A 53,112-nucleotide genomic window follows, 5' to 3' on the forward strand; every position below is an offset into this window, starting at 1 on the left:
TAATTCTCATTTATTACTCACTCGTTGTTCAGTTTTCAAAGATCAAACCTTTTCTTTTGCCGTCGCTTCGTTTCAGCAGCGACCTTTATAATATATCACACTCTCTATTCTTTAGTCAAGACCTTTTTTTAAATCCATCATGTGGAAGGTCTTGGCCAGCTTGTCCTCTCGGAGAAGCGATTTATAATGTACCACAGATATTGAAGCCGCGTCAACTCCTAGATCATAGTTAATTTTAGGCCAACCAACAGCGCAACGCCGGGAAGGCCAAGAACCAATACCGTGCTTAAAGTAACCGGATTTAAAGGGATATACACTTCGGTCAATAATCCGGAGAAATTGATCACGTAAAGTCCAAGCGCCGCAAGCACGACATGTAACCCTAAGCGTGAAAGCCACACCAAACCGATTTTACGCGAAAATAAAATGTACAGTAACAGCGCCAATGACACAACCAAAATACCGATCAATACCAGCTTCATTTTTTCCCGCCTCCATATCAAACGGTCTTGAACTTAGCCAAAATAAGAACCATTCCGAAAGGCATCCCAATCGACCTTCGCCTGCTTCGCCGCCTTCAGTTGAATTTGATACCTGCGTTCAGCCGCCTCCAGGGTGTAGATCGCCACGTCCACTTCATCATGCCCTACCGCCTCCTGAAAAGCGATGCTGGCCCGCTCCCACTCTTTTAACGCGTTGATCACTTCTTCGTACAGTTCGCGCTTATATGCCATCGCATCTTTCCTGTGAGCCAGGTTCGAGCGCCCTACTCCCCAGCGCTTCAAGATCTTCAAGCCAATCGCCTCCCCATCCGTTTTTTACTTCATGTGTATCGGGGAAAGGACAAACTTAGAACCTTCGCATCGTCGAAAAAAGCAAAAAGAACCTTAAGCCCCAACGGAATTCAGGGCCTAAAGTTCTTTCGTTTCAAGCGATAGAAAAAAGACTAATTAATTTCTCGGCGTCCTTCTAACGCCTTGGATAATGTCACTTCATCCGCATACTCCAAGTCGCCGCCGACCGGCAACCCGTGGGCAATCCGGGTGACGCGGATATCAAAGGGCTTCACAAGACGGGAGATATACATCGCCGTCGCTTCCCCTTCAATGTTCGGGTTAGTTGCCAAGATAAGCTCCTTCACTCGTTCATCACTTAAGCGATTCAGCAGCTCCTTCAGCCGGATATCATCCGGACCTAGGCCTTCCATCGGCGAGATTGCCCCTTGCAGCACATGATAGTAACCATCAAACTCCTTCGTCCGCTCCATGGCGACCAGGTCCTTAGATTCCTGCACAACGCAAATCACGGAAGCGTCCCGCGTCTTATCCTGACAAATCCGGCACGGATCCGTATCCGTGATGTTACAGCAGATAGAGCAGTAATGAAGATTCCGCTTCACGCTGACCAGCGCTTTAGCGAAATCAATGACATCATCTTCCTTCATGTTCAGCACATGAAAGGCCAATCTGGCTGCCGTCTTCGGCCCAATACCAGGCAAATGAGTAAAAGCATCGATCAGCTTCGCGATCGGTTCGGGATAATACAATGGGGCCTTCTCCTTCAGTTCCTAGAATTAGAACAGGCCAGGAATTTTGATTCCGCCTGTAAATTTACCCATATCTTGGTTTGCCAATTCTTCCGCCTTCGTCAAAGCGTCATTCACTGCAGTCAACACCAAGTCTTGCAGCATTTCCACATCGTCTGGATCTACTGCTTCCGGTTTGATCGTCAAGTTCAGTACTTTTTTGTGACCGTTCACTTGCACGGTAACGACTCCGCCGCCCGCACTGCCTTCTACGGTTTTGTTGGCCAGTTCTTCCTGTGCTTTGAGCATTTGCTCCTGCATTTTTTTCACTTGTTTCATCATTTGATTCATATTGTTCATCTGCTTCACATCTCCTTAATTTGGTCTACATGCATATCATGCAATAAATGGAAAAATATAACCACAATCTGGTGCCTATCCCAAGCCATTCGTTGGGTTATTCCTTGATGACGACCAGATCATCCCCAAACATATTTAGCGCTTCGTCCACCCAAGGTTCCTTCCCGGATCCAGACGCGCCTTCCTCCGGTGGATGCTCCAGCTCGAACGGTTCACCGTCTGACCGTTCGCCCGCCCCTTGCAGCGCATCGTTCCAATCCTTCAGCATCATGGTGACCAAGTGATACGGTCTGCCCAGTTGACGCTCCAGGACCGCTTCAATGACTTGTTTATTGGCCGGCTTCTCGGTGGTCTCCCGGTGAATATCATTCTTAAACGCCACCAGCACATTATCTTCCAGAATGGATACAGGCTCTCCGTTCACGAACCACGCATGGACTGTAATTTTGGCATCCTTGACAGCCTGGAGTACTTGATTCCATTTTTGCTGGATGTCCAAGAACTCCGGGCTATTGCGGTTGGCCAGATACTGATCCATCCCTGCGGGGATTTTGGCTTTCGAGGCGACGCGCGGCGCAGGGCTTCGCGATGGGCGATTGCCTCCAGCCCCCGCGCCCGAGGCAGAACCGCCAGCGGCAAGCCCGCCCTGCAGCGCCCGCTCTAGCTTCGCCTCCAAGTCTGCAAGCTGGCGGCGCAGCTGTTGGACCTCAGAAGCATCGGCGGATGCTCCGGCCCCCGTTCCGGCACTATGGCCCCCTGTCGGACGCTCTTCCGCGCCATCTTTTCCCAACGTACAGATCTTCAGCAAAGCGACCTCAAACAAGGTTTGGGGTTGAACGGCATATTTCATTTCAGTCTGGTAGTGGTTAAGCGTATCGATGATTCGGAACAGCTGCGATTGGGTGAAGCCCTCGGCAATCTCCGCAAAATCCTGCGGATCCAACACACGTTCCGTCAACTTGTCCGCTTGCGGCACCATTTTGACCATCAGCAAGTCACGGAAATAGTAAAGCAGGTTCTCCATGCACTTGTCTGCGCTTTTGCCTTCCTGCATGAAGCCGTCGATCATCTGCAGCATCCCGCCGATATCGCCGTCAAGCAGCGTTTTGGCCAGCTCGGCAAACTGCCGGGAGGCGATGCCGCCGGTCATGTCCAGCACCTGCTGATAAGAGACCTTACGCCCTGAGAAGGAAGCAATTTGATCCAAAATGCTTAACGCATCCCGCATCCCGCCGTCGGACAATCGGGCGATATACTCGATGGCTTCCTTCTCCGCTTCGATGCCTTCTTGCTCGCAGATCATCTGCAGCCGTTCGCTTTGCTCTTCCAACGATACCCGGCGGAAGTCAAAACGCTGACAACGCGATATCACCGTAGCCGGCAAACGATGCGGTTCAGTGGTTGCCAGAATAAACATGACGTGTGGAGGCGGCTCCTCTAAAGTCTTCAGCAGCGCATTAAACGCTTCCGTCGTTAACATATGGACTTCATCGATAATATAAACTTTCTGCCGCACTTCCGTAGGGGCATATTTCACTTTCTCGCGCAAATCGCGGATTTCTTCAACCCCCCGGTTGGAAGCGGCGTCAATCTCAAGTACATCCATGACAGCACCGGCCGTGATTCTCCGGCATGCATCACACTCGTTGCAGGGTTCTGCTGCGGGTCCTTTTTCACAGTTGACCGCTTTGGCCAAAATTTTGGCCGCACTGGTCTTCCCAGTTCCACGCGGACCGCTGAACAAATAAGCGTGCGACAGCCGCTGTTCACGGATCGCATTCTGCAATGTGCGAATGATATGCTGCTGCCCCACCATGTCTTGAAACGACTGCGGCCGCCAAGCCCGGTACAGCGCAATATGCTCCATTATGCGGCACCTCTTTCTTTCCTTAAACGACGGTTGTCGTTCCCTTATTATACTATAGCCTTTTGGTCTATGTACAAAAAAAACACCCCTGTCCGCAGACAAAGATGTATTCTGATCAAGTATACACCGTGCACCTGTTATCGATCATTGCGATCCGAGCGGCACCTTTACGGCAAGACTCGAGACAGGCTGCCCTCCGGCACAGGCGTAGGACTGCTTATGGCTGCTTCCTTCCGGACCTGACCAGGTTCACAGGTACTCCTTGCGGAGGACCCGTCCGTCAACGTCTGCCGTAAAGACCGGCCTCACATCGGCAAGACCTCTAACAGGACTTCAACCTCGCTATAGCGGATTGCGAGTTACAGGGCACCGCTACCTCCCCATCTAGCACGGTGAAACTAAGTATAGCTCATGCCTGTATAAAATGCAACCGGAGGGAAGAAGTTGGCTTTACGACTTGGCTTATGCCTCGACTATCACTGAGTTGTGCGCGCTCTCTCATGCAACTCTAGTTATATTTTGCTATATTAATAGAATAAGGAAATGGGAAACTAGAAGTGCATGAGAGAGGGGAAACAAATGAAATTAATTGGGAAGCTCTTGCTGGGCATCACCCTGTTAGCCGGAGGCCTGGCCGGGATGCAGTCGCCCCGGGTTGAAGCGGCGTCACCGGTACGGATCCTGCTGGACGGATACCCGCTGAATTTTGCAGGTGAACCCATGATTGTAAACGGCACGACACTGGTTCCGTTCCGCTCCATATCCGAAGCGCTCGGCATCAACGTCACTTGGAACCAAGCTTCCAAAACGATCACCGCGATCAAAGGCACAGGTGCTGAAGCCATTCATGTGCAGTTAACGCTGAACAGCAAAACGGCGAAAGTGAACAACACCTCCGTTCCATTGGCGGTTGCGCCCCGGTCCGTTGGAGGCAATACGCTGATTCCGCTCAGCTTCTTCAGTCAGCAGTTCGGAGCCCAGGTCGGGTGGGACCAAGCTTCGCGGACCGTATCCATCGCCTCCCCGCAGGAACGGATGTACACGCTGGGGTTCTACGCCATCTCCTCCTTCTCGGAAGTCGGGGTGATTCCGAGTCTGGACGCTGTCGCTTTCGGCTGGAGCCGGATCAACGAGAAAGGGGAGTTTACGCAAACGGGCGACGTGTTTAGGCTCCCGCAACCCGCAGGGAACGTGACTGCGGACAGCCTTGTGAGTGACGCTGCCTCCGCACGAACCTTGCCGTATCTGATGGTCTTCGCCAGCGATGGGAAAGGCGAACTGACCCGGATCTTGGAGGATCCAGCCCTGCAGCAGCAGGCGATTACCGATATGGTGAACGCTGCGACAGCGAAGGCGTTTCAAGGAATTATGCTTGATTTCGAAGGACTGGGCTTAACAACAGAAAAGACGGCGACACGCCAGGCTTTCAACAGCTTCGTGAAGGAATTGTCTAAGCAAACCCGAACAGCTGGGTTGAAGCTGTCCCTGGCTCTGCACCCGTTGAACTCGTCCTATAAAGGCTATGATTATAAGACACTGGGGGCTCTGGCAGACGAGATTGTCATCATGGCTTACGATTACTTCCCAGGAAACAATAGCGGCCGGCCGCAGCCCGCAGACAAAGTAGACGAAGCGATCCGCCTTGCTCTTAACGAGACAAGTGCCAGCAAGCTCCTCCTGGGGCTAAATATGGACAGCGAGGATCAAACCAGCGTCAAAACGCTAACCGGGCTGGCCAAGCGCTATGATTTGAAGGGCATCGCTTTATGGCGGCTGGGCCTCATCAAGAGTGAAGAATGGAATAGTCTGAAGGAAACTGTGGAGTTTAAGAAGTAGATATCATCCTAGGCAGGTTGGAGATTTGAGGGCGGACCGCGGTCGGCTATCGTCTTCGACCTGTTTTTTTAGTTTGTACACTGCCTCCCGTCCCCGATCGCGACAGCCACCCCGGCTGATTTGTACACCGCCTCCCGCCCCCCGACCCCTGATCGCAACAGCGACCCTCTGAAATGCAAAAGTGCAGTTCATTTCGCCAATTTAGTATCATTTTGCCGTTTTAACTGCAAAAGTGTAGTCCATTTCCGCCTATTGTGGCTGAATTCCGCCTTTTCCGCCCTTTCGAACTGCGCTTTTACATTCCACCAAGCAAATCACTCCATGTTCGCTCAAATCAACTGCACTTTTACACTTAGCGACGGGGTATCGAGGGGTGGCAGCATAAGCTTAATTTTGTGTTAGCCGTTAGGCGACCAAGCCCATATTATCCACTCACCAATCAAACGCATCCCAATCCCGTCGTATCACCTCATACATCCGAACCCGGCCCGACTCACCGCTGGAACGCGCCTGTAGCCAGCCCATCTGGCACAATGCTGTAAATACCGCACCGCGGTCCGATGATTTACGCCAAGCTGCCTCTCTACATCCTTCGGGCGAATGGGTCTGCCTAACTGAACTGCTTGCAGCAACGCTGATTTCAAAGCCAGCCTGGGAAGCTTGTCCGTCTGCCGGGACGACTCAAATCTGCTTAATAGCATGCGAAGTAGCATGATGCAAACTTCCGGCTGCCGTTCCACATCGTCATAGGACAGGGAAACAACCCGATACCCCAACGCTTGCAGAAAAACCTCCCGGTTCAACTCCCGGCTATTACATCGTACGATCCATATCGCGAACATGCGGTCCAAAGCCTTTCACCTCAATAATGAGCTTCACGGCCCCCGTTAGCCAAGCAAAATCTGCAAAATACGGCCGCCCCCGCCAATCGACGATTTCGTATTCCGGATGCAGGTTGTCCAAATTCCCCCGCAAAGGCCACCATACATTGCGCAAAAACAGCTGCTCTCCATGCCCATGTCCCCGTTCCAATCGGTCTTTCCGTTCACCCGAACGGCGTTTACGATGCGTGTCCAACCACAACCGATGCGCCTGATCGAAGTCCATATGTTCTGTACACCTCCCCTTAATGGGCCCAATCATTACCGCCGAAAAAGAAAAAAACGCCCCCGCCCATCATCAGATTGGCAGAGACGTTCTTCGTCATTTCGCTTGTGCAAGGGTATCTTAGATACCGTATTTCTTTTTGAATCTATCCACACGTCCACCAGCATCCAGGAATTTCTGCTTCCCGGTGAAGAATGGATGGCAGTTGGAGCAAATTTCAACGCGCAGGTCTTGTTTCACGGAACCCGTCTCAAACGTGTTACCGCAAGCGCAAGTTACAGTAGTCACGTAATATTTCGGTTGAATTGCTTCTTTCATCTTCTTTCACCTCTTTCCGCCCTGAGCCTCAGTCGTGCCCAGAGTTATAATGACACATAATCGCATTATAGCACGGGCCCCTCGTTCACGCAATTGCCTGTTTTATCCGCCCACTTTGACACGGGCCAATTCCGCCGGCGGCACATGCGTATACGATCCGATGACCACGTCCGGCAGCTCCTCCTGAAAAATCTCAATCGCCTGCTTCATCCCAAGAATCTCCCCTTTGGCCGTCGGAATCAATTCCAGGTAGCTTTCGGGGTCGATGTTCAGGTTGCGCAGCTGAATCAGTTTCAGATTGGTGCGGCGGGCGAAATCAATCATCGCTTCGATTTCTTCCTCCCGGTCCGTAACTCCAGGGAAAATCAAATAGTTGATCGAGGTATAGACCCCTTGATCCGCTGCATACTTCAACGATTTCTCCACATTCGCGAGCGTATAGCCGCGCGGTTTGTAGTAGGCGTTGTAGTGATCGTCCAACGCGCTGATCGTGCTGACCCGCATTAGATCCAAGCCGGCATCCACGATCCCGCGGATATGATCGGTAAGCCCCGCGTTGGTATTGATATTGATATACCCCATGTCCGTCTGGCGCCGCACCTCGCGAATCGCCTCGATGATCAGCTTAGCCTGCGTGGACGGTTCCCCTTCACAGCCCTGGCCGAAGCTGATAATCGACTCCGGAGTCTTCAGATGCTCTAGCATCACTTCCACCAGTTCTTCGACACGCGGGCGAAAGTTCATCCGCGTCTGCGGCGAAACAAATCCGCTGTCATCCGGTTGCTCGGAAATACAGCCGAAGCATCCCGCATTACAGGAATAGGAGACGGGGACGGCCCCTTCCCAGCGGTTCAAAAACGTATTGGAGGCGGTTAGGCATTCATAACCTAACGCGCAATTCGATAAATGTTCGTACAGCCGATTCTCCGGATAACGGGAGGTGTAGGCATTCACTTGATTTTTGAGCTCAAGAGGATCACAATTCAGCGGATTCCACTTCTCGGGATCGTCCGACAGGCGCGCTGTCACGTAAAACTGACCGTCCTTCCAAACCACCGCAGAATACCCGAACAAAGGCAGTTTATAATTCTTGTCCGTCTTCACATACCCCGGCAAACAAAGGCGGGTATAGCCTTGCGGAAGCAGAGCGCCGACCGCCTGGACATTCCCGGGGAGCGGCTTCATTTCGCCGGTTTCCGGGTCCATCCCGATCGGCCGGGTGGACGGCAAGCCCACCAATGTCGCCCCTTCAGGAAGCGGAATCAGCTCATCCTCCATAATCTCCACGATCATGTCCGCACTGCGGGCTAAGCCGTACAGCGACGGATGATCATAGACCTGTCCTTGTTCATCTGCATACACTAAGTACATGTTGTTCTCCTCTTTGTATTCATCGTTGGAAGCCAAGCAAGCCCCCCGAGAGATCTCTTTAAACCGTAGTATTTTGCGCGGTGCCAGCGCCCGTAGAAGCCGAACTCGACCGTGAGGAGGTAGAGCCCGACCGTACCGGACGACGCGCCCCGCCGTTGCCGCCACCCGAAGGGTTGTTCCCGGAAACATCAAAAGAAGCCAGGAATTCGGCGTTGGTCTTGCACTCGCGCAGCTTTTTGAGGAAGCCTTCCACAAAGTCGTAAGAGTCGGTCATATTCTTCCGGATCGACCAGATCGTATCCAGCTCTTCTTTGCTCAGGAGCACTTCCTCACGCCGCGTGCCGGAGCGGCGAATGTCGATAGCCGGGAAGATCCGGCGTTCCGCCAATTTCCGATCCAGGTGCAGCTCCATGTTCCCCGTACCCTTAAATTCCTCATAAATAATATCGTCCATCCGCGAACCGGTATCCACCAATGCCGTTGCCAAAATCGTCAAGCTGCCGCCCTCTTCCACATTCCGGGCCGAGCCGAAGAACCGCTTCGGACGATGGAACGCAGCCGGATCGATCCCCCCGCTGAGCGTACGTCCCGACGGCGGAACCACCAAGTTATAGGCACGGGCAAGACGCGTAATGCTATCGAGCAAAATCACAACGTCCTTCTTGTGCTCCACTAGCCGTAAAGCGCGCTGCAGCACAAGCTCCGCCACCTTGATATGGTTCTCCGGCAGCTCGTCAAACGTAGAAGCGATCACTTCGCCTTTGACCGAACGCTGCATATCGGTAACCTCTTCCGGACGTTCGTCGATCAACAATACGAATAACTCAATGTCGGGATTGTTGGTGGAGATGCTGTTGGCGATTTCCTTCAGCAGCAAAGTCTTCCCTGCTTTAGGCGGCGCCACGATCAAACCACGTTGGCCGAGTCCGACCGGAGCAAGCAAATCCATAATGCGGGTGGATAAATGATTTGGGGAAGTTTCGAGCACCAATTTGGTCTGCGGATAGAGTGGAGTCAGCGCTGGAAAATGCAGACGTTCCGCCGCAATGGCCGGGTTCTCGCCGTTGACGGCGTTGACTTGCAGGAGGCCGAAATACCTCTCATTTTCCTTCGGTGTACGGCACTTCCCGGAGACCAGATCCCCGGTGCGCAGATCAAATTTGCGGATTTGCGATGCGGAAATGTAAATATCCTCCGTGCTGGGCAGATAATTGATCGGTCTGAGGAAACCGTACCCTTCCGGCAAAATCTCGAGCACGCCTTCCATAAACATCAGACCGCTTTGTTCAGCCTGTGCCCTTAAAATAGCAAAAATCAATTCTTTCTTCTTTAATTGGCCGTAATAAGGGATCTGATATTGCTTCGCCAGCTTGTACAGCTCGGTAAGCTTCATCCCTTCCAGATCGGCGATTTGAAGATCCATATTAAAATAACCACCTATTCAATTTTATTGAAAACTATGAAGTATCGCGTAATGATAGACTTATTCGCCTATTATGCCCTATCCTTGGCAACTTATGCGCGAAAACGGAAAGTTATTCTTCCATCTCCCGCCAAACATCTGCACCCAATGCACGTAAGTTCGGCACCAGATGGTCATACCCCCGGTCAATCAACTCCACGCCAAAGACTTCTGTCGTGCCCTCCGGCACCGTGAGTCCAGCTACGACTAGCGCTGCCCCGGCACGCAAATCAGCCGCTTTCACCTTCGCCGCATTCAGCGGTCCGCCTTCGATAATGGCAGAACGGCCTTCGACGCGGATTTTCGCGCCCATCCGAACCAGCTCCGGCACGTGCTTAAACCGATTGCTGTAGACAAAATCGCTCAGCACGCTGACTCCTTTCGCCTGCGTCAGCAGACTAGTCATCGGCGATTGAATATCTGTCGGAAACCCAGGGTAGACTAATGCCTTGACATCAACATGATGGTATTCTGGTTGTCCGATCACCCGAATGCTTTCGTCCATCTCTTCCACATGAGCGCCCATTTCCAGCAGCTTGGCGGTCAACGCCTCCAAATGCTTAGGAATCACGCCGTCGATCAAGACATCGCCCCGGGTTGCCGCAGCAGCAATCATGTAAGTTCCAGCTTGGATCCGATCGGGAATGATAGAATGGCGGCAGCCTTTCAGTTCCGTAACGCCTTCAATTCGGATCGTCTCCGTACCGGCCCCTTTAATTACTGCTCCCATGGAGTTTAACAAAGTGGCCACATCTATAATTTCAGGCTCTTTCGCCGCATTTTCGATAATTGTAGCGCCTTTGGCTCTCGTGGCCGCCAGCATAATGTTAATTGTTGCTCCAACGCTGCTGACATCCAGGTATACCTTCGCCCCGCGCAGCTCCTTCGCATGCAAGTGAATCGCGCCGTGTTCATTCGTCACGGTCGCCCCTAAAGCTTCAAACCCTTTGATATGCTGATCAATTGGACGAGGTTCAAAGTTACATCCCCCCGGCAAGCCGATGGTCGCTTCTTTGAAACGTCCTAACAAGGCCCCCATCATGTAATAGGAAGCCCGCAGCTTCTTTACCGGCCCGTTGGGCATCGGAATGGAACGAATATGGGTGGGATCGATACGCATTTGATTGCCTTCCCACAAGACGCGGGCACCCAGCTCCTCCAAAATCTCCGAGTATACCGCCACGTCACTTAAAATCGGCAAGTTATCCAGAACCACCTCGGATTCTGCCAAGATCGCAGCTGGAATCAACGCTATCGCGCTGTTTTTGGCGCCGCTGATCGAAACGCTTCCGCGCAGCGGACGTCCGCCACGAATCATTAATTTCTCCATAAGTCCAGGATCCCCCTACGTATTTGCGTCGGTACACAAGCCCATGATTTTTAGCGACAGAAATGGAAAGACACCGTCTAGGCGGTGTGCTCTCCAAGTCACCTTATTCAGCTGAACGGTCCAATCCCTTGTCCGTCCTAAAGCTTGCGCCGCAACCCACCTAAGACGGGAGTACGGCGCAAACGCTTGATGTTGATCCTTAAGCTTTGTTGTTGGAGCCGAATTCATGGATTTTTCCAACAACCGTGGCTTTGATCGCGTCACGGCCAGGAACGATGTATTTACGAGGATCGTATACATCAGGTTTCGCAGCCAATACTTCGCGAACGGCCTTCGTGAACGCAATTTGGTTCTCCGTATTTACGTTAATTTTGGAAGTACCGAGCGAGATCGCTTTAGCAATATCATGCGTCGGAATGCCTGTCCCACCGTGAAGAACGAGCGGAATTTTAACAGCATCGCGGATTTCTTCCATTTCTTTAAAGCCAAGGTTTGGTTCACCTTTGTAAGGACCATGAACGGAACCCAACGCAGGAGCCAGCGTATCGATGCCAGTTTCGTTAACGATACGGACGCACTCGTCCAGTTTAGCGTATTGAATACCGCCAACAACGTCATCTTCTTGACCGCCGACAGTACCTACTTCAGCTTCAACGGAAACGCCTTTGGCATGTGCGTATTCAACCACTTTCTTCGTCATGGCAATGTTCTCATCAATTGGATGATGGGAGCCGTCGATCATAACGGAAGTAAAGCCAGCGTCAATCGCTTCTTTACATTTATCAAAGCTCGAACCATGGTCGAGGTGAATCGCAACAGGTACAGTGATTTTCATGTCATGCAGCAAGCCTTCCACCATTTTAACAACGGTGTAGAAACCGCCCATGTGACGGGCAGCGCCTTCGGAAACACCCAGAATGACCGGGGATTTCTCTTCTTCTGCTGCAGCCAGAATGGCTTGTGTCCATTCCAGGTTATTGATGTTGTACTGGCCTACGGCATATTTGCCGGCAAGGGCCTTGTTCAACATGTCAGTCATCGATACTAATGGCATGGGTTTCAATCCTCCTAAGGATGTGGGATATTATCTTTTTAGCCGACATTCACACACTTTTTTATTATACCACAACCTTGCAAAAATACTATTCATGCTTTCCTTTCATTTGTGAACGCCTTGTGTTGTACTTACGAAAATACCTTCACCGCAAAACCCGCAACTGTAAATTTGATACTAATTATAGGAATAGTCAGAAAAATGGACGCAAAAGAGTATTTCCGTTATCGTTTTAAGAAATATTCCAACATTCTCTATGCTTAAAAACTGAAACGGTAATGACTCAAAATACTTATATTCCTCTATTTTCTCGGTATCTTTCTTCCATTCCCCCTGAGCGTCCTTAAGATAAATTTCTCTTTTTACAGGCAATCCTGTTAGCTCATCGATATAAACAATCTCTTTTTGATCGGTCTGTTCCGATGTTACCTGTTGCAAAGATCTCCCATCTTCCTTCAAAGTTTGTGTCATATTCCATTTTTTCAACTTCAGTTCTTCCTTTTGTTTTTCTAACAATGAAATTTTTAGAATCCGTTCATTTTCCGCAGCAATATTTTTGGGCAGTAACCATGTGGTTCCCACGAGTTTACCTGTTTCATGATCTCTCCCAATAGAAGTAACTCTTTTTCCACCTTCAGAAACAATAATTTTATTTTGAAGCTGTCCATTAAGATATGTTTCACTTACTTCCACCAATTTAATTTTATCACGAACATGAACCGTATAATCTTCTGCTGAAGTTGAAACTTTAATATATTCGACTTTTCCAGAAGTTGATTTGTCAGCCGCCTCTATTACTTGGCTCTGGGCGCTCACCGATCCATCTTTATTACTGAACAAAGCGGCTGCACCTAAGAATAATAACCCGAGTAATATGGTTGACCCCAATTTAATATATTTGTTCACTTTAGTCCCTTCCGTTAGCTTTACATCCATGACAGTTGTGTGCTTTTCCGTACCTGAAAATAAAAAAGAACCCCCCAAGATCCGATTGGAAAGCACACCGTAATCCTCAGGAGGTTTATTATCCAGAATATCTTTTGATTTAAAGTACATTTCCGCTTTTAAGCTGCAAGTTAACTGCTGCGCGCATTTCATCAATGTCAAAGGGTTTCGTAAAATGCATCAGAGCCCCAAGGTCCGTCGCTTCCTTGATCATGTCAAGCTCGCCGTAAGCGGTCATCATGATCACCTTGATCTCAGGATTGACCTCCTTGATATGCTTGAGGATTTCCAAACCATCCATGCCCGGGATTTTCATGTCGAGAAGCACTAAATCCGGCGAGTCGCTGCGGACGATTTCCAAAGCCATCTTACCGTTGGCTGCCTGAAACGTTTTATACCCTTCGCTGCTAAACACTTCCATCAATAAAATGCGGATACCGTTCTGATCATCGACAATTAATACTTTCTTCTCTTCCACCGAAAAGCCCTCCCACAAGTCCACCATGTAATCCTGGTCATAAGTAAATACTTCGCTCCCGATTTGCAAAACCCTTCTCCACTGGAAAAAAGAGCCTTAAAAAATCAGTGCCCCAAAATTACAGGTGCCTTGAGATTGGGACTTGCGGTCAATTTGCTTAGGACAAGTGTGCGATCGAAGCTTTCACGAACTCGCGGAACAACGGCTGCGGACGGTTCGGACGGGAGGTAAATTCCGGATGGAACTGCACCGCCAGGAACCAAGGATGATCCGGAAGCTCGACGATTTCCACCAGGCGTCCGTCCGGTGATGTCCCGGAAATGCGCAGGCCAACGCGCTCCAACGTCTCACGGTACGCATTGTTGAACTCATACCGGTGGCGATGGCGCTCGTAGATCAATTCGTCGTTATAACATTGCATCGCAAGCGATCCTGGTGCCAGCTTACAAGGGTACAACCCAAGTCTCATCGTACCGCCCAGATCCTCGATATCCTTCTGCTCCGGCAGCAGGTCGATCACCGGATACTCGGTGGCAGGGTTGATCTCCGAGCTGTTCGCGCCTTGAAGTCCGGCAAGCGAACGAGCGTATTCGATCACTGCGACCTGCATCCCCAAGCAGATACCGAAGAACGGAATCCGTTTCTCACGGGCATATTTGATCGTCGTAATTTTGCCTTCGATGCCGCGATCGCCGAAACCGCCCGGGACAAGAATCCCGCCGACGCCTTGCAGCAGCTCATCCACGTTCTCGTCCGTTACTTCTTCTGCATTTACCCAGCGAATCTTCACATCCGCATTCGCATCAAAACCAGCGTGAGACAACGACTCCACCACACTGAGATAGGCGTCATGCAGCGCTACATATTTCCCGACGATGGCGATTTCCACCGTCTTCTCCAGCTTGTTGATCCGGTCAACGAGGCCTTCCCACTCGCGCATATCCGGAGCCGGCGTCGTCAACTTCAGATGGTTAACGACGATTTCGTCCAGCCCTTCATCGCGCAGGTTCAGCGGTACTTCGTACAGCGTGTTGGCATCCCGGCACTCCACTACCGCGCTTGGATCTACATCGCAGAACTGTGCGATTTTCGCTTTGATATCGTCCGACAGCTCATGCTCCGTACGGCAGACGATCACGTTCGGCTGAATCCCGATGCTGCGCAGCTCCTTGACGCTGTGTTGCGTTGGCTTGGTTTTAACTTCGCCAGCCGCTTTGATATATGGAATGAGCGTCACGTGAATATACATCACGTTCTCGCGTCCGATGTCGCTTTTGATTTGACGAATCGCTTCCAGGAACGGCAAGCTCTCGATGTCACCGACGGTTCCCCCGATCTCGGTGATTACAACGTCAGATCCCGCTTCCCGCCCGGCGCGGAAGACACGCTCTTTAATTTCGTTCGTAATGTGCGGGATGACCTGAACCGTACCGCCCAGATACTCGCCCCGGCGTTCTTTGCCGATAACGGAGGAATAGATTTTCCCTGTCGTCACATTGCTGTTCTTAGAAAGATTGATATCGATAAAACGTTCATAATGGCCCAGATCCAAGTCGGTCTCGGCGCCATCGTCCGTGACGAACACTTCCCCGTGCTGATACGGGCTCATCGTGCCCGGATCGACGTTAATATAAGGATCGAATTTCTGGATCGTTACCTTTAATCCCCTGTTCTTCAACAGCCTTCCCAGCGAAGCCGCCGTAATGCCCTTCCCCAGTGAGGATACGACCCCGCCTGTCACGAAAATGTATTTTGCCACAGCCAAAAACCTCCTAAAGTAGTACGTGTTCACAAACCCATCAGATTCCAGAAATTCAGGTAACTTAGATCATTAGCGTAACCTATTATCCGGTAAAACATAGCCAAAAAGGCATAAAAAAATAAAAAGTGACACCCGAAATGGTCGGGGCACTTTTTAATAAATTCACATTTTATATAGGTTTGAATCATAAGCCCATGCAATAGTTTACCCGTTACCCTAGTCCGTGTCAAGTCAAGGCGGAGCGCATCTATGAACAAAATAAGGCATGAAAAAGGACGGCCTTTGCCGTCCTTTATAAGGAAATCGCGAGGCCCCTGCCCCGAGGCCGATTAATCCTCGTCGCTGTCGTCGAAATCCGCATCGGTGTCCAGATCTTCGTCCTCTTCGACAAGGTCGTCTTCGTCTTCAAGTTCCTCGTCAGGAAGCAACTCATCGTCATCAACATCTTCCACGTCGTCATCGTCATCATCCGGGAACAACTCGTCTTCGGAATCCCCGTCGAGCACATCGTAATCCTCTTCGTCGTCGGATACGTATGTATCGTCCTCTTCCACAAAATCGTCGTCTTCCAGATCGTCGTCATCATCGTTAATGATGCGCGGACGCTTGGAGTTGCCAACCGGATCCTCCGACCGCTCGATCGGATACCAGCGTTTCAGGCCCCACAGGTTGGTGCCAACGCAGGCAAACCGACCATCAATGTTGATCTCCGTATAAAGCTGCGCAATCGCCTCGTTAATTTGCTCCTCGGTCATGCCGCGAAGCTTGGCGACCTCATTCATCAAGTCACGGTAGTAATACGGCGTATTTGCCGCCTTCAAGATCATAAAGGCCAAGTCGACCATAGGAATTTCCTGGATTTTCTCCGGGTCGATTTTCAAATTCAGCGGGGTACTCACGTTACGGACACTTCCTCTCACGCAAAAGTTCACTATAAAGCAATGATGAAACCTTATCGTTAGAGCCGGTTTCTTTCACTAACATATCCATATCACACAATAGTAAAACCTATTTGGCACCAAATTGCAAGTTTTAAAAACACACCAAAGCCCCGCCGGAAAAAGGGAAGGAGCGGAGAACCCCTAGTCCCCCGCTCCTTGACTGTATCCTTCCCCAAAAGAAGGCCTTGCCCTCTCTTGGGTTGGCGAAAGCCGCAAGGCCTTCCCTTCATCCTATGTCCAGATTTGCACTTTGACACGCCGGATTCGCGCGAAAAGCAGCAATCCGGGCCCATTTCCATCAAAACAGGGCCGCTTCCCCATTCAATGAAAAAAGGAACGTCATACTATACTGCAACACGCTTCGTAGGAGGGGCTACTCATACATGGACTACTCCGGATTCCTCAGGTTTTTGAACGATCATGTCGACGCCTCCGGAAAAAGCGGCCGCATCATTATCCGCTTTGCACACCCGGCAGAATTTGCAGAATGCGTCCGCCAATTGCTTAAGCACAAGCGCCAGCATCCCGCACTGCGGCACATCCGCACATCCTCGCTGCTGCAGGCGCTGATCTGTCCCCTCGGTTTACGTGGGGAAGTGGCCCGCTCCCGTTTCGGCCTGTGGGTCGAAGACGACAGCCTTGTCAGCGTCCATAGCCCGGCCCCGACAGGCAAGGGGCAAGCTCCATCCATCCCTTGGGGGGTACGGCGAATCGGCGCCCCGGAAACCTGGTCCGTGTCCACAGGTTACAGGGTTCGTATCGGCGTGATTGATACGGGTGCCGATTTCAACCATCCGGATCTTCGCCATTCCTTGGCTCGCGGGATTAATCTCTTGAATCGACTCAGCTTACCATACGATGATAACGGACACGGCACGCATATCGCCGGAACCATCGCGGCCTCCGGCGGATCTCAAGGGATGATGGGCGTAGCCCCGCGTTCTTTGATATTTCCGGTGAAGGCGTTTGATCATAATGGCTCCGCCTTCGTTTCTGACATCATTTTGGGCATCGACTGGTGCGTACGCAACCGGATGCACATCGTAAATATGAGCTTTGGTATGAAGAGCAACAGCGCCTCTTTGCAAAATATTATTCGCAAAGCCTATAACGCAGGCATCGTGGTGGTCGCGTCCTCGGGGAACGACAAAAAGGGACACGGCTGCGATTACCCGGCCCGTTACCCGCAAACGATCTCTGTAGGTGCAACCGGCAAGGACGGCAAAATCGCCTCCTTCAGCAACTACGGTCCGAATATCGATATTTATGCCCCCGGTGAAAAAATCAGCTCCGCCTGGCTGGGCGGAGGTTACCGCGAAATGAGCGGCACCTCCATGGCAACTTCCCATGTGAGCGGCGCCGTGGCCTTGCTGCTGGCTATGAAGCCGGACATGAAGCCGAGCGAGGTCAAGCGCCGCCTACGCCGTACCGCCAAACGGCTGTCCAGCACAGCGGCCAGGGCCAAAGGCGGCGGCGCCGGCGAACTGAGCGCGGTACGCCTGCTGCGCACCAAATCGGGGCGCAGCAGAAGCTAACGCCCGCCGCCTGCTGCCTTTGCGGACTTATCTAATCGCAATGTGCCTGCTCCGTGCTGTGCTGGGATACAGCAGTTCAACACGAAGCAGGCACACTGAATCTTGCTATAGGTGGTACAGGTCCCTTTGCGGCTCCTTTTGCACGATTATCCCTTTTGGTAAGTCCTCGTTTAAGGTGGATATCCAAATCAAGCCTTCATCTGGTTCATCGGGATACCTCAGTAATCAAGCACAAGCACAACCTCTGATCAAACGGGATACAAGCCTGATCAAAGGCATAAGCGCTCTAATTTAACGGGATAGCCCCCAAATCGAACGCAACAGCGTCTGATTAAGCGGGATAATCATGCAAAGAGACACTCAACTAAAGCAACTCGCGTAACAGCTTCCGCGAATTACATTTTTTCTGGCGCAGATACGCCGATCAGACGAAGCACGTTGGCAAGTACCGTGCGCACCCCGCCGAGCAGCACCAGCCGTGCCGCCGTTTGTTCCGCGTCTTCAGTAATGACGCGCTCCGCCCGGTAATAGCTATGGAACAGCGCCGCCAGTTCATAGACATAGCGAACCAGTCGGTGCGGTGCGTAGTTCTCAGCGGCCACGTTAATCTCTTCCGGCAGCTCGCCGAGCTTCCGCAGCAGATCGTATTCATGTTCAGCGGTCAGCTTGGTGAGATCTACGTTCTCTGCCGCCGGAATCTGGATACCTTGTTCTTCCGCCTGGCGGAAGATGCTGCAGATCCGGGCATGGGCGTATTGCACGTAGTACACCGGGTTTTCATTGGAGGTGGAAATTGCCAGATCCATATCGAAATCCAGATGCGAATCCATGCTGCGCATCGTGAAGAAGTAACGAATCGGGTCTACCCCAACCTCATCCATCAAATCCACCATAGTGACCGCTTTACCGGTCCGTTTGGACATTTTCACCTTCTCGCCGTCTTGGAACAGGCTGACCATCTGCGCGATCAATACCGTCAGTTTCTCTGGATCTTTCCCGATCGCCTGCATTGCGGCCTTCACCCGAGGAATATAACCGTGGTGGTCAGCTCCCCAGATATTGATGATCCGGTCAAAGCCGCGGTCATATTTATTGCGGTGGTAAGCGATGTCCGGCGTCAAATAAGTATAGGTCCCGTCATTTTTCACCAATACGCGGTCCTTGTCATCTCCGTAAGCCGTCGTCTTCAACCAGGTTGCTCCGTCTTGCTCATACGTCTGCCCCTTTTCGCGCAGCTCGGACAGCGATGCTTCTACTTGGCCATCCTGATACAGGGACGTTTCGCTAAACCAAACGTCGAAGCGAACCCGGAAGCGTTCCAGGTCGCGCTGAATTTTGGACAGCTCCTTCTCCAGTCCGAATTTGCGCAGGAACGCCGTCCGTTCTTCTTCCGGCATCCCCAGCAGCTTGTCCCCCTGTTCGGCGACGAGCTCTTTGGCGAACCCTTTGATGTCTTCGCCATGGTATCCGTCTTCCGGCATCTCTACGTCTTGTCCAAGCTCCTGGCGGTAGCGGGCCTCAATGGATTTGATCAGATTGACGATCTGGTTCCCAGCGTCATTGATATAGTATTCGCGCGTTACGTCATAACCGGCGAAATCCAGCACGTTGCACAACGCATCGCCTACCGCCGCGCCGCGGGCATGTCCGAGGTGCAAACTGCCAGTCGGGTTGGCGCTGACGAATTCGACCTGCACTTTTTTTCCATTCCCTAATGTCGTGCGGCCGTAGTTCTCACCCTCGCGGTATACCTGCAGCAGAATCGGATACAAATAACTCTTGCTTAACGTAAAATTGATAAACCCGGGACCAGCAACCTCCGCCTTCTCAATCCCAGCCTTCCCATAGTCCAGCTGCCCGAGAATCTCTTCCGCGATTTGGCGCGGATTCTTCTTCGCGATCCGCGACAGCTGCATCGCCGCATTGGTCGCGAAATCACCGTGCGCCTTATCCTTCGGCACTTCTAAGACGATCGCCGGAATTTCCTCCCGCTGCGCCAGACCAGCGGATACGATCGCATCCAGGATCGCTTCCTTCAGTGCCTGGTTCATTTGTTCCAACGGATTGTGTGGCATTTAAACGTCCTCCTGTATATATAGACTGAGTTCAAAACGTCCTGATAGTTCCTCAAACACGTATAAATCGTATTCCCAGATCACCTGACCAACCGCCCCGTCCCATCGGGATTCCAGCTTTACGGTGTCGGTAGACAGGTTAAACCGGGTAAAGGGCGAGCGGTAAAACCCTGGTATCCGGCTGCCGCTGCGGAAGGTTTGCTCGGCCTCTACGCCTCCGTGGCGTATGATTTTCAGCTCGTTGCCAGATAGTTTAATCATCGTGCGCGTCTTGGCACCATCCGGCCCCGGATCTGGTTCTTCATAGCGGATGTATAAGGTGTCGCTCCGGCGGATGAGATCTCCCCGCAGATGCTGCACCGTTTCTTCCGTTCCCTGTCGGCTTGTCAGCACAAGGCTTACCGGCTTGGTCTCCGGCATAGGTCAAAACTCCTTCCGACATCGATCCTTACTGTACTACTATAGCCAGTTCGCCCCGGCAATTCAATACATATACGGTACAACGCCCTCCATAGGCAAAAAAAGGAGCCGTTGCTTCAGCGGCTCCTTCCCTCCCTTCATGACCAGATACGGCCTACAAGGGTTGACTTAATGCGAGGTATTTCACTTTGTCATCCTGGAAATACAGATGAAACCGGAAATAATCCCCGACTTTATAACTCCAGCGGCTATCCAGCTTCAGTGCCTTTGTCCCTAATTTCTCCATAACGTCAGCCGTGCTGATCCCCGTCTTTACGCCAGCTGCGCACTGGTGAACCGGCCGCGTAAAAACGATCATCCGATTCAACTCCAACACCCCGTCCTTAAATAAACGGGCTTCTTTCACCTGGCCAGTGCCGTCATCATAGAAAGGCTTGGCCCAAACGATCTCCTCAGGCGGAGACTCGGCCAATCGCTGCTCCCAGCCGTCGAAGTCGAGCCCATCGACCTGCGCGGCCTCCCCGTCCAGCGGAGCGGCAGGAGCCGCATCCGGATCAACCGAGGTTTCCTTCTCTTGCTCAACCCTTGCTTGCTCCAGCAGTGCGTCCAACGAAGCCAACTCCTCCCGCTCGCGGAACAGCCCTTGCATCAACAGCAGCACCCGGTCGTCAGCGTAGTAATATTTCCCTTGATACTCAAAAGCATTGCTGGTTAAATCATAGGTCAGCTCATAGTGCGTGTCCGCCAGCTTAAACTGCAGAACCACCGGCTTCCGGGAAGCCGCCGGTACCGCACCCGCAAGCGCACTTTTCATATCCGTATAACGCAGCGATTCCAACAAGACGATTTGCCGTTCCGCAGGAATACGGGCGTTCTTGCCGTTTCCCCCGGCAGTAATCGCGAGGACCTCCTCTTCCTTAAAGGGAAGATGGTCCAACAAATACGGCGAATCAGCGGCAATGTCGTTGTTCGCAACGTCTGAAGCTTCTCCTGTAACCGCCGTCGGAGCTTGCACCGGCGTTTCCGTTGAACCGCCGGAAGGTGCATCAGGGCGACCGTAAAAGAGCCAGCCCGCCACCATAACCACAATAATCATCGTCAGGCCCGCAAGCATGCTTCGGGCCGGGTTATTCCTTCTGATAAGAATCCCGCCTTGTCCCATGTGAAAGTAGTGATATAAATCATACTATCACACTTTAAACAGGCCATTTATAGTCCGAACGACGTATTTTACTTTACAAGGTCTTCAACGAATTTAGGAAGCACAAATGCGGCCTTGTGGAGGCGCGGCGTATAATATTTGGTGTCCAGCTCGGGGATCTTCGTCTCGTCCACCTGCAATGGATCATAAACCTTGCTGCCCATCGTGAACGTCCACAGCCCGCTTGGGTATGTCGGAATGTTGGCGCCGTATACGCGAACGATCGGGAATATCTCTTTGACGTCTTTGTTCACCTTTTGGATCAAATCCGCTTTGAACCAAGGGTTATCGGTCTGGGCTACGAAGATGCCATCGTCTTTTAACGCTTCATAGATGCCTTGATAAAATCCACGCTCGAACAAAGGCGCCGCCGGCCCCACCGGTTCGGTAGAATCGACCATGATGACGTCGTATTGATTTTTGCTTTCAATAATATGCATATAGCCGTCTGCGACCTGCACGTCCACCCGCGGATTGTCCAGCTCCCCGGCAATCTCCGGCAAGTATTTCTTGGAATATTCAATAACCTTGCCGTCGATCTCGACCAGCACTACCTGTTCCACTTCGGGATGCTTGATCACCTCGCGAATAACCCCGCCGTCCCCGCCGCCTACAACGAGCACCCGCTTCGGATTCGGATGGGTGAACAGCGCTGGATGCGCCACCATTTCGTGATAAACGAACTCATCTTTGATTGTGGTCATCACCATGCCGTCCAAGACGAGCATCCGGCCAAATTCCTCTGTATCTAACATCGCCAAATCTTGGTACTCCGTTTTTTCCGTAACCAGCGTTTCGCGTATTTTTGCCGTAATCCCAAACACGGGGGTTTGCTTCTCCGTAAACCATAATTCCATGCGATCAACCTTCTTTCCTTATGATCATAATCGTGCAGGCCAGCCCAAAACATCATTTCCTATATTGTACCAAACGAAAAAATAATAACACATCTCCCGAAATAACAGCGCAGGCACGGCTTCTGGCGTGAATGATCTCTCCCAAACTTTCCCATACTAAACTTTAGACGTTCGCAGCACGGATTTGCTATAGGATCGGAAAGGAGAGTCCTCTCGTGCAGAAACTCGTTCGCAGTGATCGACATCATCATAAACGTAAACCTCGCCGTCCGTGGCTTTTGCTGTTCAAGCTGATGGTCGGCACGGGGTTACTTGGCCTATGCGCTGTCGGCCTCCTGCTCCTCTACTTGTCCCAAGCCGAACTGCCCCTCGCCGGATCAGATCGGAACTCGCAGCTGATTAACAGCCGGGGAGAGACGATCGCGGTGTTTTCGGATGGCGGGAAGAACCGGGAAAGCGTGGAGCTGCAAGAGATCTCGCCTTGGCTGATCAAGGCGACGCTGGCGACCGAAGACCGGCAGTTTTACAACCATTTTGGCTTTGATTTGAAAGGGATGGCCCGAGCAACCCTGGTGAATATCAAAGAAATGGGCACCGTCCAAGGAGCGAGCACCTTAACCCAGCAGCTGGCGCGGAATTTGTATCTGTCGCATGAACGGACCTGGTCTCGCAAAATTAAGGAAGCGATGTACACCGCCCAGCTGGAGATGAAATACTCCAAAGATGATATTTTGCGCATGTACCTTAACGAAATTTATTACGGGCATGGCGCGTACGGAATTGAAGCCGCCGCTCAGATGTATTTCGGAAAACCCGCAAAGGAGTTAAGTCTGGCCGAAAGTGCGATGTTAGCCGGGGTTCCGAAAGGCCCCACCTATTATTCGCCGTTTAATCATATGAAAAACGCCAAAGATCGTCAGCGTACCGTGCTGTCGGCGATGGTCGCCACGGGCGAGATCACGCAGCAGGAAGCCGATGAGGCATATGAGGCGATCCTGAATTTCCAATCGCCGAAGCAGCCAAGTCCCACCGATAAAGCTCCTTATTTCCGCGATTATATTCGCAATGTGGTGGTCGGCGAGCTTGGCTTTGACGAGACGCTGCTTGAGCACGGCGGGCTGAACATCTACACGACACTGGATCCGGATGCGCAGAAAGCAGCCGAAGAGGCGGTGGCTTCGGAGCTGGCAAACTCGCCGGATCTGGAGGCCGCTCTCATCTCCATCGATCCACGCAACGGCTACATCAAAGCGATGGTTGGCGGCGTCAATTACAAGAAAAGTCAATACAACCATGTCTTCGCCACAACGCGGCAGCCCGGCTCCAGCTTTAAGCCCATTATGTATCTCACAGCACTCTCTTCGAGAAAAATGACCAGTGCCAGTAAATTTAGCAGTCAACCGACACTGTTCCATTATGACGACAACCGCAAAACGTACAGTCCGAAAAATTTCGGCGACAAATATCTGGGCGAAATCGATATGCGGCAAGCGATTGCAGCTTCAGACAATATCTATGCGGTCAATACGATTTTGACGGTGGGGGCCGAGCAGGTCATCGAAATGGGGCGGAAAATGGGCATCACCAGCCCGCTGCAAGCAGTTCCTTCTCTTGCACTAGGCACGTCGCCGGTCAGCCCGTTCGAAATGGCCACGGCGTTTGCGGTGATCAGCAACCAGGGCCGCAGCGTCAAACCGGTGGCGGTGCTGAAGATTACCGATGCCAGCGGGCGCGTGTTATACGAGGCCAAACCGGCCAAAATCGAGCAGGTCGTGGAGGCTTCCGCCGCCTACGTGCTGACGCATTTGATGGAGAGCGTGTTTGAAACCGGAGGTACGGGCAACCGCGTCTCCAACGAAATCAAACGGCCGGTCGCCGGCAAAACCGGGACGACCAGCACGGACGCCTGGCTCGTCGGCTTTACGCCGGAGCTGTCGACGGCCGTTTGGGTCGGTTATGACAAGGGCAAGACGCTTGGCACCACGGAGTCGCGCAAAGCCGCGCCGATCTTCGCCAAATACACGGAGAAAGCGTTGGAAAAAGTACCTCCGAAGATCTTCCCAATCCCTGACGGGGTGGTCAGCGTATACATCGATCCGGAAACGGGTCTGCTCGCCACGAAGGATTGCCCGGACAAGAAGCTGGAAGTGTTCATTGAGGGAACGGAGCCAACGGAGTACTGCACTGCACACGGGGAAGGCGAAGCCGAGCCGGTGCCGCCTCCAGCCGAGGAGCAGAAGAAAGAAAGTCACTCCTGGTGGGAAGATCTGAAGCGCTGGTGGATGGATTAGCGCGGCAGGAGTTGGACAACGCATGAAAAAGTTTTTACGATATAAGGAAGCAATCCATAGTTAAAAAATGTTCAAGGAGACTTCCTTATCGATGGACCCTATCTTGAAACTAATCAAACCGGGGGCGCCGTTGCCCCCGGCTTTTTATCGATTGACGGCCCTGGAGGCCGCCCCCCGTCTGCTCGGACAGACGCTTGTCCGCCGTACGGAAGAAGGCGACATTCGCTGCCGCATTGTGGAGACGGAAAGCTACGGCGGCATTCATGACAAAGGCAGTCATGCCTACGGAGGACGACGTACAGCGCGGACGGACATCATGTTTGGCCCCGGCGGAACGGCCTACGTCTATCTGATTTACGGCATGTATAACTGCCTGAACGTCGTAACTGGCACGGAGGGTGACCCGCAAGCCGTGCTGATCCGTGCCGTCGAGCCCTTGTCCCCGGCAGATGAAGCGGCGATGCGCCGCTATCGCGGTACGGCCGCCCGCAAGCCGGCGGACCTATCGGGCGGTCCCGGCAAGCTGTGCCGCGCGCTGGACATCAGCAAAGCGCTGAACGGCTTGCCGCTCGATCAGCCCGGCGGACCGCTTTGGCTCGAAGGCGGGTCAATGTCGGAGGGATCGGGAGCCGGTGAGGCGATCGTCCAGGCGCCACGCATCGGCATCGCGTATGCGGAGGAGTATGCGGCGAAGCCGTGGCGGTTTTATTTTCACGGCAACCCCTATGTGTCGGTCATCGACAAGCAGGCCGAGGTTTGGTCAGGAGACGCTATCGCTACCGACACCTAGGTCGTCCGTCCGATCCTTTTTGACCATTATCCCGTTGCATCAGGAAGAGACGAAGCTGTTTGGCTGCTTGTTTGCGATGCCCGGATGTTCGCTTCGATGAAGTCAGCGATCGCCTTAATATAGTCCGCCTCACTCACGATGCAGCCCTCCTCACTTTGGGATCGATTGATATAGGTCCGCACTCGTTCCTATTTTAAAGTCCGCTCACTCCGCTCAATTACAAGGTCTCTTTAGAAGGTCCCCTCAGAAGGTTACCTTCTGAGCTCTCCTTCCCCGATCCCCTTCTGAACAAAAGGGATAATCCCGTAAAGAGGCGCGAAAAGAACCATATAGGGGCAGAAAAGCCCCTTAACTCGTTGCCGTAACATTCAAAAGAATCTTTGAATATTCTATAAGATCGCTTATACTTAAACTATATCATTCAAACGTTGATTTGAATAAAGGAGGTCGACGATCCATGGCCGATTCGGTAGAGAGCGCAGATGTGTGCGAGCAGACCTGCACCGAAACCACCCGCATGAACGGGCTCCGGGATAGTCTGGAGGAGCGGGACGTGAACGGAATGGTCCAGATTTTTAAGGCATTATCCGATCCGAACCGGGTGAAGATCGCTTATTATTTGCAGCACCAGGAGCTATGCGTCTGCGATATCGCCGATTTACTCGACGTCTCCGTGGCGACGGCTTCCCATCACCTGCGCCAGCTGAAGGCACTCCATATCGCCAAATCGCGCAAAGAAGGCAAGAACGTCTACTATTCGTTAAGCGACCATCATATTCAGACGCTGGTGGCCATGACGCTGGAGCATCAGAAGGAGCGGATGAACGAATGAATCCGACTGTGGAAAAAAATCAAACGCCCGGTGAGAACCGTCGCATAGAGTATCGTGTTCAAGGGTTGTCCTGCGCGAATTGTGCCAGGGAGATGCAGGAGGAAATCCAGCGCCTGGATCACGGGAAGGATGCCTCTCTTCTATATAATAGCGGGCGCCTGCTCATCGATCCCGCTGTGGATTTGAAGCAGGTGGAGCGGATTTTGAAAAGGGACGGAGCAACCTTAGTCTTACCGGGTCCCAGCTCCGCTGACGGAACGGCGGCTGCGGCTGCCTCGGAAGCAGTCTCCCAGAAGGCCACAGAACCTGGAAACAACAGTGAACCGCAAGAACATGAAAGCCGCCTGGGACTATGGCTGCTGGTGATTTCCGCCGTGATCTACGGGGGGACGTTTGTGCTCGACATGCCAAATGCCGTACAGATTGCATGTTACCTGGCTGCCATTGTTCTCAGCGGGTACACCACGTTCCTGCGCGGTTTGCGTAACCTGCTCCGATTGAAATTCAACATGGATACGCTCATGACCGTAGCCTTAACCGGTGCGGTGATCATCGGGGAATGGAAAGAGGCGACGCTGGTCGCGATATTGTTTGGTCTGAACGAGCTGCTGGAGGGCTATGGCATGAGCCGCGCCCGCCGCTCGCTGTCAGCGCTGCTGGATGCCGCTCCAAAGGAAGCGATCGTGGTTCAGGATGGACGGGAATCGATCGTCCCGATCGCGCGGCTGAAAGCAAACGATATCGTTCTCGTCCGAGCCGGGGAAAAGATCCCTTCGGACGGTACGGTCCTGGAAGGGACGAGCGCCGTCAACGAAGCAGCCATTACCGGCGAATCGATTCCGGTCACGAAACAGCCCGGAATGCCGGTATTCGGCGGCAGCATCAATTCCGAAGGTCTGCTTCAAGTCCGGATCGATAAACCATACGAAGACTCATCCCTGGCCAAAATCATGCATCTTGTGCAGGAGGCGCAGGATAAGAAGACGCCAACCGAACTGTTTATTGATCGGTTCGCCAAGTGGTATACGCCGGCCATCATGATTCTGGCGGCGCTTGTGGTGCTGGCTCCGCCGCTGCTGTTCGGGCAGCCGTGGATGAAATGGATCTATGAAGGCTTAGCCATCCTGATCGTTGGCTGCCCTTGCGCCCTTGTGCTATCCTCGCCGATCGCGTTGGTCAGCGGGATGACCCGATGTGCGCGGCTCGGCGTGCTCGTCAAGGGCGGCGTGCATCTGGAGCAGCTCGGGAAGTTGGACGCGATCGCGTTCGATAAGACCGGTACCCTGACGAAGGGGCAACCGGAGGTGCAGCGCGAGATCGCGTATGTGCCGCAGCGGTTTTACTCGGTAGCCGCCGCTCTGGAGCGCGGCTCCCTGCACCCGCTGGCCGCTGCGGTGGTGCGCTACGTTGCCGCCCGCGCCGGCGGCAACAGTGACGATCGCGGCGACGTGGCCTGCCGCTGCGAAACATCGAGCAGCGGGCAATGCAGCAACGCTCACGGAGCTCGCGCCGATGGCGCCCAGCGCGGCAACGGCTGGGCGCAGCCCGCCGGGCTCGTGACCTTGCCCGGCGTTGGCGTGAGCGCCGAGGTCGATGGCGTTCGCTGCTTCGTCGGCAGCGAAGCGCTGCTCGCGCAGCTCTCCCTCGGCGGCGAGGAGCGGGCGCGCGTTACCGAAGACCTCGCTCGCCTGAAGGCGGAGGGCCTCACCGTGGTGCTCGCCGCGGAATCCACGCGCATGTTGGGCCTGTTCGGCCTCGCTGATGAACTCCGTCCGGAAGCCCCGGACGTCGTCCGCGCCTTGCACCGCGCCGGAGTCGCCCGCACCGTCATGCTGACGGGCGACCACGCCGCGGCAGCCCAAGCGATCGCTGACCGCAGCGGTGTCAGCGAATGGCATGCCGGCCTGCTGCCGGAGCAGAAGGTCGCGCACATCCAGGCGCTGGCCGGCCGCGGGACGGTGGCGATGGTCGGCGACGGGATCAACGACGCTCCGGCCATGGCCGCAGCCGACCTCGGGATCGCCATGGGCCAAGGCACGGACAGCGCCGTAGAGACCGCCGACATCGTGCTGATGCAGGATCATCTTGGCCATCTCCCCCGCGCCATCCGCATCGCCCGGCGGGCCGGCCGGATTGTCGCCTGGAATATCGGCCTCTCCCTTGCGCTTAAGCTGATGGCCCTGCTGCTGACGATCCCCGGCTGGCTCACGCTGTGGGTGGCCGTCATGTCCGATATGGGGGCGACCATCCTCGTGACGCTGTTTGGACTGACGATTTTACTGGGCAAGGACCCGCAAACAGCGGATTCGCCGAAGGTTCAGGTCATCCCCCATCGCTAGCATCCATTTGCAAATCAAAGCGCCCCTCCGGGATCCAACCGGATAGGGGCGCTTCTCTTTTGCCTCGTCTATTCAGTTTACGCGTCCAATGCCGCCTTCAGCTCTTCCGGCGAGCGGTCCCACCATTCCGCGTTGGTCTCGATCAGCAGCTGCTTCAACCCGGCCTTCTGCTCTTTGCTCAACCCGTCCAAAATCACTCTGCGTTTTAACGCATAATCCATTTTGTTGACATGGTCAGCAAGAATTTTCCAGCCTCGGCGCGCTTCAGTATCAATCAACATCTCGCAAGCCGTCATTCCACCGTAGAACTGGCCTTCCGGCCCGCGGTCTACCGCAACCCAAACGATCCAGACCTGGCGGCCATTCGGAACGTCCTCACGGTTGGTCGAAAATTTGATGCCTTTCTCCACCTTGCTTTTGGCGTGCATGGCTCCGATGTCAATGTACACCTCATCGCCGTCGATGATGACCGGGGACATGCTGTTCAAATCGATGGAACCCGCGCCAAAGCCTTTATGTTTGCTCTTCTCATCATTACTGATAATGTTGAGGGCAAAAATCTTTTTACCCGATTTCGGTGTCTGATCCATAATTCCCTCCATATTCCTGCGTGCCTGCCGCCTCCGTTCCCATTAAACAAAAGCGGCTTATATAGTTATCCTTACATTTCAATCCAAGTTCAAAAAATGGCTTTTTAACTACCTCTCAATTTTAACTAATAATCTTCCAAATGCAAACATATACATGCTGTAGATGCTTGTCAACGGGAGGTATCCATTGTATGACCCGACGTACTATTGTCTACGGCATTTCCATCCTTGCCTTGTGCCTCACCCTCGGAGCCGCCTGGGTGACCCTGCGGGGAGGGGGGGATTCGCTGGCTTCGTTCGTACCGGCCAAGGCGGGGCCTAAAGCGGTCCAAAAAACCGGACAAACCCCTGCACCGCCGCAAACTGAAACCATTCAGCAACCGACCGCCGAAGTGCTCAGCAATCGGGTCGCCGAATACCACATCGACGTCACGCTGAACGAGCAGGAAGGTACGTTAACCGGCTCGGAGACGCTGACCTGGACCCATCCCGGCAAGAAAACGATCAACGAGGTGTACTTGCACTTATATCCTAACGCGTTTGCTTCCGAGGATACGACTTTTATGAAGGAATCGGGCGGAAAACTGCGGAACGACGTCATGCCCAAAGACGGCTGGGGATCCATGGAGATCACCGAGCTGAAAACGACCGACGGCATCTCCTTGCTGCATCGGATTCAGTACGTTCAGCCTGACGACGGCAATACGAAGGATAAAACTTTAGCCAAGGTGCGGCTGCCCGTGCCGGTCCAGGGCGGCGAAAGCCTGACGCTGCGGATGAAATTTACCGTCAAGCTGCCGAAGATTTTTGCCCGCATGGGCGTGGCCGACGATTTCGTCATGGCAGGGCAATGGTTTCCTAAGATTAGCGTGTACGAGCCGGTGGGTACCCGGGGGCGGACGTCCGAAGGCTGGAACCTCCATCAGTATCACGGGAACTCGGAATTTTACTCCGACTTTGGGATTTATAGCGTAAAGATCAACGTGCCCGAAACGTACACCGTGGCAGCCACCGGTTTTCAGACCAAAAAGGCGGTCTTGAAGGACGGACGGAAAACCTTGCAATTCTACGCCGACGACGTCCACGATTTCGCTTGGGCGGCTTCGCCGAACTTCATCTATGTAGAAGAGCCGTTCTCCTCTGCCGAAGTTCCCGGCGTGCGGATCAAGCTGTATCTCGATCCTGCACATAAGGATCTGAAGGAACGTTACTTCTATGCCGCCAAGGTAGCTCTGGCGAACTACAGTAAGTGGTATGGACGATACCCGTATTCCACGCTGTCCGTTGTGGTTCCACCGGCGAACGCAAACGGTGCGGGAGGTATGGAATATCCAACCTTGGTCACCGCGTTTGGAGCCGTCAGCGATTCCCCCGGATACGACGATCTGGAGCGCACGGTCATCCATGAAATCGCCCATCAGTTCTTCTACGGGATGATCGCCAACAATGAATTCGAGGAAGCTTGGCTGGATGAAGCTTTTGCCTCTTATGCAGAGGATAAGCTCATGGAGCAGGAGTTCGGAATCACCCCGAATTTGCCGATCCAGTCCGCCATGATTACCTCGCCGGCTTCCTTGACCCAGAACGCCTGGAAATACGGCTCCGGGGACGGTTATGCCAAGAATGCGTACTACCGAGGCAAGTTAATCCTGTTTGATATCGAGCGGCAGGTCGGCAGCAAGACGATGAAGCGGATTCTGAGCACGTACAGCCAGCAGTACCGGTTTAAGCACCCAACGACCGCCGACTTCCAACGGGTGGTTGAGCAAGTGACCAGCCGCAGCTGGAAAGAGTATTTTCAGCAATACGTCTATGACGGGAAAATGGCGGATTTTGCAGTGGAAAAAATTCAGATCACTCCGATCAGCCAAGAAGGCGGCCGGATTTACGAGTCGAACGTAGTCTTTACCCGCAAAGGGGCAACCCACCCGAAGGTTCCGCTGCTGTTTACCTTCACCGATGGTCACACCGTACGCAAGCAATGGAACGGGGAAGATACTCGCCTCGAGATCAAGATGCAATATAAAGCACCGCTGGCATGGGTTCAGATCGATCCGGATTACACCTTAACGGTGGAGAACCTTCACATCAACAACTATCTGAAAGCGGAAGTCCCTGAAACCACGCTGTCCCGCTCCAATATGAGCGTCACCAAGCTGCTTGAAGCGATCCTTGGGGGACTTCTGTGGTAAACCTAGGTCCATACTTCTATAAGGAGGGAAAGAAATGAGTTTCGTTCGTTTGGGGTGGACTGCCCTGAAAAGCCAATTTCCCTCGGTCATCATCTTGTTTCTGTACCAGCTGCTGTGGGGATTGTTCTTGTACCGGTTGGTCGATACCGCGGTAATGGCGCTGCTGCAACGATATCCTGACCCGCCGCCCACTGCGCTGTCGAAACTACTGTTCTTGCTTGAGGGACAAATGAATTTATGGAGCAATCCCGAGGTTCGGCTGTATTGCTGGCTGCTGGCAGGGATGGTCGTCCTGCGCATGATCTTGACTCCGTTGATCCAAGCCGGAATCTTCTACGGCTTCACACCGGCCGATCACCGCAGCCCGGGGTTCCCCCTGTTCCGAGGGATGAAGGAATTTGGCAAACCGGTGATTCTGTTTTACGCGATGGAGCTCGTGCTTACCTTGCTGCCCGCCTTCTGGATTGTACCGAGGCTGCTGTCGCTCTGGCCGGGACTCACCGGGATGGAAATCCCGATGGCAACCTGGCTCACCGGGCTTGGTCTGATTCTTGGCTGGTTCATCTACGGCTGGTTCATCCGGCAGTGCCTGTTATTTGTCCAGTTCGGCTACCTGTTTAAGGCCGGGGTTTGGAATTCCCTGCTGGTTTGCTTCCGAACCCTCTTGCAGGGCATCTCCATCTCGTTGATTCTCGGGGCTTTTGGCCTGATCCTCTTCCTTCTGTTCGGAACCGCATCTTGGGTTTGGACGGGGATGCTGGCCCTGATCCTGCAGCAGGCTTATCCCCTCTTCCGCTGCACGTTTAAGGTCTGGAAGATCGCCTCTCAATTTCATCTTTGGCAGTCAAAGGCACAAAAAAGTTAAAATTTTTTAACTCCTCAAAAACCCCGTAACAACAAGGCCTTCGCCGTTTGGCGAAGGCCTTCAGTCCTATTTCCCCTCTTAATCTTGTGAATTAGGCATTGCCAAAAGATACCTGACTTTGTTACAATAACAGCAACGCAATTTCAGTAACAGTTTTGTAATTATTTTTGTCATCTTTGGCAGGAGATTGGTGCCGGATGTCAAATAAGAAATGTCAGGTGTGAAAAACAAAGCCGAATTCCCTTCACCAGGGAAACGGGGGAACCACTTTGGGTGAATTGATCTCGCTTTAGAGGGATCATAGGGAACCTTCAACCGAATCCTTAAGCTAACCTCGTAGGCATTGGAAGGAGCATAACTTCTTGAAGAAGCGTTTGACGGTAGCAGCAGTAAGTTTTGCCATGCTTTTCACCATTGGAACTGGCAGCGTTTTCGCCGATTCCAAACTGGACAGCGTCATCGGCGGCGCGCTCGGAAGCAGCTATGTTGCGGGCGGAACCACAACCGACGGGTTCGACTGTTCTGGATTTACGATGTACGTCTTCTCGAAGATCGGCATCAAGCTGCCTCACCAATCCGCATCCCAATACAAAATGGGAACTGCGGTTGACAAGAGCGAATTGATCGAGGGCGATTTGGTCTTCTTTAATACTTCCGGTAAAGGCGTTTCTCATGTCGGCATCTACGTCGGCGACGGCAAATTTGCTCATGCCTCCTCCTCCAAAGGTGTAGTCATCAGCAAATTAAGCGAGAAGTATTACGTCGAGCGTTACGTTGGAGCGAAACGGATCATGAGCAACGACAAGTATGAAGATGTGACCGGTGAAATTGCTGAACACGATGATGTTCAATAAGAACTCGCTACGAAGCCCGTGGGGATGTTGATAACAACGTCTCTGCGGGTTTTTTCCTTGTCTTCCCTTCTCCCTAGCCCCAGTCCCTTAGGAACCATTACCCACGAATCGCCTCGCGAAAACAGGCCAATAGAAGCGTTTTTTTTCGACAAACTTGTCAACTCTGGACGCCTTTGGTAAAATGAACAACGTAAATGGTAACAACTTTGTAATTATTGTTGTAACTGTTTCTGTGCAAGATCTTGGGTGCAATCTACAATGAAACTGCCGAATTCCCACGCACCCGGGAAGCGGGGGACCCACCATAGGGTGAATTGATTTCGCTATAAAAGGTAACAGTCTCATCCTTCGTGATCCGAAGATAACTTTTTAACCTACCATTTCAATCAAGGTTAAAAAGTTAGGTTTGGAGCACCAAGAAGGTTGAATGAAGCTTAGGGACTGAGCAGCGCAGCGTAGCTGGAAGCTACGTGAGCAGCGGAAGGCCCGGCTGAGTTCAAGATTCGACGCCGAATCTCCATCCTGTGTTACTTCGTGATCCGAAGATGACTTTTTAACTTACCGCTATAGCAGATCATAGGGAACCTTCAACCGAATCCATAAGCTAACCTCGTAGGCCTTGGAAGGAGTAAGACATCTTGAGAAAGACTTTGACAGCAGCGGTAACGAGTTTAGCCCTCCTATTTACCTTGGGGGCAGGTAGCGCCTTTGCCGACTCCGCAAAAGCCGAGACAACGACGCTATCCAGTATCGTCGATTCCGTGTACGGGACGCCTTATAAATTCGGAGGCACCACGACAGCGGGATTTGATTGCTCCGGATTTACCCGGTACGTCTTCAGCAAGATGGGCATCAAGCTGGCGCGTGTGTCCGCCGCCCAGTATAAGCAAGGCACACCGGTACCCAAGAGCGAGCTTCAAGCTGGGGATCTCGTCTTCTTCAAGACGACGGGGACGGGCAAAGTATCCCATGTCGGTGTTTACATCGGCAACGGTGAATTCGCTCACGCGTCCTCATCCAAGGGCATCCGGATCGACAAGTTAAGCAATAGTTATTACCAGAACCGCTACGTTGGCGCGAAGCGAGTTCTCAGTAAATACGGTTATTCCGTCTACGCTGCGGAATCGTAATCCATTGATCTATCGGTTTCATCCTGTTCATCATCACTTACTCGCCGCAGGCCGGGTTCCTGTTAGAACCGCCTTGCGGTCTTTTTTTATCTGCACCCTTATCTATATAACGAAACAGCCCGGAAAAAGGTTGCCACAAAGCTAAAAATCCCGCGCAAATCTCACAATTTCCCGAAGGGGGGGCAAAAACCTTTACAAGCTGCGTAATTCCGGCTATTGTGAGGATAATGGAACAATTACGACGGACTTTCCTTTAACAAAGGAGGGGCAATATGGACCAATCGATGTCTCCGTTTCGTATCGTGCCGATGGAAGAAGCCCATGGCGCGGAAATTTGCACCTGGCGTTACGATTCTCCTTACGACATCTACAGCTGGCTGCCTTGGGAGCAAATGAAAGCGCTCGACGTGGAGTTTGGGAACCCGGCGATCCGCGCCGAACAGTATGTCTCCGTGTTGAATGCAAAGGGCGAGCTTGCCGGCTTCGCACAGTACTTCCCGATGGAAGGAGTCACCCGGCTTGGCATCGGCATGAAGCCCGAGCTATGCGGCCATGGGCTGGGCAAGCAGTTTGTGAGGACCATCGTGGAGGAAGCCCGGCGCCGTAAGCCGGAAAACCAGATTGACCTTGAAGTGCTGACCTGGAACACCCGGGCGATCCGGGCCTACCAGAAGGCTGGGTTTGTCATCACGGATCTGTACGAGAAGATGACGCCTGGCGGGGTGTCCAAACCGTTTTATTGCATGGTTCATAAGGGGCTGCCTGAATAAAGGCACGCCCCTTTTTATGTCCTGTTTTGATTAAGACTATGACTTATGGCACACAATTTAATGAAAACGGATCATTTTTGTTCCTAATTTGGACACAAAGACTATGATCAACCCGCGTGTTCCGTTATAATGGATAGGTAGCATACATAGGAGGGGCGATTGAAATGCAAAAGTGGATCATGAGCGGTTTGTTCGTCATCGCAGGCGCTTTAGCCCTAGTATTGATGTTCACCTTGCCAAGCCGGGAAGAGGCTGAGCAAGAAGCCAAGCCGCAAATGCCTGAAATCACCATGAACGCAGAACAAGCCGAAGCCATCGTCAAAGCAAATTGCATCTCCTGCCACGGTGATACATTGCAAGGCGGAGCGGGCCCAAATCTGCAGAAGATCGGCTCGGAATTGACGGCAGAACAACTGTATTCCATCATCACTAAAGGGAAGGGCGGCATGATGCCTTCTTTTAAGGATCGCTTAAAGGAAGAGGAAATTGCGAACGTCGCCATGTGGCTTGCGGAGAAAAAATAAAAGCACGAAAAAGCACGACCGCCGGGAATTTACGTTCCCGGCGGTCGTTTTGTTACCCCTATAGTTTCGATCATGCTCTGATTTGGTTAATCCCCTGACCGCATCTTTTCGTAGGCCTCGTTATATTGCTGCGCCTCCTTGATGTCGACGGCCGTAATGCCGCCTTCCTCCCAAGAGGTCAAACGGAGCGTTACCGTTTTATAGTCGATCGTGATAAAGGGATGGTGGTTAAATGCTTCCGAGATCGCTGCTACCTCATCAACAAATGCGATTCCCTTCATAAAGTTGGAAAACGTATATTTACGAAAAATCCATCGTCCTTCCTCTAGTTCCCATCCTTCCAGTTTTTCCAAATGCGCTTCTACTTCTTGCGGTGTAAACGGCATTATTCTTCCTCCCGTTCTCTTCAAGAACTCCTGTATATGTAAGTTTCCTCGTCACGCACCAGGATCTGAAGTTTGATTTGTCCTAGCTTCGTCTCCAACTATTGTATTCTCAAACCCCTGCCTTCATGCTTATCGCCATTGGACGGTACAGCGGCAGCAACAGTATCCGGTCATATCAAGGATACGGAGGTCAATTCGGAATCCCCAATCAGGATATTGATGCGATGTCCTTCGGGATCATAGATCACGATCGCACTGCCTACCTCAATCATCGGCTCCGAGCCCAACCCAAAGAATAAATCCTCCGCCAGAGCTTCAAGCACCTCGCCTCGATCCGTATCCGATAACCCTTCCCATTCCGAGGGCTCCATTTCGAAGAAAAGATAGCTATCTTGAATCCGGCCAACCGCGTTCGTCAAATCAGCCAAAATAAATTCATAATCCCTGCCGTGTTTTACGCCCACTGCGATATCCTCCCTTTCGGCCTTCTCCATTCTGACCGTAATCTTATTATACCGGAAAAAACCACTTAAAAAAAAAGGGAAATCTGTCGATAAAATAGTTAATCGTTTCAGACTGGTGTGTCAGTCTCTTCCGCAAGGACGCGGAAGGGCAAGTTGGTATCAATTTCTCTCAAGGACGAGGTGTACAATGGAATTTTCAACAATTATTGGTTTGATTCTCGGATTAATCGCCCTGATTTTAGGGATGTTCCTGAAAGGCGCACCCGTAGAAAGCTTGGTTCAGAACCCTGCGGCCTTCGTCATCATCTTTGTCGGAACGGCGGCAACGCTGTTTATGGGCTTCCCGTTATCGGAGTTGAAGAAGTTTCCGACCTTGATCAAAATGACGATCGTCAAACCGAAAATGATCAGCAAAGCGGAGTTGATCACCCTGTTTACGGAATGGGCGACCATTACCCGCCGCGAAGGCTTGCTGGCGCTAGAAGCGAAGGTCGAAGAGATCAACGACGATTTTCTGCGCGGCGGCATGCGGATGATCATCGACGGTAACGATCAGGAATTCGTTCAGGATGTCCTGACCGAGGATATCGCCGCTACGGAAGAACGGCACAAAGCCGGCGCCTTGATGTTCTCCCAGGCGGGGATGTACGCCCCAACGCTCGGGGTACTCGGTGCGGTGGTTGGTTTGATCGCCGCATTGTCCGACATGAGCGATATGGAGATTCTGGCTCATGCGATTTCGGGTGCATTTATCGCGACGGTATTCGGTATTTTCACCGGTTATGTTCTTTGGCACCCAATCGCCAATAAACTGAAGCGTCTCTCGAAGAAAGAGATGGAGATCCGGTTGATGATGGTGGAAGGCCTGCTGTCCATCCAATCGGGTGTGTCTACGATTGCTATTCAACAGAAGCTTGCCGTGTTCTTAACCCCTGCGGAACGTGCGGAAATCTTTGAAAAGGGGGCCGGTGATGGTGAGCAAAAAGAATAAAAAACACCAAGATCACGAGGAACATGCCGACGAGAGCTGGCTGCTCCCTTATTCTGACCTGATGACGCTGATGTTGGCGTTGTTTATCGTCCTTTATGGGATGAGCACGGTTGATGCTCTGAAATTCCAAGAGATGAGCGAAGCATTTAAGAGCGTGCTGACCGGAGGCACCAGTGTCCTCGATCAAAACGCCATGATCAGCAACAACAAGACTTCGCTCAGCGAAATCGAGACGCCAAAATCCACCCAGGATGGCTTAATGACGAAGAAGAACGAGCTGAAGCGTCAAGAACAGCAGAACCTGGAAGCTTTGAAGAAGCAGCTAGACACCTATATCAAGGAAAATGGATTAACGGATGACCTGGAAACGAAACTCAATCAATCCCAGCTGATGATCACGATTAGCGACAAGGCGCTTTTCGCTTCAGGAGAAGCCGTGGTGAAACCGGAAGCTCGTCAGTTAGCTAAGGCGATCTCCAACATGCTTCAGCAATTTCCGGATTATGAGGTTATCGTATCCGGCCATACCGACAACGTACCGATCTCAACCTATGAATTCCCGTCCAACTGGGATTTAAGCTCGGTGCGGGCGTTGAATTTTATGAAGATACTCCTGCTTAACACGAACTTGGATCCGAAGAAGTTTAGTGCCATCGGATATGGGGAATATCACCCTGTTGCCAGCAACGATACGGCTGCGGGCCGCGCACAGAACCGCAGGGTCGAAGTCTCGATCATCCGCAAGTACGTGGATAGCACCGAGCAGCTTGGCGTAACGGCTGCCCACGAATAAAGAAATAAGGACAGGCGCCTTTCGAGGCAAGCCTGTCCTTTATTTTTCGTAGACCGTGTCACGTTAGGAAAGCTCGTAATTCAGGGCCAAGCCCAACTCCCGCTTCTCTTGTTCGGTTAAGTCGCGCCAGGTGCCCACTTTCTGTTGGCCGAGATGGATGTTCATAATCCGAATGCGCTGCAGCCTGCGCACCTCATACCCGAGAGCGCTGCACATTCGGCGAATTTGCCGATTCTTCCCCTCGGTCAGAATAATTCGGAACACCCGATCCGAAACCCGCGTCACCTTGCACGGCAACGTCATTTCCCCGAGAATTTTAACGCCTTCGCTCATCGCCTTCACAAAGCTAGGTGTAATCGGCCGATCCACGGTCACGATATATTCCTTCTCATGCTTGCCTTCCGCCCGCAGAATTTTGTTGACGATATCACCATCGCTGGTGAGCAGGATTAATCCCTCCGAGTCCTTATCCAGTCGTCCAATCGGAAAAATCCGCTCCGGATGCCCAACGAAATCCACAATATTGCCTTTCACATGCGTTTCCGTTGTACAGGTGATCCCCACCGGCTTATTTAAAGCGATATACACATGCTTAGAGCGCTTCGCCGCAATCGGTCTCCCATTGACCCGGACATCGTCTCCAGGCTCCGCCTGGCTGCCTAGAACCGCCTTGACGCCGTTAATGGTCACTTGGCCTGACTCGACCAGCTTGTCCGCCTCCCGCCGGGAGCAGAATCCCGTTTCACTGATGAATTTATTAATCCTCATGATGCTGTCTTTGGTCCCTCCGCATGGCCTAGCAGTTCGCTTTAATTCGCGAGATCCGCTTGCCCTTCGTGATGTTCTTCCTCCTCCTGTACAAGCGGGAGGGTAATGGTTACAGCCGTTCCTTTTCCAAGCTCGCTTTCGATCTTCAGCGTCCCGCGGTGTCCTTCAATGATCCGCTGGCTGATCATCAGACCGAGACCGGTCCCTTTCTCCTTGTTCGTGTAAAAAGGCTCTCCCAGCTTCTGAAGCCGGTCCTTGGAAATCCCCTCGCCTTCATCGATGACGCGGAGCACGGCAAAGCCACTGTCGTCCTCCTCCACTTGAAGCAGGATCTTCCCTCCTTTGGGCATGGCCTCCATTGCATTTTTCAATAAGTTGATGAATACCTGCTTCAGTTGGTTCTCTTCACAGTGTACCAGAACCGGGCTCGGCGAGAAATGCACTTCAAATTCAATATTATGTAAATGGGCTTCGCTATCCAACAAAGAGACGACGTCCCCCATCGTGAAGCGGACGTCCTTGATCTGAAACTGCACTGCCTGAGGCTTGGCTAAAATCAGAAATTCGCTGACGATGAGATTAATCCGGTCCAGCTCCGCCAGCATGACATCGGTATGCATCACGTTCACCACCCGGGTGCGCTGCTGCATTTGCAGAAACCCGCGGAGCGTCGTCAACGGATTGCGAATTTCATGCGCAACCCCGGCGGCGAGCTGACCCACGGTGGTCAGCTTCTCTGACCGACGCAGCAAGTCTTCCATTTTATTGTGCTCCGTCATATCGCGGGAAATGCTGATCAATGCGGTAATTTTGCCAGCTTGGTCAAAGATAGGCGATACGCTGATGCTCACCTCGACTTGGCTGCCGTCCTTGCGTAATCGGACGGTCTCCGCCAATACCGATTCGGCGGTTTCAATCACTTCATTCTCCGGACGCCAAATGGTCCTCCCATCTAACTCGGACTCCGGGAGAAAATCGAGATACTTCCCGACAATTTCTTCGCTGCTCCAGCCGTACAGCCTTTCGAAGGCGGCATTGACTTGCAGCACCCGCCCTTTGACATCCGTGATATGAATCGCATCAGCCGTCTGGCTTATAATCGATTCAAGATACTCCTTCATGGACCGGTTCTCTTCGCTCTTTTGCCTCAGCTCGGTCGTATAACGGCCCAAGTTGTCTGCCATGATGTTGATTTTGTGGGCGAGGAGTCCAAGCTCGTCAAAGCTGCTGACTTTTAAGCGAGTATCAAGCCGGCCTGAAGCCAGCACATTCACCTGGTCTAAAATATGGCGAATTGGTCGGATGAGCCCGCCAGCCATCCAATAGCTCCCCGCCACCATCAATGCCAACAGACTGAGGGAAACGATGAGCTGACTGATCATCTGCTTGTTGATCGCATCGGCAATCGGGGAATAACTAGACACGACACGAATGACGTAAGGCTTCTCCCCGCTATTCGTAACGGGAACATAGCACTCCAGAACGCGTTCGCCGTTAATCCGAGTATCCACCAGCAGGCTGCGATTTTGCGAAATGGCCTCCGCAACGGAGCGTCTCAGCCCTTCATCATTTTTATAGTTATAGGTCCCGAACAGCCGATGGTTGGCATCAAAATGATTCGGGTCAATCCCTGTAATCTCCAGCAAGCTGCGATTCGTACTCATCGATTTTTGCGAAATACGATCCGGGCTGGTCATGATCAGGATCGCATCGGTCATGTCGCTGCTCATTCTTCCGCCCAACGTAAGCTTGACATAAGTGTACAACGAACGACTTTGTTCGACAGCAATAGCAATTTGATTCGCAGTCAGCATCATGTTCGCTTCGCTGTCCCTGCGCAGATTGTCCCGTACCGTAAAATAACTTAAAACGATATTCAGAGAGAGGATAATCAGCGCAAAACAAGATATAATCAAAGCGAGCTTGGTTTTTATAGTCAAGTGTTTATCCCACCTCTGGAACTAATTTATGGATATTTATGGGATTCACAATTTCTACATACATCATACCTTTTACGACATGTTTTGCAAAGACGTTGAATTTCCCAGATCGTATCCTTACAATATGTAGAAATGCCTACAAAGCCAGTTCTTGAGTCTTATCTATGAGACGTGATGTTCTGTTGAGTTATCCACAAATTATCAACATACTCACAATATTCTGGATAATATGTGTATAAAAATGGGGATATTCTTGCAGTTATACACAATGTTATTCACAACATGTTAACAACGAATGCCTGTTCGTTGGACAAAACGAATGGTTACGTTCATTAAGGAGTTGATTTGATCTATGCCTTCTTCATCCCCTTTGATCCCCGAACCTCCTGCCTCAACTTATCCCCATGAATATTGGATGGCCGAGGCAATTCGGGAAGCTCGAAAAGCAGAAGCCATCGGCGAAGTCCCCATCGGTGCGGTGATCGTCCGAGGCGACGAAATCGTTGGACGCGGCCACAACCTGCGGGAAAGCTCGCTCGATGGAACCGCCCATGCCGAGATGATTGCCATCCGCGAAGCCAGCGAGCGGCTTGGCGCCTGGCGGCTCCTTCACTGTCGTCTCTATGTCACTCTGGAGCCTTGCCCAATGTGCGCCGGGGCGATCGTGCAGTGCCGTGTCCCCCATGTGATCTACGGGGCGCCGGATCCAAAGGCGGGGTGTGCCGGCACCCTGATGAACCTGCTGCAGGAACCGCGGTTTAACCACCGCACCGATATTACCTCTGGCATACTTCAAGAGGAATGCGCCTCGCTGTTAACCGAGTTCTTCCGCCGGCTTCGCAAGAAATAACTTCTCATAAAACATTAAAACCTCCAGCCCCTTAAGAAACATGGGACTGGAGGTTTTTTTCGAGTGTAAGTATAAACTGTTGGATAAGTCCTAACGCCTAATAGCCAAACTGGCTCATTTCCTCTTGCAGCTGTTCCAAAGTCAACGTGTCTGTCGGGATGCCAATTTCAAAGGCTGGCTTCTCGTTGATTTGGGTAAAGTGGCTGGTCATTTGCACCGCTGCCTTAACGTTCGTCTGCGTATCCGGATCGTTCACGGCGACGTCCACCTGAACATTGTAGTACGCTGGGTAATTGTTCTCGTCGATTGCGGTATCCACAGTGAACTTGTTGATTTGCAGATGATTCTTCATCTCATCCAGCGCCTCGCCCAATTCATCCTGGTTGCCTTCCTGCAGCTCCTGCTTCGCCTGCTCGATTTCCTCCGGCGTCAGCTGCAGCATCGAACGGTATTCTTCTTTCGCCAGGATATCCAGCATCTTCGGCAATGCCTGGTTTACCAGAATGGTCACCGCTTCTTTTACATTGTCATTCGTAATGGCAAACTGCACGACTTGCTTGGCCTTGAAGCCTTCCGGCAGCGAAGCCTCCTTAGGATCGATGTTGCTGAAGTAAGCCCCCGACTCATATTCGGCGAATAAAGCCCCCATCAATTCCGTACTCAGCTTCTGAGTTTTCTCCGGGTTGAATAGATCCGGATTGAACTCCTCGCCAGCTTGCTCTGCCAACTCTTTCAAGTCCAGTACCAGGAATTTCCCAGTCACCGACTCCGGCATTGGCAAGAATGGGATGCTTGGGATTTTGACGTACAGCTTCTCGGACGTCATCACCAACGGGATTGTAATTGTCGTCGTCATATCCCCTGTCAGTTTGACTTCCAGCGTTGCTTCGGTTTGCATCGGTTCCTTCTGATATATTTGCTTGATGTTGATCTCAGCGTTCTTGAGCATGGATAACACCGCGCCCACTTGCGCCGACTCCGCGTCTCCCTCTGCCCCTTCTACAGAGAAATCCAAAATCTTAATTTGATTCTCCACCACGTAGGAGTCCATCTCCAGCGCCTTTATGGCTGCGCTGCTTAAAGCCTCCTTCGGCTCCTTCTTGCTGCTGCAGCCGGACAACACCAGTACAGCGGACAATACCACCAGCATCATCGACGTGAACCATTTCCTAGACATTACAGTCTCCTCTCTCCTGCCCTAACCTCGTAAAGCAATTCTTTTTCTTAAAAAGAATATATCACATATCATAAACCATACGCCAAAAGGACGGAATTCATATCTCCAAATTAATGGATGGCCTTCTTCTTGAAACGTCCGCCCTTGACGTCATGAATATTTCCAACTGCCAAAAATGCATTTTCATCGTAATGGTTAACGATTTCCTTCAGCTTCGCTTCTTCCAAGCGGGTGATGACACAGAAGATGACCTTCTTCGGATCCCCGGAAAATCCGCCTTCTCCCGTTAAGTACGTAACGCCGCGACCCAAGCGACTTAGAATCGCGTCTCCGATCTCATCGATTTGATCGCTGATGATCCATACCGATTTCGACTCGTCCAAGCCATCTACCACGATATCAATCGATTTGTAGGCAATATAATATGCTAACAGCGAAAATAATGCGCGCTCCCAACCAAACACGAAGCCTGCGCTAAGCAAAATAAAGAAGTTAAAGAACATAATGATTTCGCCAACCGAAAATGGGGTTCTGCGCGAAATCAGAATGGCGACAATCTCAGTACCATCCAAGGAGCCCCCAAAACGGATGACCAAACCGGTCCCTACACCCAGCAAAATACCGCCAAACACAAAGGCCAGCAATGTATCCGTTACAAACGGTTCAACATGGTGCAACAGTGTTGTGCCGGCCGACATGACGGAAATACCCAACAGGGTGGATATCGCAAAAGTTTTGCCAATTTGCTTATAACCGACAATAAGAAAAGGGAGGTTGAAAAGGAAGAGGAATACCCCAAGCGGGAGACCCGACAAATAAGAGGACATTACGGAAATACCGGTTATACCGCCGTCCGTAATTTTGTTAGGCACCAAAAACAGTTCCAGTGCAACGGAGACGATCACCGCTCCAATGACAATAAACATCGATCTGAACAAGGTGCTTTTCAGCGTCCGCTGTTTATGTTGGCGTACTTGGGTTGCATTAGGTGGAATCAGATGGGTTGGATTAACTGCGTTCAAATGGCATCACGATCCTTTCAAGTTGATTTGTTCACTTCTTCCCTCTCACCAGGCTTTCTGTCATATTCATGCTCCCCTTTAAGGACACAACCTATCTTTATTATGACATTTTCTTGGCTTGTTGTCTTGTTCTAATTCATAAGTCCCCTGGCAGTTTCAATACAAAAGCCCCAGCAGAGCTGGGGCCGAGGGACAGCGAATCGTTTCCAATGAAGAGGGCTTACCCTTCCGGATTGTAATGGCCATCTTGTTTACGCATTTTTACCTTTTTGGACCCGGATAACGGTTCTGGGCCTCTTTTCCCCTTGTCTCGCCGATGATCCTGGTCTTGCACGTTGTCGGAGCCTGAGGTTTGATAGGTCTGCGGTTTCGTCATAACAAATAAAGCCTCCCTTGGTTTAATCCACAAGGTTAATTTGCGAAGAAACGGCAGCCCTTATACACGAAAAAAAGAGCATCTCTGCTCTCTGAGTATACGATATGTATGGCGGAGAGGGTGGGATTCGAACCCACGTGGGCTTGCACCCTAACGGTTTTCAAGACCGCCCCGTTATGACCGCTTCGGTACCTCTCCAAGGAAAAATCCGATTCGCGTAACAAATCAGATTCTACCATATCGTCCGCAAGCGCGCAAGTTAATTACGCTTGGTAATCTTCTGCAAATTCCCCATATAAGGGCGCAGAACTTCAGGAATAACAACACTTCCGTCCTCTTGTTGGTAATTCTCAAGAATGGCCGCTACGGTACGACCGACAGCCAGCCCTGAACCATTCAGCGTATGCACAAACTCCGGCTTCGCTTTCGGCTCCGGACGGAACCGGATGTTCGCCCGGCGAGCTTGGAAGTCCTCCACGTTAGAGCAAGAGGAGATTTCGCGGTAGACGCCGCTTTCCGGGAGCCATACCTCTAGGTCATACGTTTTAGCTGCCGTAAAGCCCATATCGCCCGTACACAAGGCAAGCACACGGTAAGGCAGGCCCAATAGCTGCAGCACGCGTTCCGCGTTCTCCGTCATTTTCTCCAGTTCGTCATAGGAGGTGTCCGGATGGACAATCTTGATCATTTCCACCTTATTGAACTGGTGCTGACGAATCAAACCCCGCGTATCGCGGCCCGCCGCGCCAGCCTCGGAACGGAAACAGGAGCTGTAAGCCACATAATAACGCGGCAAGTCTTCCGCATTCAAGATTTCGTCACGATGATAGTTGGTTACCGGCACCTCAGCCGTTGGGATCAGATAGTAGTCGTTGCTGCCGGTGAGCTTGAACAAGTCCTCTTCGAACTTCGGAAGCTGGCCTGTCCCGTACAAGCTGTCTTGATTCACGATGTACGGCGGAAGCATTTCCTCATACCCGTGCTCGTTGCTGTGCAGATCCATCATAAAGTTGATGAGTGCACGCTCAAGACGGGCCCCCAGCCCTTTGTAGAACGTAAACCGCGAGCCGGTTACCTTAGCTGCAGCCTCAAAGTCAAGGATGCCGAGGTCAGCGGCAATATCCCAATGCGCCTTCGGAGTAAAATCGAATTTCCGCGGTTCGCTCCAACGGCGCACCTCAACGTTATCTTCTTCAGAAGCCCCCACCGGTACACTCTCATGAGGAATGTTCGGAATCGAGAGCATCAGCTGATCAATTTGGGCCTCCAGCGTTCGTACCTCTTCGTCCAGCTCCTTGATGCGATCCCCGACTTCGCGCATCTCCACGATCAGCTCGTCGGCGTCCTCTTTGTTTTTCTTACGCTTGGCCACTTCTGCAGATACCGTGTTGCGACGGTTTTTGAGCGCTTCGCTCTCTTGAAGCAGCTCCCGGCGTTTCTCATCCAGCGGGGCAAAACCGGAGATCAGCTCCAACGATTTCCCCCGATTTTTCAGCGCTTCCTCAACGCGCGCATATTCATTTCGTAAGATTTTCACATCTAACATGAGTAGTCCCTCCTAGAATGATCCCGCACAGACCTGCCGACCTTCATCTGGGGAGACCCGCGGACGGAAAGGCTGCTTAACGGAAGTTCAAAACGCCGGTAAAACAGACAAAACCTCAACCCGCAAAGGAGTCAAGGCCTGCTTACGGCTGCTTGGCTTGCCTGATCATCTCCACAAAATACGTATGTAGCGAGAAGTCGTCGGTCAGTTCCGGGTGAAACGACGATACGAGCAAATGCCCTTGTCGTGCGGTCACGATCTCGTCCTTATAGGTCGACAACACCTCGACTCCGTCTCCAACCGCCGTGATCAGCGGAGCACGAATAAATACGGCCCGCAGCGGCGCCTCAAGTCCCTTCACGTCAAGGTCGGTCTCGAAGCTTTCACGCTGACGTCCAAACGCATTGCGCGATACTTTAATATCCATCAGACCGAGATGAGGTTCCTCGCCGCCCTCGATCTCCTTCGCCATGACGATCAATCCTGCACAAGTCCCAAAGATCGGTTTCCCTTGTCCAGAAAAATCCCGAATGGCTTCAATAAAGCCGTATTTCCGCATCAGCTTGCCGATCGTCGTGCTTTCGCCGCCAGGAATAATCAATCCATCCAAGTCAGCAAGCTGCTCGACTTGCTTCACGGTTACGCCTTCAACTCCGGTCTTCTCCAAGCTGCGGATATGCTCCGCAACTGCGCCTTGCAGCGCCAACACCCCTACTCTCATGATAAACCTTCTTTCTCTAGAGGTAGTTCAAATCGTCGTTACCATTCCTCTTTGAACATTCATTAAAACGGCAGTTTACTAAGATGTACCCCGACCATCCCTAGGGACAGCCGGGGTGAAAGACTTGCCTTTGATTCCAGCGGTTACTTCCGCTCTCAGGATTACCAGCCGCGATCCGACATCCGCTCTGCTGCGGCCAATTTGGAAATTTCAATGCCTTTCATCGGCGTACCCAAGTTCTTGGATACTTCAGCGATCAGTTTGTAATCCGTGTAATGCGTCGTCGCTTCAACGATCGCCCGGGCAAATTTCTCTGGATTATCCGATTTGAAAATACCGGATCCCACGAACACCCCGTCTGCACCCAAGTGCATCATCAAGGCCGCATCCGCCGGAGTAGCTACCCCGCCTGCAGCGAAGTTAACGACTGGCAGCTTGCCTTTCTCATGAACTTCGAGCAGCAGATCGTAAGAAACGCCGAGGTTTTTCGCTTCCGCATACAGTTCGTCCTTCGACATGTTTTGTACTTTGCGAATTTGGCTGTTGATCAGACGCATATGGCGTACCGCTTCAACGATGTTGCCCGTTCCTGGTTCGCCTTTCGTCCGGATCATCGATGCGCCTTCGCTGATCCGGCGCAGCGCTTCACCCAAGTCCTTAGCGCCGCACACGAACGGCACCGTGAAATCCCGTTTATCGATATGGAACACTTCATCCGCCGGGGTCAGTACTTCACTCTCGTCCAAATAGTCTACCCCAAGCGATTCCAGAACTTTCGCTTCCACGTAATGACCAATACGTGCTTTGGCCATAACCGGGATGGAGACAACCTTCATGACTTCCTCAATAATCGTTGGATCCGCCATGCGGGCAACGCCGCCAGCCGCCCGGATATCGGAAGGCACACGCTCCAGCGCCATAACGGCGGTAGCCCCGGCCGCTTCGGCAATTTTGGCTTGTTCCGCATTCATGACGTCCATAATGACGCCACCTTTTTGCATCTCAGCCATACCTCTTTTAACACGCGATGTTCCTGTTTCCATGTCCAATCCTCCCGATAATAATCTAACTAAATATTTTACAAGATACGCCTTAAATACACAACCCGTTTACTCGGATTTGAATGGACCGTTAGAAAAGATTTTTGATCCCGTTAAACAGATCGCTGAAGAAATCACCAATCGCCCGCATCACCAGGGTGAACCAGCCGGCTTTCTCCGCATCCTCGGCCGTGATCAGATTGACCGTCTTCTCAAGCGTTTGGTCCATGCCCGGCGCTTTAAACGTATAAGTCACCGTCCCAACCTTGGTTCCTTGCTTCAAAGGAGCTGTCAGGTTGCTTTCGTCGGCCAGCGTTACTTTGGCTTCAACCGCACTCGTATCTGCGCCTTTCGGCACAACGAAGCTAACCGCTTGATCGGTTACCACCGGAACTTCCGTATTTTTGGCTTTCTTCACCGTAACGGTTTCGGTTCCAGTAACTGTCGTCTTCGGCGGCACGATTTGTTTCGTTTCAAAGTTATTGAACCCGTAGTCCAGGACTTTCCGCGTTTCCACAAAGCGGGCTTTGTCCGAAGCGGTACCCATGACCACGCTAATTAGCCGCATTCCGTTACGCACCGCTGTACCTGTGAAGCAGTTACCGGCATTGGAGGTGTGTCCCGTCTTCAGACCGTCCAAACCCTCGTAAGCAAATTGTTTAAAGTTCGTGACGTTCTTATTGGCTTCCAGCATCCAGTTCAAGTTCACCATCGGCGCGGTATCGCGGTCGCGGAACTTCTTGCTTTGAATCGTTGTAAAGCGGGTAAAGTCCGGATGGTCCGTTACGATATATTTGGCCAAAATAGCAGCATCCAGCGCGGACATTACGGTTTCTTTCCCATCGGTCGGACGGAATTCCGCCGGCATATCTGCGATATCCAAACCGGTCGAGTTCGCAAAGTGGGCGGTCTTCATTCCCATCCGCTTGGCTTCATCGTTCATCATTTTCACAAAAGCCTGCTCGGAACCGGCCACATATTCTGCCAGAGCAACCGTCGCATCATTGGCGGAGGCAATCGCCATCGCCGTATATAGTTCTTCTACAGTATGTTGATCCCCTTCGGCCAGAAAAATCCGTGAACCGATCGTTTGGGCAGCATTTCTCCCTACGGTCACTACGTCATCCCAGCTGAACTTTCCTTGTTTCACAAGTTCCGCCACGATATATTCGGTCATCATCTTGGTCATGCTGGCCGGAGGCAGCGGTTGTTCCCCATTAACATTCAATAAGATTTGTCCAGAGACAGGCTCGAGCAAGATCGCAGCGCTGACTTCCAAACCTAAAGACTCCACGGAAGGAATTGAGGTAGCCGTTTGCACTGTCGTCGTTTCGGTTGTCGTTGTTTCGGCAGTAGTAGATTCTGTCTGTTCCCCTTCGGCCAGCGCCATCGCCGGCGCGAGAGAGAATACTAGCGCATTCAGCAGCAGCACAGAAGCAACGCCTTTGCGCAGGAAACGCCGTTTAGTTGTCGATTTGCGTTGTGGTTGTTTGAGTTTCAATGCCCTTAAAGCTCCCCTCATATTCTTTCATTTTGCTTTATCTATTCTATCACAGGGGTACCTGTAAAAAAAGACAAGCAGGGCGGAAAACGCCCTGCCAGTGTTGGAATATTATGGTCAGCTCATTTCTATCGAAATTTACGAGTTTATTGAATCGAGTAGTTAGGCGCTTCTTTGGTGATTTGTACGTCATGCGGATGGCTTTCGCGCAGGCCGGCACCCGTGATGCGCACAAACTGCGTATCGTTCCGCAGCTCTTCGAGCGTCTTCGTGCCGCAATACCCCATCCCGGAACGCAGACCGCCAATGAGTTGGTGGATCGTATCCGAGAGCGGTCCCTTATACGCTACGCGTCCTTCAATCCCTTCCGGAACGAGCTTCTTGTCATCGTCTTGGAAGTAGCGGTCCTTACTGCCTTGCTTCATGGCGCCCAGCGAGCCCATGCCTCTGTATACCTTATACCGACGCCCTTGATAGATTTCCGAGTCGCCAGGGCTTTCCTCGGTCCCGGCAAACAAGCTGCCCAGCATGACCGCATGCGCACCGGCCGCGATCGCTTTGGTAATTTCGCCGGAGTATTTGATGCCGCCGTCCGCGATAATCGGAATTCCGTATTCACGGGCAACTGTCGCGCAATCGTATACTGCCGTGATTTGCGGCACGCCGATCCCAGCGACGACGCGGGTGGTACAGATCGAACCCGGTCCGATCCCCACCTTCACAACGGAAGCTCCGGCTTCGATCAAAGCTCTCGTTCCCTCGCCTGTCGCTACGTTCCCTGCGATGATCGTCAAGTCCGGATACCGTCTGCGAAGCTCGGCCACAGCATCAATAATGTTAATGTGATGGCCATGCGCCGAATCGACTGTAATGACGTCAACGCCGGCTTTTACCAACGCCTCAGTCCGTTCAAAGGTATCCTTGGAGATGCCAACCGCTGCGCCAACAAGCAAGCGCCCTTGGGCATCCTTAGCCGCATTCGGGAATTGGATCGCTTTTTCAATATCTTTGATTGTGATAAGGCCTTTCAGAATATTCTGCTCGTCAACGAGCGGAAGCTTCTCGATTTTATGCTTTTGCAAAATAATTTCTGCTTCGTGCAACGATGTTCCCACCGGAGCGGTAATCAGGTTGTCTCTCGTCATGACGTCGCTGATTTTGATATTATAATCATGAACAAAGCGCAGGTCACGGTTGGTCAAAATCCCCACCAGTTTCTGCTCTTCATTCACAATCGGCACGCCGGAAATGCGGAACTTGGCCATAACCTGCTCTGCATCGGATACGAGATGATCTGGAGTCAGCGAGAAAGGATTGGTGATAACGCCGCTCTCGGAGCGCTTCACCCGATCGACCTCTTCAGCTTGTTGTTCGACCGGCATATTTTTATGGATGATCCCAATGCCGCCTTCCCGTGCGATGGCGATTGCCAGCGCCGCTTCGGTGACCGTGTCCATGCCTGCACTGATCAACGGAATATTCAGCTTCACCTTGTCGCTAAGCCGAGTGGACACGTCCACCTCTTTAGGCAATACCTCCGATTTACGGGGAATCAGAAGCACATCGTCAAACGTTAAGCCTTCCTTGTCAAATTTACTTTCCCACACCGTGATGAATCCTCCTTCGAATTTTGATGATTTGCTGGGCTTTATTCCTGAAATTCGGGTATAAAAAAAACGACTACCGTGTAATCCCTATGAAGACACAACCCTTATATATCAAGACCGTATAGCCGCTTACGAAAATATATTGTTCCCATCTTAGCAAAGCCCCTCTGGGCTGTCAAGGACAAGCGCAAGCAAAGTAACAGGCGGCCTCCCAGCGAATACGAGTGTCTATTTGTCGCGTACATTGACCTAAAATTTGCAGGTATTCTGATGCTAATCCTGCCCCATTCCCCTTCGTTTGATTCTGCAAAAAGAAATAGGACGGAGAAGCCTTGGGCGCCTTCTTCCGTCCTTGTATTTTCCTTGTATACACTTCGCTCAGCTAACGCTTATTGGGCGTAATCACCTGGTCGATGATCCCATACTCGCGCGCTTCGTCTGCGCTCATGAAATAATCTCGGTCCATGTCTTTTTCAATCCGCTCTAGGGGTTGACCGGTGCATTCCGCGGCAATGGTGTTCAGCACGGCTCGGGTTCGCAATATCCGGTTAGCACTGATCGCAATGTCGCTGGCCTGCCCTTGGGCACCTCCATGCGGTTGGTGAATCATGATCTCGCTGTTGGGAAGAGCAAATCGTTTGCCCTTTGCCCCGGCCATTAACAGGATCGCGGCAAAAGACGCCGCCATTCCAGAGCAGATCGTCTGCACGTCGGGTTTCACATACTGCATCGTATCGTAGATCGCAAAGCCAGCTGACGTCGAGCCGCCCGGACTGTTGATATAAAAGTAAATATCCTTCTCCGGATCCTCCGCCGCCAAAAATAGCATTTGCGCCATAATGCTATTCGCAACCTGATCATCAATCGCGGAACCGAGAAACACGATCCGATCCTTCAGCAAACGTGAATAAATGTCATACGACCGCTCTCCCCGGCCGGTTTGCTCAATGACGTAAGGAATGACTGAACTCATGGCTTACCCTCCTTCAAATCAGGCGGCAAGACCGTAGGACATCAACATCAGATGGTTCTGCACCGGATCGGCAACAAGAGTGTCTACCTTGCTTCGTAAAGAGCTGCGACGGTACGACTGGAGAGTTACCACCGGAACCACATCCTGAGGCCGGGCGTCGTTATACAGCATCGCCAGCGCAGCCGCGTCTTCTCGGCGAATCGCATCCATGTAGGCAAGAACGAGTACATCGTCGGTGAAAGCCTCGGGTAAGGTGTCCTCCTTCATGGATTGAACCTCACCCTCCGGTGGCGCTGCAACTCCTCGTCTGGAACCCTTCACTGTATTCCGCAGTCTGACCCGAGCTCTGTGCAAGGCGGCTTTCACCGCCCCTTCCGTCGACCCAATCAACTGCGCTGCTTCGCCAGCTGTATATTTTAAAGTATCAATCAGCAGCAGCGCGGTGCGTTGTAGAGGCGAAAGCTCGTCAACCAGCGTCTCCATTGCGGCCCACACTGCAGCAGGATCGGTCGGTTCCGGCGCTTGCAGATGTTCGTCCAGGGGGAGCGATTCAACCGGAAGCTTCCGTTTGCGTTTACGGTCGATCCAAGCATGCTGGGCGGCACGGTAAAGATAGGCTCGTGTGAGTTGAACGTCATCACCTTTCCCTTGCGTCGCCGACCATATCTTAAGCCATGTATCCTGCGCCAAATCGTCGCCTTCCCAAACGGATCCGGTGATAGATCGGCAGTAATTGCGCAGTGCGGTACCGTACAATTGGACCCATGTTTGAAAGTTGCCCCTTTCTGAACGGGACCGTGCAGACACGGATCTCTGCAGATCACGCTCCTTAGCTGCTATAGGCACCGGAACACACCTCCATCTGTAGTGTAAGATCTCGCGATCTCCAATGATCCATCTTGTGTCATGCCCTCACACCAGTCTTCGACCAACCAGGAGTAAGCTGAAGACTTACTCACCGGTATAAACGTGTTTTTCGGAAGGAACGATACGCGGGATCATCAAATTTTTTATATCATAACACCTTTCGTTCACACTACACACTAGCAGCTTTAGCCGCATTTGCAGCTCCCCACAGTGATCCCGGATTGGCTCGATTGGGGTAAAGTTTAAGTATGGCATAGTATAACTCATGAGCAGTATCTCAAGAGCGGTATCTCAGCTGCAGTATTGTACCGTCTGCCCCTCCACGCGATTCCTGCAAAAATGCAGTTTTTGTGAGGAGAAATTGCCATTTTGCCCAAAATCCCTGCAAAAGTGCAGGCTTTTGGGGCCGATTTGCTCCATTGCCCCAAATCACGAAAAAATAACTGCACTTTTGCAGGCTTCGGCTCAA

General features: G+C 52.1%; 50 protein-coding genes, 1 tRNA gene, 1 other RNA gene and 1 riboswitch. Of the genes, 15 read left to right on the forward strand and 37 right to left on the reverse strand.

Going from position 1 to position 53,112, the window contains the following annotated elements:
- Positions 1-218: 218 nt before the first annotated feature.
- From M3G15_RS12760 to ffs, 6 genes are all read right to left on the reverse strand, one after another.
- Positions 219-482 carry a pro-sigmaK processing inhibitor BofA family protein gene (locus M3G15_RS12760; protein WP_260071143.1) on the reverse strand — a complete coding sequence of 88 codons (264 nt, stop codon included), beginning with the start codon at positions 480-482 and terminating at the stop codon, positions 219-221.
- Positions 483-515: 33 nt separating this feature from the next.
- Positions 516-734: a hypothetical protein gene (locus tag M3G15_RS12765; protein ID WP_051135041.1), complete on the reverse strand. Its 219-nt coding sequence runs from the start codon at positions 732-734 to the stop codon at positions 516-518.
- A gap of 212 nt (positions 735-946) precedes the next feature.
- Complete coding sequence (gene recR, locus M3G15_RS12770; protein ID WP_016314604.1) at positions 947-1,546, reverse strand: recombination mediator RecR; 600 nt, start codon at positions 1,544-1,546, stop codon at positions 947-949.
- A 27-nt stretch (positions 1,547-1,573) separates the two neighbouring features.
- Positions 1,574-1,885: a YbaB/EbfC family nucleoid-associated protein gene (locus tag M3G15_RS12775; protein ID WP_009226830.1), complete on the reverse strand. Its 312-nt coding sequence runs from the start codon at positions 1,883-1,885 to the stop codon at positions 1,574-1,576.
- Positions 1,886-1,982: 97 nt separating this feature from the next.
- Entirely contained in the window at positions 1,983-3,752 is a 1,770-nt protein-coding gene (gene dnaX, locus M3G15_RS12780) for a DNA polymerase III subunit gamma/tau (protein ID WP_260071144.1), read from the reverse strand.
- Positions 3,753-3,878: 126 nt separating this feature from the next.
- Positions 3,879-4,145: signal recognition particle sRNA large type (gene ffs / locus M3G15_RS12785), an RNA gene on the reverse strand.
- A 186-nt stretch (positions 4,146-4,331) separates the two neighbouring features.
- Here ffs and M3G15_RS12790 point away from each other — a divergent pair.
- Positions 4,332-5,588 (forward strand): stalk domain-containing protein, encoded by a 1,257-nt coding sequence (locus tag M3G15_RS12790; RefSeq protein ID WP_036646522.1) that lies wholly within the window; start codon positions 4,332-4,334, stop codon positions 5,586-5,588.
- Positions 5,589-6,052: 464 nt separating this feature from the next.
- Here the strand turns inward: M3G15_RS12790 and M3G15_RS12795 are convergent, their stop codons facing one another.
- The 11 genes from M3G15_RS12795 to rpoE form a co-directional block, all read right to left on the reverse strand.
- The gene (locus tag M3G15_RS12795) at positions 6,053-6,439 is read right to left on the reverse strand and encodes a hypothetical protein (RefSeq protein ID WP_260071145.1); all 387 of its coding nucleotides are present in this window, start codon (positions 6,437-6,439) and stop codon (positions 6,053-6,055) included.
- On the reverse strand, positions 6,402-6,695 hold the full coding sequence (locus M3G15_RS12800; protein WP_260071146.1) for a hypothetical protein: 294 nt from the start codon (positions 6,693-6,695) through the stop codon (positions 6,402-6,404). The genes M3G15_RS12795 and M3G15_RS12800 overlap by 38 nt, the downstream gene beginning before the upstream one ends.
- Before the next feature lie 120 nt (positions 6,696-6,815).
- On the reverse strand, positions 6,816-7,013 hold the full coding sequence (gene rpmE, locus M3G15_RS12805) for a 50S ribosomal protein L31 (RefSeq protein WP_009226826.1): 198 nt from the start codon (positions 7,011-7,013) through the stop codon (positions 6,816-6,818).
- A 102-nt stretch (positions 7,014-7,115) separates the two neighbouring features.
- Positions 7,116-8,384, reverse strand: a complete 1,269-nt coding sequence (locus tag M3G15_RS12810) for a radical SAM family protein (protein WP_260071147.1) — start codon at positions 8,382-8,384, stop codon at positions 7,116-7,118.
- 58 nt (positions 8,385-8,442) lie between these two features.
- Positions 8,443-9,807: a transcription termination factor Rho gene (gene rho, locus M3G15_RS12815; protein WP_009226824.1), complete on the reverse strand. Its 1,365-nt coding sequence runs from the start codon at positions 9,805-9,807 to the stop codon at positions 8,443-8,445.
- A gap of 112 nt (positions 9,808-9,919) precedes the next feature.
- Positions 9,920-11,176 carry a UDP-N-acetylglucosamine 1-carboxyvinyltransferase gene (locus M3G15_RS12820; protein WP_009226823.1) on the reverse strand — a complete coding sequence of 419 codons (1,257 nt, stop codon included), beginning with the start codon at positions 11,174-11,176 and terminating at the stop codon, positions 9,920-9,922.
- Positions 11,177-11,375: 199 nt separating this feature from the next.
- Complete coding sequence (gene fba / locus M3G15_RS12825) at positions 11,376-12,230, reverse strand: class II fructose-1,6-bisphosphate aldolase (RefSeq protein WP_260071148.1); 855 nt, start codon at positions 12,228-12,230, stop codon at positions 11,376-11,378.
- Between the two features lie 177 nt (positions 12,231-12,407).
- Positions 12,408-13,286: a LolA-like protein gene (locus tag M3G15_RS12830; RefSeq protein ID WP_260071149.1), complete on the reverse strand. Its 879-nt coding sequence runs from the start codon at positions 13,284-13,286 to the stop codon at positions 12,408-12,410.
- Positions 13,276-13,653 (reverse strand): response regulator, encoded by a 378-nt coding sequence (locus tag M3G15_RS12835; RefSeq protein WP_028539100.1) that lies wholly within the window; start codon positions 13,651-13,653, stop codon positions 13,276-13,278. The genes M3G15_RS12830 and M3G15_RS12835 overlap by 11 nt, the downstream gene beginning before the upstream one ends.
- Positions 13,654-13,810: 157 nt before the next feature.
- On the reverse strand, positions 13,811-15,412 hold the full coding sequence (locus M3G15_RS12840) for a CTP synthase (protein ID WP_009226819.1): 1,602 nt from the start codon (positions 15,410-15,412) through the stop codon (positions 13,811-13,813).
- Between the two features lie 332 nt (positions 15,413-15,744).
- Positions 15,745-16,314, reverse strand: coding sequence for a DNA-directed RNA polymerase subunit delta (gene rpoE / locus M3G15_RS12845; protein WP_260071150.1), 570 nt, complete (start codon positions 16,312-16,314; stop codon positions 15,745-15,747).
- Between the two features lie 425 nt (positions 16,315-16,739).
- Between rpoE and M3G15_RS12850 the strand changes: the two genes are divergently transcribed.
- Positions 16,740-17,891, forward strand: coding sequence for a S8 family peptidase (locus M3G15_RS12850; RefSeq protein ID WP_260071151.1), 1,152 nt, complete (start codon positions 16,740-16,742; stop codon positions 17,889-17,891).
- 395 nt (positions 17,892-18,286) lie between these two features.
- Here the strand turns inward: M3G15_RS12850 and argS are convergent, their stop codons facing one another.
- The 4 genes from argS to speE form a co-directional block, all read right to left on the reverse strand.
- On the reverse strand, positions 18,287-19,966 hold the full coding sequence (gene argS / locus M3G15_RS12855; RefSeq protein WP_260071152.1) for an arginine--tRNA ligase: 1,680 nt from the start codon (positions 19,964-19,966) through the stop codon (positions 18,287-18,289).
- Entirely contained in the window at positions 19,967-20,386 is a 420-nt protein-coding gene (locus M3G15_RS12860) for a YwiB family protein (RefSeq protein ID WP_260071153.1), read from the reverse strand.
- Between the two features lie 154 nt (positions 20,387-20,540).
- Positions 20,541-21,482, reverse strand: a complete 942-nt coding sequence (locus tag M3G15_RS12865) for a hypothetical protein (RefSeq protein ID WP_260071154.1) — start codon at positions 21,480-21,482, stop codon at positions 20,541-20,543.
- Positions 21,483-21,616: 134 nt separating this feature from the next.
- The gene (speE, locus tag M3G15_RS12870) at positions 21,617-22,444 is read right to left on the reverse strand and encodes a polyamine aminopropyltransferase (protein ID WP_260071155.1); all 828 of its coding nucleotides are present in this window, start codon (positions 22,442-22,444) and stop codon (positions 21,617-21,619) included.
- A gap of 215 nt (positions 22,445-22,659) precedes the next feature.
- Here speE and M3G15_RS12875 point away from each other — a divergent pair, with 215 nt between their 5' ends.
- The 4 genes from M3G15_RS12875 (at position 22,660) to M3G15_RS12890 (ending at position 28,696) form a co-directional block, all read left to right on the forward strand.
- A complete protein-coding gene (locus tag M3G15_RS12875) occupies positions 22,660-24,735 on the forward strand; it encodes a transglycosylase domain-containing protein (protein WP_260071156.1) in 2,076 nt (691 codons plus the stop codon).
- A gap of 91 nt (positions 24,736-24,826) precedes the next feature.
- Positions 24,827-25,525 carry a DNA-3-methyladenine glycosylase gene (locus M3G15_RS12880; RefSeq protein ID WP_009226811.1) on the forward strand — a complete coding sequence of 233 codons (699 nt, stop codon included), beginning with the start codon at positions 24,827-24,829 and terminating at the stop codon, positions 25,523-25,525.
- Positions 25,526-25,982: 457 nt separating this feature from the next.
- A complete protein-coding gene (locus M3G15_RS12885; protein ID WP_260071157.1) occupies positions 25,983-26,357 on the forward strand; it encodes an ArsR/SmtB family transcription factor in 375 nt (124 codons plus the stop codon).
- Positions 26,354-28,696: a heavy metal translocating P-type ATPase gene (locus M3G15_RS12890; RefSeq protein ID WP_260071158.1), complete on the forward strand. Its 2,343-nt coding sequence runs from the start codon at positions 26,354-26,356 to the stop codon at positions 28,694-28,696. Before M3G15_RS12885 ends, M3G15_RS12890 begins: the two co-directional genes overlap by 4 nt.
- Positions 28,697-28,773: 77 nt before the next feature.
- On the opposite strand, the gene M3G15_RS12895 is transcribed toward M3G15_RS12890, so the two are convergent.
- Positions 28,774-29,286, reverse strand: a complete 513-nt coding sequence (locus M3G15_RS12895; RefSeq protein ID WP_009226807.1) for a YwhD family protein — start codon at positions 29,284-29,286, stop codon at positions 28,774-28,776.
- 191 nt (positions 29,287-29,477) lie between these two features.
- Between M3G15_RS12895 and M3G15_RS12900 the strand changes: the two genes are divergently transcribed.
- The 6 genes from M3G15_RS12900 to M3G15_RS12925 all read left to right on the forward strand — a co-directional run bounded on the left by M3G15_RS12900 (position 29,478) and on the right by M3G15_RS12925 (position 35,621).
- The gene (locus M3G15_RS12900; RefSeq protein WP_260071159.1) at positions 29,478-31,478 is read left to right on the forward strand and encodes a M1 family metallopeptidase; all 2,001 of its coding nucleotides are present in this window, start codon (positions 29,478-29,480) and stop codon (positions 31,476-31,478) included.
- Positions 31,479-31,512: 34 nt separating this feature from the next.
- Positions 31,513-32,343, forward strand: coding sequence for a hypothetical protein (locus tag M3G15_RS12905; RefSeq protein ID WP_009226805.1), 831 nt, complete (start codon positions 31,513-31,515; stop codon positions 32,341-32,343).
- Between the two features lie 221 nt (positions 32,344-32,564).
- A riboswitch (cyclic di-AMP (ydaO/yuaA leader) is annotated at positions 32,565-32,701 on the forward strand.
- 4 nt (positions 32,702-32,705) lie between these two features.
- Entirely contained in the window at positions 32,706-33,197 is a 492-nt protein-coding gene (locus tag M3G15_RS12910) for a C40 family peptidase (protein ID WP_009226804.1), read from the forward strand.
- A 638-nt stretch (positions 33,198-33,835) separates the two neighbouring features.
- A complete protein-coding gene (locus M3G15_RS12915; RefSeq protein ID WP_009226803.1) occupies positions 33,836-34,327 on the forward strand; it encodes a C40 family peptidase in 492 nt (163 codons plus the stop codon).
- A 272-nt stretch (positions 34,328-34,599) separates the two neighbouring features.
- Positions 34,600-35,097: a GNAT family N-acetyltransferase gene (locus tag M3G15_RS12920; RefSeq protein ID WP_009226802.1), complete on the forward strand. Its 498-nt coding sequence runs from the start codon at positions 34,600-34,602 to the stop codon at positions 35,095-35,097.
- Positions 35,098-35,261: 164 nt separating this feature from the next.
- Positions 35,262-35,621: a c-type cytochrome gene (locus M3G15_RS12925; protein WP_009226801.1), complete on the forward strand. Its 360-nt coding sequence runs from the start codon at positions 35,262-35,264 to the stop codon at positions 35,619-35,621.
- 86 nt (positions 35,622-35,707) lie between these two features.
- Here the strand turns inward: M3G15_RS12925 and M3G15_RS12930 are convergent, their stop codons facing one another.
- Both M3G15_RS12930 and M3G15_RS12935 read right to left on the reverse strand, forming a co-directional pair.
- The gene (locus tag M3G15_RS12930; protein ID WP_016314635.1) at positions 35,708-36,007 is read right to left on the reverse strand and encodes a 4a-hydroxytetrahydrobiopterin dehydratase; all 300 of its coding nucleotides are present in this window, start codon (positions 36,005-36,007) and stop codon (positions 35,708-35,710) included.
- A 170-nt stretch (positions 36,008-36,177) separates the two neighbouring features.
- Positions 36,178-36,471: a hypothetical protein gene (locus M3G15_RS12935; RefSeq protein ID WP_028539084.1), complete on the reverse strand. Its 294-nt coding sequence runs from the start codon at positions 36,469-36,471 to the stop codon at positions 36,178-36,180.
- Between the two features lie 187 nt (positions 36,472-36,658).
- Between M3G15_RS12935 and motA the strand changes: the two genes are divergently transcribed.
- Together motA and motB are read left to right on the forward strand one after the other, a co-directional pair.
- On the forward strand, positions 36,659-37,462 hold the full coding sequence (motA, locus tag M3G15_RS12940) for a flagellar motor stator protein MotA (RefSeq protein ID WP_016314637.1): 804 nt from the start codon (positions 36,659-36,661) through the stop codon (positions 37,460-37,462).
- Entirely contained in the window at positions 37,443-38,255 is an 813-nt protein-coding gene (gene motB / locus M3G15_RS12945) for a flagellar motor protein MotB (RefSeq protein WP_397376621.1), read from the forward strand. The genes motA and motB overlap by 20 nt, the downstream gene beginning before the upstream one ends.
- A 63-nt stretch (positions 38,256-38,318) precedes the next feature.
- On the opposite strand, the gene rluF is transcribed toward motB, so the two are convergent.
- Both rluF and M3G15_RS12955 read right to left on the reverse strand, forming a co-directional pair.
- Positions 38,319-39,023 (reverse strand): 23S rRNA pseudouridine(2604) synthase RluF, encoded by a 705-nt coding sequence (gene rluF / locus M3G15_RS12950; protein WP_009226796.1) that lies wholly within the window; start codon positions 39,021-39,023, stop codon positions 38,319-38,321.
- Between the two features lie 41 nt (positions 39,024-39,064).
- A complete protein-coding gene (locus M3G15_RS12955) occupies positions 39,065-40,963 on the reverse strand; it encodes an ATP-binding protein (protein ID WP_009226795.1) in 1,899 nt (632 codons plus the stop codon).
- Between the two features lie 352 nt (positions 40,964-41,315).
- Here M3G15_RS12955 and tadA point away from each other — a divergent pair, with 352 nt between their 5' ends.
- Positions 41,316-41,813, forward strand: a complete 498-nt coding sequence (gene tadA / locus M3G15_RS12960) for a tRNA adenosine(34) deaminase TadA (RefSeq protein ID WP_009226794.1) — start codon at positions 41,316-41,318, stop codon at positions 41,811-41,813.
- Positions 41,814-41,910: 97 nt separating this feature from the next.
- Here the strand turns inward: tadA and M3G15_RS12965 are convergent, their stop codons facing one another.
- The 11 genes from M3G15_RS12965 to M3G15_RS13015 all read right to left on the reverse strand — a co-directional run bounded on the left by M3G15_RS12965 (position 41,911) and on the right by M3G15_RS13015 (position 52,622).
- The gene (locus M3G15_RS12965) at positions 41,911-42,990 is read right to left on the reverse strand and encodes a hypothetical protein (RefSeq protein WP_260071161.1); all 1,080 of its coding nucleotides are present in this window, start codon (positions 42,988-42,990) and stop codon (positions 41,911-41,913) included.
- 110 nt (positions 42,991-43,100) lie between these two features.
- Positions 43,101-43,916, reverse strand: a complete 816-nt coding sequence (locus tag M3G15_RS12970; protein WP_232282370.1) for a YitT family protein — start codon at positions 43,914-43,916, stop codon at positions 43,101-43,103.
- A 316-nt stretch (positions 43,917-44,232) separates the two neighbouring features.
- On the reverse strand, positions 44,233-44,388 hold the full coding sequence (locus M3G15_RS12975) for a hypothetical protein (protein ID WP_009226791.1): 156 nt from the start codon (positions 44,386-44,388) through the stop codon (positions 44,233-44,235).
- Positions 44,389-44,497: 109 nt separating this feature from the next.
- Positions 44,498-44,586 (reverse strand) — tRNA-Ser (locus M3G15_RS12980).
- A 61-nt stretch (positions 44,587-44,647) separates the two neighbouring features.
- Positions 44,648-45,934, reverse strand: a complete 1,287-nt coding sequence (serS, locus tag M3G15_RS12985) for a serine--tRNA ligase (protein WP_009226790.1) — start codon at positions 45,932-45,934, stop codon at positions 44,648-44,650.
- Positions 45,935-46,076: 142 nt separating this feature from the next.
- Positions 46,077-46,655 carry a pyridoxal 5'-phosphate synthase glutaminase subunit PdxT gene (pdxT, locus tag M3G15_RS12990; RefSeq protein WP_009226789.1) on the reverse strand — a complete coding sequence of 193 codons (579 nt, stop codon included), beginning with the start codon at positions 46,653-46,655 and terminating at the stop codon, positions 46,077-46,079.
- Positions 46,656-46,816: 161 nt separating this feature from the next.
- The gene (gene pdxS, locus M3G15_RS12995; RefSeq protein WP_009226788.1) at positions 46,817-47,698 is read right to left on the reverse strand and encodes a pyridoxal 5'-phosphate synthase lyase subunit PdxS; all 882 of its coding nucleotides are present in this window, start codon (positions 47,696-47,698) and stop codon (positions 46,817-46,819) included.
- An 88-nt stretch (positions 47,699-47,786) separates the two neighbouring features.
- Complete coding sequence (locus tag M3G15_RS13000) at positions 47,787-49,196, reverse strand: D-alanyl-D-alanine carboxypeptidase family protein (protein ID WP_009226787.1); 1,410 nt, start codon at positions 49,194-49,196, stop codon at positions 47,787-47,789.
- Between the two features lie 146 nt (positions 49,197-49,342).
- Positions 49,343-50,803 (reverse strand): IMP dehydrogenase, encoded by a 1,461-nt coding sequence (guaB, locus tag M3G15_RS13005; protein WP_260071162.1) that lies wholly within the window; start codon positions 50,801-50,803, stop codon positions 49,343-49,345.
- 382 nt (positions 50,804-51,185) lie between these two features.
- The gene (gene clpP / locus M3G15_RS13010) at positions 51,186-51,776 is read right to left on the reverse strand and encodes an ATP-dependent Clp endopeptidase proteolytic subunit ClpP (RefSeq protein ID WP_009227142.1); all 591 of its coding nucleotides are present in this window, start codon (positions 51,774-51,776) and stop codon (positions 51,186-51,188) included.
- Positions 51,777-51,794: 18 nt separating this feature from the next.
- Complete coding sequence (locus M3G15_RS13015) at positions 51,795-52,622, reverse strand: RNA polymerase sigma factor (protein WP_311202280.1); 828 nt, start codon at positions 52,620-52,622, stop codon at positions 51,795-51,797.
- Positions 52,623-53,112 lie beyond the last annotated feature (490 nt).

It is taken from the genome of Paenibacillus sp. p3-SID1389, from assembly GCF_025151705.1.
Lineage (GTDB): Bacteria > Bacillota > Bacilli > Paenibacillales > Paenibacillaceae > Fontibacillus > Fontibacillus phoenicis.

Excerpts from the sequence above, each read along its gene's own strand:
- M3G15_RS12775 (WP_009226830.1), bottom strand. The coding sequence starts at position 1,885 with ATGAACAATATGAATCAAATGATGAAACAAGTGAAAAAAATGCAGGAG.
- argS (WP_260071152.1), bottom strand. The coding sequence starts at position 19,966 with ATGCCACACAATCCGTTGGAACAAATGAACCAGGCACTGAAGGAAGCG.
- M3G15_RS12895 (WP_009226807.1), bottom strand. The coding sequence starts at position 29,286 with ATGGATCAGACACCGAAATCGGGTAAAAAGATTTTTGCCCTCAACATT.
- rluF (WP_009226796.1), bottom strand. The coding sequence starts at position 39,023 with ATGAGGATTAATAAATTCATCAGTGAAACGGGATTCTGCTCCCGGCGG.
- M3G15_RS12920 (WP_009226802.1), top strand. The coding sequence starts at position 34,600 with ATGGACCAATCGATGTCTCCGTTTCGTATCGTGCCGATGGAAGAAGCC.
- fba (WP_260071148.1), bottom strand. The coding sequence starts at position 12,230 with ATGCCATTAGTATCGATGACTGACATGTTGAACAAGGCCCTTGCCGGC.
- M3G15_RS12810 (WP_260071147.1), bottom strand. The coding sequence starts at position 8,384 with ATGTACTTAGTGTATGCAGATGAACAAGGACAGGTCTATGATCATCCG.
- M3G15_RS12925 (WP_009226801.1), top strand. The coding sequence starts at position 35,262 with ATGCAAAAGTGGATCATGAGCGGTTTGTTCGTCATCGCAGGCGCTTTA.
- M3G15_RS12860 (WP_260071153.1), bottom strand. The coding sequence starts at position 20,386 with ATGCCGGAGACCAAGCCGGTAAGCCTTGTGCTGACAAGCCGACAGGGA.
- dnaX (WP_260071144.1), bottom strand. The coding sequence starts at position 3,752 with ATGGAGCATATTGCGCTGTACCGGGCTTGGCGGCCGCAGTCGTTTCAA.
- M3G15_RS12905 (WP_009226805.1), top strand. The coding sequence starts at position 31,513 with ATGAGTTTCGTTCGTTTGGGGTGGACTGCCCTGAAAAGCCAATTTCCC.
- tadA (WP_009226794.1), top strand. The coding sequence starts at position 41,316 with ATGCCTTCTTCATCCCCTTTGATCCCCGAACCTCCTGCCTCAACTTAT.
- M3G15_RS12760 (WP_260071143.1), bottom strand. The coding sequence starts at position 482 with ATGAAGCTGGTATTGATCGGTATTTTGGTTGTGTCATTGGCGCTGTTA.
- M3G15_RS12880 (WP_009226811.1), top strand. The coding sequence starts at position 24,827 with ATGGACCCTATCTTGAAACTAATCAAACCGGGGGCGCCGTTGCCCCCG.
- serS (WP_009226790.1), bottom strand. The coding sequence starts at position 45,934 with ATGTTAGATGTGAAAATCTTACGAAATGAATATGCGCGCGTTGAGGAA.
- M3G15_RS12765 (WP_051135041.1), bottom strand. The coding sequence starts at position 734 with ATGGCATATAAGCGCGAACTGTACGAAGAAGTGATCAACGCGTTAAAA.
- M3G15_RS12830 (WP_260071149.1), bottom strand. The coding sequence starts at position 13,286 with ATGTACTTTAAATCAAAAGATATTCTGGATAATAAACCTCCTGAGGAT.
- motA (WP_016314637.1), top strand. The coding sequence starts at position 36,659 with ATGGAATTTTCAACAATTATTGGTTTGATTCTCGGATTAATCGCCCTG.
- rpmE (WP_009226826.1), bottom strand. The coding sequence starts at position 7,013 with ATGAAAGAAGCAATTCAACCGAAATATTACGTGACTACTGTAACTTGC.
- pdxT (WP_009226789.1), bottom strand. The coding sequence starts at position 46,655 with ATGAGAGTAGGGGTGTTGGCGCTGCAAGGCGCAGTTGCGGAGCATATC.
- M3G15_RS12890 (WP_260071158.1), top strand. The coding sequence starts at position 26,354 with ATGAATCCGACTGTGGAAAAAAATCAAACGCCCGGTGAGAACCGTCGC.
- rho (WP_009226824.1), bottom strand. The coding sequence starts at position 9,807 with ATGGATCTTCAAATCGCCGATCTGGAAGGGATGAAGCTTACCGAGCTG.
- M3G15_RS12865 (WP_260071154.1), bottom strand. The coding sequence starts at position 21,482 with ATGATTATTGTGGTTATGGTGGCGGGCTGGCTCTTTTACGGTCGCCCT.
- M3G15_RS12930 (WP_016314635.1), bottom strand. The coding sequence starts at position 36,007 with ATGCCGTTTACACCGCAAGAAGTAGAAGCGCATTTGGAAAAACTGGAA.
- motB (WP_397376621.1), top strand. The coding sequence starts at position 37,443 with ATGGTGAGCAAAAAGAATAAAAAACACCAAGATCACGAGGAACATGCC.
- M3G15_RS12900 (WP_260071159.1), top strand. The coding sequence starts at position 29,478 with ATGACCCGACGTACTATTGTCTACGGCATTTCCATCCTTGCCTTGTGC.
- speE (WP_260071155.1), bottom strand. The coding sequence starts at position 22,444 with ATGGAATTATGGTTTACGGAGAAGCAAACCCCCGTGTTTGGGATTACG.
- M3G15_RS12885 (WP_260071157.1), top strand. The coding sequence starts at position 25,983 with ATGGCCGATTCGGTAGAGAGCGCAGATGTGTGCGAGCAGACCTGCACC.
- M3G15_RS12975 (WP_009226791.1), bottom strand. The coding sequence starts at position 44,388 with ATGACGAAACCGCAGACCTATCAAACCTCAGGCTCCGACAACGTGCAA.
- M3G15_RS12965 (WP_260071161.1), bottom strand. The coding sequence starts at position 42,990 with ATGTCTAGGAAATGGTTCACGTCGATGATGCTGGTGGTATTGTCCGCT.
- M3G15_RS12790 (WP_036646522.1), top strand. The coding sequence starts at position 4,332 with ATGAAATTAATTGGGAAGCTCTTGCTGGGCATCACCCTGTTAGCCGGA.
- M3G15_RS12970 (WP_232282370.1), bottom strand. The coding sequence starts at position 43,916 with ATGTTTATTGTCATTGGAGCGGTGATCGTCTCCGTTGCACTGGAACTG.
- M3G15_RS12800 (WP_260071146.1), bottom strand. The coding sequence starts at position 6,695 with ATGGACTTCGATCAGGCGCATCGGTTGTGGTTGGACACGCATCGTAAA.
- pdxS (WP_009226788.1), bottom strand. The coding sequence starts at position 47,698 with ATGGAAACAGGAACATCGCGTGTTAAAAGAGGTATGGCTGAGATGCAA.
- M3G15_RS12850 (WP_260071151.1), top strand. The coding sequence starts at position 16,740 with ATGGACTACTCCGGATTCCTCAGGTTTTTGAACGATCATGTCGACGCC.
- M3G15_RS12820 (WP_009226823.1), bottom strand. The coding sequence starts at position 11,176 with ATGGAGAAATTAATGATTCGTGGCGGACGTCCGCTGCGCGGAAGCGTT.
- clpP (WP_009227142.1), bottom strand. The coding sequence starts at position 51,776 with ATGAGTTCAGTCATTCCTTACGTCATTGAGCAAACCGGCCGGGGAGAG.